This is a genomic window from Streptomyces sp. NPDC004732, from assembly GCF_040609235.1.
In the GTDB taxonomy this organism is placed as follows: domain Bacteria; phylum Actinomycetota; class Actinomycetes; order Streptomycetales; family Streptomycetaceae; genus Streptomyces.
This window is the reverse complement of sequence record NZ_JBEXJR010000002.1, coordinates 664,552-719,076: the sequence shown is the minus strand read 5'-3', so window position 1 is coordinate 719,076 and position 54,525 is coordinate 664,552. Positions and strand designations below refer to the sequence as shown.

Sequence of the window (54,525 nt, the reverse complement as noted above, 5' to 3'; positions counted from 1 at the left end):
TCCTGACGGACATCAGCTGACCAGCCACTCGTCCACCCCGGCCAGCATCTTGTGCTGTACGTCGACGGGCGCGGCCGAACCACGGACCGACTGCCGGGCCAGCTCCGCGAGCTCGGCGTCCGTGAAGCCGTGGTGCATGCGCGCGATGTCGTACTGGGCGGCGAGTCGCGACCCGAAGAGCAGCGGGTCGTCGGCGCCGAGTGCTATCGGCACCCCTGCGTCGAACAGCGTGCGCAGGGGCACGTCCTCCGGCTTCTCGTAGACCCCCAGGGCGACGTTGGACGCCGGGCACACCTCACACGTGACGCCCCGGTCCGCGAGCCGCTTCAGGAGCCGCGGATCCTCGGCGGCCCGCACCCCGTGCCCGATGCGCGCCGCCGCCAGGTCGTCCAGACAGTCCCGCACCGACGCGGGCCCGGTCAGCTCACCGCCGTGCGGCGCCGCCAGCAGGCCGCCGTCGCGCGCGATGGCGAAGGCCCGGTCGAAGTCCCGCGCCATGCCGCGCCGCTCGTCGTTGGAGAGCCCGAAGCCGACGATGCCCCGGTCCGCGTACCGCACGGCGAGGCGCGCCAGCGTGCGGGCGTCCAGCGGGTGCTTCATGCGGTTCGCGGCGACCAGGACGCGCATGCCGAGGCCGGTCTCCCGCGAGGCGCTCTCGACCGCGTCCAGGATGATCTCCAGGGCCGGGATCAGACCGCCGAGCCGCGGTGCGTACGAGGTCGGGTCGACCTGGATCTCCAGCCACCCCGACCCGTCCCGCAGGTCCTCCTCGGCCGCCTCGCGCACCAGGCGCCGGATGTCCTCCGGCTCGCGCAGACAGGAGCGCGCGGCGTCGTAGAGCCGCTGGAAGCGGAACCAGCCGCGCTCGTCCGTCGCGCGCAGCTTCGGTGGCTCGGCACCGGTCAGCGCCTCCGGGAGCCGCACTCCGTACTTGTCGGCCAGCTCCAGCAGGGTGCTGGACCGCATCGACCCGGTGAAGTGCAGATGGAGATGGGCCTTCGGCAGTTCTCGTACGTCTCGTACACGCTCGTCTCGTACACGCTCCATTCGAGGATCTTGCCGTATGCACCTGGCCTCCCGGTAGCGGCTTTCCCCCTTCGGGTCCCCCTCCGAACGAAGAAACGGGCCGCCTCTCCTAAGGAGAGACGGCCCGCACGTTCCTGCCGGGGCTGCCGGGTGTCAGTCGCGGGCCTCGGCGAGCAGCTTCTGGATCCGCGAGACACCCTCGACGAGGTCCTCGTCGCCGAGTGCGTACGAAAGGCGCAGGTAGCCCGGCGTCCCGAAGGCCTCACCAGGAACGACCGCGACCTCGGCCTCCTCCAGGATGAGGGCGGCCAGCTCCACGGAGTCCTGCGGTCGCTTGCCGCGGATCTCCTTGCCGAGGAGGCCCTTCACCGACGGGTACGCGTAGAAGGCGCCCTCGGGCTCGGGGCAGACCACGCCCGTGATCTCGTTGAGCATCCGCACCATCGTCTTGCGGCGCCGGTCGAAGGCCTCGCGCATCTTCTCGACGGCGACCAGGTCACCGGAGACGGCCGCGAGCGCGGCGGCCTGCGCGACGTTCGAGACGTTGGACGTGGCGTGCGACTGCAGGTTGGTCGCGGCCTTCACGACGTCCTTCGGGCCGATGATCCAGCCCACCCGCCAGCCGGTCATCGCATACGTCTTGGCGACGCCGTTGACCACGATGCACTTGTCGCGCAGCTCGGGCAGGAGCGCGGGGAGCGAGGTGAACTTCGCGTCTCCGTAGACAAGGTGTTCGTAGATCTCGTCGGTCATGACCCACAGGCCGTGCTCGACGGCCCAGCGGCCGATCGCCTCGGCGTCGGCCTCGCTGTAGACGGCGCCCGTCGGGTTCGACGGCGACACGAAGAGCACGACCTTCGTGCGCTCCGTGCGGGCGGCCTCCAACTGCTCGACCGAGACGAGGTAGCCGGTGGTCTCGTCGGCGACGACCGGGACCGGGACACCGCCCGCGAGACGGATCGACTCCGGGTACGTCGTCCAGAACGGCGCGGGGACGATGACCTCGTCGCCCGGGTCCAGGATCGCGGCGAACGCCTCGTAGATGGCCTGCTTGCCGCCGTTGGTCACCAGGATCTGCGACGCGTCGACCTCGTAACCCGAGTCGCGGAGGGTCTTCGTGGCGATCGCGGCCTTGAGCTCGGGGAGGCCCCCGGCCGGCGTGTAGCGGTGGAACTTCGGGTTCTTGCAGGCCTCGATGGCCGCCTCGACGATGTAGTCCGGAGTCGGGAAGTCGGGCTCGCCCGCCCCGAAGCCGATCACCGGACGGCCGGCGGCCTTGAGGGCCTTGGCCTTGGCGTCGACAGCGAGGGTCGCGGACTCGGAGATCGCGCCGATGCGCGCGGACACCCGGCGCTCGGTCGGAGAAGTTGCAGCGCTCATGGCCCCATCGTTCCAGACCCGAAACGCCCCCGGCGGGCGGGTTTCCAAGACCGTCGGAACCCATTCTGTTCGACGGGGGGCCGCGGAGCACGTACACTCACTGCTCGTTGGCCTTCACCGGCCGCTTCCTCTCTACGCACTCCGTGCACATGGGCGGATGCGGTAGGTTGGGGGAAATCAAAGGGTCGTAGCTCAATTGGTAGAGCACTGGTCTCCAAAACCAGCGGTTGGGGGTTCAAGTCCCTCCGGCCCTGCTACACACTCCTTCGCCAGGATGTGTGCGCATGTACGTACTGCATTGCACCGCCGTGCGGCTCAACCGGGCGCGGCACGGCCACGACCCGGAATCAGGTGAGGACGAGTGACGGACGCCGTGGGCTCCATCGACATGCCTGATGCCCAGGACGAGGCGCCGGAGTCCAAGAAGAAGGCCCGCAAGGGCGGCAAGCGCGGCAAGAAGGGCCCCTTCGGCCGTCTCGCGCTCTTCTACCGCCAGATTGTCGCGGAACTCCGTAAGGTCGTCTGGCCGACTCGCAGTCAGCTCACGACCTACACCACAGTGGTGATTGTCTTCGTCGTCATCATGATCGGTCTCGTGACCGTGATTGACTATGGCTTCAGCCACGCTGTCAAGTACATCTTCGGCTGAGCCGAGAGCGAAGGGCGCCGTTCCCGGCGCCCCTTTCGCGCGTTCCACCCCTCTGTATCCAGGAAGAAGCAGCCACCGTGTCTGACCCGAACCTGAACGACGCCATCGAGTCGGCCGAGTCCGTGGAGGACCAGCTCGACATCGTCGAGGCGGCGGACGCCGCGGCGCCGGATCAGGCCGAGGCCGCCGACGCTGCCGCGGGCGAGCCCGCCGAAGAGGCCGCCATCCACCTGGAGGGTGACGCCGAGGCCGTCGCCGAGTCCGAAGAGGACGAGGCCGCTGTCGCCGAGGTCGCCGACGAGGAGCCCGCCGACGAGGCCGCGGACGAGCCCGTCGAGGAGGCCGAGCCGGTCGACCCGATCGTGGCCCTCCGCGAGGAGCTCCGCACCCTCCCCGGCGAGTGGTACGTCATCCACACCTACGCCGGTTACGAGAACCGCGTGAAGACCAACCTCGAGCAGCGCGCCGTCTCGCTGAACGTCGAGGACTTCATCTTCCAGGCCGAGGTGCCGCAGGAAGAGGTCGCGCAGATCAAGAACGGCGAGCGCAAGACCATCCGTCAGAACAAGCTCCCCGGCTACGTGCTGGTGCGCATGGACCTGACGAACGAGTCCTGGGGCGTCGTCCGCAACACGCCGGGCGTCACCGGCTTCGTCGGCAACGCCTACGACCCGTACCCGCTGACCCTGGACGAGATCGTCAAGATGCTCGCTCCGGAGGCCGAGGAGAAGGCCGCCCGTGAGGCCGCCGAGGCCGAGGGCAAGCCGGCTCCGGCCCGCAAGGTCGAGGTCCAGGTGCTCGACTTCGAGGTGGGCGACTCGGTCACCGTCACCGACGGCCCGTTCGCGACGCTGCAGGCGACGATCAACGAGATCAACGCCGACTCGAAGAAGGTCAAGGGCCTCGTCGAGATCTTCGGCCGCGAGACCCCGGTCGAGCTGAGCTTCGACCAGATCCAGAAGAACTGACGTTCCCTGGAACACACGCTTCCGAACAGGTCAGACGGGCTGTCAAAGCCGGTCTGACCTGCTCGGTTTTTAGCCGCGCGACTATACCCGTTATCGTGGTGCGGTATGCCTCCATCCGGATGACCGGATGGTCGGCTGAAAACTCTCACTAGGACCCGGAGAGAGCAATGCCTCCCAAGAAGAAGAAGGTCACGGGGCTTATCAAGCTCCAGATCCAGGCTGGTGCCGCCAACCCGGCCCCGCCGGTCGGCCCCGCGCTGGGCCAGCACGGCGTCAACATCATGGAGTTCTGCAAGGCCTACAACGCCGCGACCGAGTCGCAGCGTGGCTGGGTGATCCCGGTGGAGATCACGGTCTACGAAGACCGCTCCTTCACCTTCATCACCAAGACGCCGCCGGCCGCCAAGATGATCCTGAAGGCCGCTGGTGTCGAGAAGGGCTCTGGCGAGCCCCACAAGACCAAGGTCGCCAAGGTCACCGAGGCGCAGATCCGCGAGATCGCGACGACCAAGATGGAAGACCTCAACGCCAACGACCTGGACGCCGCGTCGAAGATCATCGCCGGCACCGCCCGTTCCATGGGCATCACGGTCGAGGGCTGAGACTCCTCCCCGTCTGACCTTTCTCAGTGGTAGGGCCAAGCGCTGGTCCGTACCACGACTCCATACCTGAACCACCAGGAGCAGAAGTGAAGCGCAGCAAGACTCTCCGCGCTGCGGACGCCAAGATCGACCGGGAGAAGCTGTACGCCCCGCTCGAGGCCGTCCGTCTCGCCAAGGAGACCTCCTCGACCAAGTTCGACGGCACCGTCGAGGTCGCCATGCGTCTGGGTGTCGACCCGCGCAAGGCCGACCAGATGGTCCGTGGCACCGTGAACCTCCCGCACGGCACCGGCAAGACCGCCCGGGTCCTGGTCTTCGCGACCGGTGACCGTGCTGCGGCCGCGGAAGCCGCTGGGGCCGACATCGTCGGCGCCGACGAGCTCATCGACGAGGTCGCGAAGGGCCGCCTGGACTTCGACGCCGTCGTCGCCACCCCGGACCTCATGGGCAAGGTCGGCCGCCTCGGCCGCGTACTCGGTCCGCGTGGTCTGATGCCGAACCCGAAGACCGGCACCGTGACCCCCGACGTCGTGAAGGCTGTCAACGACATCAAGGGCGGCAAGATCGAGTTCCGCGTCGACAAGCACTCGAACCTGCACTTCATCATCGGCAAGGTGTCCTTCGACGACACCAAGCTGGTGGAGAACTACGCCGCGGCCCTGGACGAGATCCTCCGTCTGAAGCCGTCGGCCGCCAAGGGTCGCTACATCAAGAAGGCCGCCCTCACCACCACGATGGGCCCCGGCATTCCGCTGGACTCGAACCGCACCCGCAACCTCCTCACCGAGGAGGACCCGGCCGCCGTCTGAATCTGACGGCAGCCGCGTCGCGTACGCGTTCTGTGGACGGGCCCCGCAACCTTTCGAGGTGCGGGGCCCGTCCTGTTTGTGTACGGGCAGTTCGGATAGGTGTGTCAGTGGCCTGCGCTAGCGTGCAGGCTCCATGAGTGCCAAGGGGTGGGACAACATGAACAGCACGACCATGCGCCGTGCCGGTCTCTCGATAGCGGTGGTCGCCGCGCTGACGGGCCTCACGGCCTGCGGTTCGGGTGACTCCTCCGACAAGGCGGACGGAGGCGGCAAGGACAAGGGCGGCATCAACCTCAGTCCGATAGCCGCCCTGCGCTCCGTCGAGAAGTCGACCGACAACGCCGACACCGCCCGGATCGAGAGCTCCACCACCCTGGGCACGCTGTCCTCGATGGACGCCAAGGGCGTCATGGGCTGGTCGGACGGCATCACGGGCAACGTGACGGTGACCTTCACCGGCGGCTCGCAGGCCCAGCAGATGGCGCAGCTCGGCCAGACGAAGCTCGACTACCGCTATCTGAAGAGCGGCTTCTACGCGAACATGGGCGACAAGTTCGCGGACCAGGCGGGCGGGGGCAAGCACTGGCTGGAGTACGACTACGCCACGCTGGCCGAGCTGAGCGGCGCCGCGGGCGAGGCCTTCCAGGACCAGATGCAGAACACCTCCCCGAACCAGTCGGTGAAGATGCTGCTGGCCTCCGGTGACGTGAAGCGCGTCGGCGAGGAGGAGGTCCGCGGCACGAAGGCGACCCACTACTCCGGCAAGGTCGACATCGCGGACTTCACCGCCAAGAGCGCGGACCTGGACGAGGACAAGCTGGCCGAGCTGAAGAAGCAGTTCGAGCAGGCGGGCCTCAGCACCGAGACGATCGACATCTGGGTGGACGACGACGACCTGCTGGTCAAGAAGAGCGAGAAGGGCGACACCAAGAACGGCCCCTTCTCGCAGACGGCCTACTACAGCGACTACGGCACCCGGCTCTCCGTGGAGAAGCCCCCGTCCTCGGACACCATGAGCTTCAAGGAGCTGCTGAACAAGCAGCCCGCGGCATAACTCCTGAGCTGCCCGTCCCACCCCTCAGGTACTCTCGGCCAAACAAACATGTGTCGATCATGTGTTCTTTGTTCCTAGGGGTGGGGTCATGACTGTAGGTGTCGTACGTGGACGCAGGGGACGTCAGCGGGCGGCGGGCGCGGTGCTCAGCACCGCGCTGCTGTGTGTCGGGGCGGTGGCCTGTGGAGGCTCGGACGACAAGTCCGACAACGGCGCGGGGGACTCGGGCAAGATCCAGTCCCGCTCGCAGGTGACCGACGTCATCACCGCCGCGTACAAGAAGACCTCGGCCGCCAAGTCGGCCAAGGTCAAGATGACGATGTCGACGCCGCCCGGCGAGATGGGCAAGGCCATGGGCGGCGCGGGCGAGATGAAGATGACCGGCGTCATGGGCTGGGACCCGACCGTCATGGACGTGACGGTCTCGGGCTCGGCGCTCACGGAGGGTGACCCGGAGGCCCCGGAGAAGATCCGGATGCTCTGGAGCGACAACGTGATGTACATGGACATGGGCGCCAAGGCGGCCAAGGACATGGACGGCAAGCGCTGGGTCAAGATGGACCTCAACTCCAACGCCAAGCAGGTCGGTGACGACAAGCTCGCCAAGCAGATGACCGGCGGCCTGGACAGCATGAACCAGGACCCGGCGCAGCAGCTCGCGATGCTCCTGGACTCGCCGAACCTCAAGCACCTGGGCTCCGCGAAGGTCGACGGCGCGCAGACCCAGCGCTACAAGGGCCGGCTCACCGTCAAGGAGATGATGGAGTCCAACGACGGCCTGAAGGACGTGCTCAGCAAGAGCGAGCGCGAGCAGCTCTTCAAGAACGTCGAGAAGTCCGGCATCAAGGGCTACGACACCGAGGTCTGGGTCAACGAGGACGACTACCCCGTCCGCATGGACATCGACATCAAGACCCCCGAGGGCACGGTGAAGACCTCGCAGACCTTCTCCGACTACGGCTCCGCCACCAAGGTGACGCCGCCGCCCGCCGGGGACACCTTCGACATGATGAAGATGTTCGAGGAGCTCGGGAAGCTCGGCAAGGGCGGCTCGGGCGCCGGTTCGGACAGCGCCTTCTGACCGGATTTGCTTGCCGCGGACCTGTTCGCGTACTCTTCCACAGAAGCCAAAGACCGCTGGTCGTTGCCGTGTTCTCGCAAGAGGGTGCGGCGGCCGAAGGATCCGCTGAAACGGCGGACGACCCGCGCAGGTGACTGTGGATGTGCTCCTGGATCGCATGCGATTCGGTAGAGCTCACGCCCCGTGCGCCTGCGCCGGGGCGTTTCGTTTTGTCGGCCCCTTCTGAGCGGTCCTCATCACCCGGAAGGAGGCCGACGCTCTATGCCGACGCCCGACAAGGCTGCCGCGGTAGCCGAGCTCACGGACAAGTTCCGCAGCTCGAACGCCGCCGTGCTGACCGAGTACCGGGGTCTCACCGTGGCCCAGCTCAAGCAGCTGCGCCGTTCTCTCGGTGCGAACTCCGAGTACGCCGTGGTGAAGAACACGCTGACCAAGATCGCGGCCAACGAGGCCGGGATCAACACGCTGGACGACCTGTTCACGGGTCCGACGGCAGTTGCCTTCGTCACCGGTGACCCGGTGGAGTCGGCGAAGGGTCTTCGTGACTTCGCCAAGGACAACCCGAACCTCGTCATCAAGGGCGGTGTCCTTGACGGCAAGGCGCTGTCCGCCGACGAGTTCAAGAAGCTTGCGGACCTCGAGTCCCGCGAGGTTCTGCTCAGCAAGCTGGCCGGCGCGTTCAAGGGCAAGCAGTCGCAGGCTGCTCAGCTCTTCCAGGCGCTGCCCTCGAAGTTCGTCCGCACCGCGGAGGCGCTTCGTGCCAAGCAGGCCGAGCAGGGCGGTGCCGAGTAATTCGGCTCGCGCATTGATCGACGCCCACTAGGGCGACGGTCGCAGCGGGCCCAACGTACGCCCGCCTCCATATACACCCGGCACCAGCCGAATTAGTGGAAGGACGCCACCATGGCGAAGCTGTCCCAGGACGACCTGCTCGCGCAGTTCGAAGAGATGACCCTCATCGAGCTCTCCGAGTTCGTGAAGGCCTTCGAGGAGAAGTTCGACGTCACCGCCGCCGCGGCCGTCGCCGTTGCCGCCCCGGGCGCCCCGGGTGCCCCGGTCGAGGCCGCTGAGGAGCAGGACGAGTTCGACGTCATCCTCACGGGTGCCGGCGAGAAGAAGATCCAGGTCATCAAGGTCGTGCGTGAGCTCACCTCGCTGGGCCTGAAGGAGGCCAAGGACCTCGTCGACGGCACCCCGAAGCCGGTCCTCGAGAAGGTCACCAAGGAGGCCGCCGAGAAGGCTGCCGAGTCCCTCAAGGGCGCCGGTGCCTCCGTCGAGGTCAAGTGACTTCACGAGTCTTCTGACTCTTTTCCGTACGTACGGCGTAACGCTGTAACGCACGGGCCGCCAAAGGCGATCACCCAAGTGGGTGGTCGCCTTTCGGCGTTCTCGGGCGCTCCCGCGGAGGGTGCCTTGCGATGTCGGTCCCGACGAGTATGGTGATCTTCGTTGTGCCTCGGGACGGCCCGTGACGGTGACGATCTCAGAGTGATGTCGGGGCAGGGGGGCCTTGACGAACCGCACGCAGCGCGCAATTCTCAGGACGCGTCGTGACAACGATCCGGATCCGAGGCATGGATCGGCGGCGAAGAGGGCAGTATCGATGTGCATCGAGGGCGTGGCTTGCAGCAGGGGTTGAGAACAACGAGGGTCTTCAAAAACCCGCACTGGACATCAGTGGGCCGAGTGGCTACACTGACCCTTTGCGCTGCCTGTTAGCTGCCTCCTGCCCGTCACCAGGGGCATGCCCATGCTTGAGCACTGTGGACCTGACTCTCCCTGACCTGGGATGTCTGTCTCTGTGTCCAGCCTGGGACCGGTACGCGCGTAGTGAGTCCGAGCCCTCGGAAGGACCCCCTCTTGGCCGCCTCGCGCACTGCCTCGACCGCGAATACGAACAACGGCGCCAGCACCGCCCCGCTGCGCATCTCCTTTGCAAAGATCAAGGAGCCCCTCGAGGTTCCGAACCTTCTTGCGCTGCAAACCGAGAGCTTTGACTGGCTGCTCGGCAATGACGCGTGGAAGGCTCGTGTCGAGGCGGCTCTGGACAGCGGACAGGACGTCCCCACCAAGTCCGGTCTGGAGGAGATCTTCGAGGAGATCTCCCCGATCGAGGACTTCTCCGGGTCGATGTCCCTGACGTTCCGCGACCACCGTTTTGAGCCCCCGAAGAACTCGATCGACGAGTGCAAGGAGCGCGACTTCACGTTCGCCGCCCCGCTCTTCGTCACCGCCGAGTTCACCAACAACGAGACCGGCGAGATCAAGTCGCAGACGGTCTTCATGGGCGACTTCCCGCTCATGACGAACAAGGGCACCTTCGTCATCAACGGCACCGAGCGTGTCGTGGTGTCGCAGCTGGTCCGTTCGCCCGGTGTGTACTTCGATTCCTCGATCGACAAGACGTCCGACAAGGACATCTTCTCCGCCAAGATCATCCCGTCCCGGGGTGCCTGGCTGGAGATGGAGATCGACAAGCGCGACATGGTCGGTGTCCGCATCGACCGCAAGCGCAAGCAGTCGGTCACCGTCCTGCTCAAGGCTCTCGGTTGGACGACCGAGCAGATCCTTGAGGAGTTCGGCGAGTACGAGTCCATGCGCGCCACCCTGGAGAAGGACCACACCCAGGGCCAGGACGACGCGCTGCTCGACATCTACCGCAAGCTCCGTCCGGGCGAGCCGCCGACCCGTGAGGCCGCTCAGACGCTGCTTGAGAACCTCTACTTCAACCCGAAGCGCTACGACCTCGCGAAGGTCGGCCGCTACAAGGTCAACAAGAAGCTGGGTGCGGACGCTCCGCTCGACGCGGGCATCCTCACGGTCGAGGACATCATCGCCTCGATCAAGTACCTGGTGAAGCTGCACGCCGGTGAGGTCGAGACCGTTGGCGACAGCGGCACGTCGATCGTCGTCGAGACCGACGACATCGACCACTTCGGCAACCGTCGTCTGCGCAACGTCGGCGAGCTCATCCAGAACCAGGTCCGCACGGGTCTGGCTCGTATGGAGCGCGTCGTCCGCGAGCGCATGACGACCCAGGACGTCGAGGCGATCACGCCGCAGACCCTGATCAACATTCGCCCGGTCGTGGCGTCGATCAAGGAATTCTTCGGCACCTCGCAGCTGTCGCAGTTCATGGACCAGAACAACCCGCTGTCGGGTCTCACCCACAAGCGCCGTCTGTCGGCGCTTGGCCCGGGTGGTCTCTCCCGTGAGCGGGCCGGCTTCGAGGTCCGTGACGTGCACCCGTCTCACTACGGCCGCATGTGCCCGATTGAGACGCCTGAAGGCCCGAACATTGGTCTCATCGGTTCGCTCGCCTCGTACGGCCGCGTCAACGCGTTCGGCTTCGTCGAGACGCCGTACCGCAAGGTCATCGAGGGCCAGGTCACCGACGACGTCGACTACCTGACGGCCGACGAGGAGGACCGCTTCGTCATCGCGCAGGCCAACGCCCCGCTGACGGACGACCTCCACTACGCCGAGCCCCGCGTCCTGATCCGCCGTCGTGGCGGAGAGATCGACTACGTGCCCGGCACGGACGTCGACTACATGGACGTCTCGCCGCGCCAGATGGTGTCGGTCGCGACCGCGATGATCCCGTTCCTCGAGCACGACGACGCCAACCGTGCCCTCATGGGCGCGAACATGATGCGTCAGGCCGTGCCGCTGATCACCGCCGAGGCCCCCCTCGTCGGCACCGGCATGGAGTACCGCTGTGCGGTCGACGCCGGTGACGTGATCAAGGCCGAGAAGGCGGGCGTGGTCCAGGAGGTCTCCGCGGACTACGTCACGGTCACGAACGACGACGGCACGTACACCACGTACCGCATCGCCAAGTTCTCCCGGTCGAACCAGGGCACCTCCGTCAACCAGAAGGTTGTCGTCGACGAGGGCGCCCGCGTGATCGAGGGCCAGGTCCTGGCCGACGGTCCCGCGACCGAAGAGGGCGAGATGGCCCTCGGCAAGAACCTGCTCGTGGCGTTCATGCCCTGGGAGGGTCACAACTACGAGGACGCGATCATCCTGTCGCAGCGCCTCGTGCAGGACGACGTCCTCTCCTCGATCCACATCGAGGAGCACGAGGTCGACGCCCGTGACACCAAGCTGGGCCCGGAGGAGATCACCCGGGACATCCCGAACGTCTCCGAAGAGGTCCTCGCCGACCTCGACGAGCGCGGCATCATCCGTATCGGTGCCGAGGTCGTCGCCGGTGACATCCTCGTCGGCAAGGTCACGCCCAAGGGTGAGACCGAGCTGACGCCGGAGGAGCGCCTGCTCCGCGCGATCTTCGGTGAGAAGGCCCGCGAGGTGCGCGACACCTCGCTGAAGGTCCCGCACGGTGAGATCGGCAAGGTCATCGGCGTCCGCGTCTTCGACCGTGAAGAGGGCGACGAGCTGCCGCCGGGCGTGAACCAGCTGGTTCGTGTCTACGTGGCGCAGAAGCGCAAGATCACGGACGGCGACAAGCTGGCCGGCCGGCACGGCAACAAGGGTGTTATCTCGAAGATCCTTCCGATCGAGGACATGCCGTTCCTCGAGGACGGAACTCCGGTCGACATCATCCTGAACCCGCTGGGTGTGCCGTCCCGAATGAACCCGGGACAGGTCCTGGAGATCCACCTCGGCTGGCTCGCCAGCCGCGGCTGGGACGTCTCCGGCCTCGCGGACGAGTGGGCCGAGCGCCTGCAGGCCATCGGCGCCGACCAGGTCGACCCCGGCACGAACGTCGCCACCCCCGTCTTCGACGGTGCGCGTGAGGACGAGCTCGCCGGTCTGCTGCAGCACACCATCCCGAACCGCGACGGCGAGCGCATGGTGCTCCCGTCCGGCAAGGCGCAGCTGTTCGACGGCCGCTCCGGCGAGCCGTTCCCGGACCCGATCTCGGTCGGGTACATGTACATCCTCAAGCTGCACCACCTGGTCGACGACAAGCTCCACGCCCGCTCGACCGGTCCGTACTCCATGATCACCCAGCAGCCGCTGGGTGGTAAGGCTCAGTTCGGTGGTCAGCGCTTCGGTGAGATGGAGGTGTGGGCGCTGGAGGCATACGGCGCCGCGTACGCCCTCCAGGAGCTCCTGACGATCAAGTCCGACGACGTGACCGGCCGCGTGAAGGTCTACGAGGCCATCGTCAAGGGCGAGAACATCCCCGAGCCCGGCATTCCCGAGTCCTTCAAGGTGCTCATCAAGGAAATGCAGTCGCTCTGCCTCAACGTGGAGGTGCTGTCCTCGGACGGCATGTCCATCGAGATGCGTGACACCGACGAGGACGTCTTCCGCGCGGCGGAGGAGCTCGGTATCGACCTGTCCCGGCGCGAGCCGAGCAGCGTCGAAGAGGTCTGACGGGTTGGCCGGCCGGACCTCGTGTCCGGCCGGCTCTCCCCGGACCCGTTCAGACCATGATTGAGACTCGACCCCGAAAGAGGGATTGACGACAAAGTGCTCGACGTCAACTTCTTCGACGAGCTGCGGATCGGCCTTGCCACCGCGGACGACATCCGACAGTGGTCCCACGGCGAGGTCAAGAAGCCGGAGACCATCAACTACCGCACGCTCAAGCCCGAAAAGGACGGACTCTTCTGCGAGAAGATCTTCGGTCCGACCCGGGACTGGGAGTGCTACTGCGGCAAGTACAAGCGTGTCCGCTTCAAGGGCATCATCTGTGAGCGCTGTGGCGTAGAGGTCACTCGCGCCAAGGTGCGTCGTGAGCGGATGGGCCACATTGAGCTGGCCGCGCCCGTCACGCACATCTGGTACTTCAAGGGCGTCCCGTCGCGCCTCGGCTACCTCCTCGACCTCGCCCCGAAGGACCTCGAAAAGGTCATCTACTTCGCGGCGTACATGATCACGTTCGTGGACGAGGAGCGCCGCACCCGCGACCTGCCCTCCCTGGAGGCGCACGTCTCCGTGGAGCGCCAGCAGGTCGAGAACCGTCGCGACTCCGACCTCGAGGCCCGCGCCAAGAAGCTCGAGACCGACCTGGCCGAGCTCGAGGCCGAGGGCGCCAAGGCCGACGTGCGCCGCAAGGTGCGCGAAGGTGCCGAGCGTGAGATGAAGCAGCTGCGCGACCGTGCGCAGCGCGAGATCGACCGTCTCGACGAGGTGTGGAACCGCTTCAAGAACCTCAAGGTCCAGGACCTCGAGGGCGACGAGCTGCTCTACCGCGAGCTGCGTGACCGCTTCGGCACGTACTTCGACGGCTCGATGGGTGCCGCTGCACTGCAGAAGCGCCTCGAGTCGTTCGACCTCGACGAGGAGGCCGAGCGCCTCCGCGAGATCATCCGTACCGGCAAGGGCCAGAAGAAGACCCGTGCGCTCAAGCGCCTCAAGGTCGTCTCCGCGTTCCTGCAGACCAGCAACAGCCCCAAGGGCATGGTTCTGGACTGCGTGCCGGTCATCCCGCCGGACCTGCGTCCGATGGTGCAGCTGGACGGTGGCCGCTTCGCGACCTCCGACCTGAACGACCTGTACCGCCGCGTGATCAACCGCAACAACCGCCTGAAGCGCCTTCTCGACCTCGGTGCGCCCGAGATCATCGTGAACAACGAGAAGCGCATGCTCCAGGAGGCCGTGGACGCCCTCTTCGACAACGGTCGTCGTGGTCGCCCGGTGACCGGTCCCGGTAACCGCCCGCTGAAGTCCCTGAGCGACATGCTCAAGGGCAAGCAGGGCCGTTTCCGTCAGAACCTTCTCGGTAAGCGTGTGGACTACTCCGCGCGTTCCGTGATCGTCGTCGGTCCGCAGCTGAAGCTGCACCAGTGCGGTCTGCCGAAGGCCATGGCGCTGGAGCTCTTCAAGCCGTTCGTGATGAAGCGCCTGGTCGATCTCAACCACGCGCAGAACATCAAGTCGGCGAAGCGGATGGTCGAGCGCGGCCGCACGGTCGTGTACGACGTCCTGGAAGAGGTCATCGCGGAGCACCCGGTTCTCCTGAACCGTGCGCCCACGCTGCACCGCCTCGGCATCCAGGCCTTCGAGCCGCAGCTGGTCGAGGGCAAGGCCATTCAGATCCACCCGCTCGTCTGCACCGCGTTCAACGCGGACTTCGACGGTGACCAGATGGCCGTGCACCTGCCGCTCTCCGCGGAGGCGCAGGCCGAGGCCCGCATCCTGATGCTGTCCTCGAACAACATCCTCAAGCCGGCCGACGGCCGTCCGGTCACGATGCCGACCCAGGACATGGTCCTCGGTCTGTTCTTCCTGACCACCGACGGTGAGCTCCGTGACGTCAAGGGCGAGGGCCGTGCGTTCGGCTCCACGGCCGAGGCGATCATGGCGTTCGACGCCGGTGAGCTCGCGCTGCAGTCGTCCATCGACATCCGCTTCCCGGTGGGCACCATCCCGCCGCGCGGCTGGACCCCGCCGGTCTCCGAGGCCGGGGACGAGGGCCTCGAGGAGCGGCCGTACCAGCAGGGCGACAGCTTCCGGCTGCGTACGTCGCTGGGCCGCGCGCTCTTCAACGAGCTGCTGCCCGAGGACTACCCCTTCGTCGACTACTCGGTCGGCAAGAAGCAGCTCTCCGAGATCGTCAACGACCTCGCCGAGCGCTACCCCAAGGTCATCGTGGCGGCGACGCTCGACAACCTGAAGGCGGCGGGCTTCTACTGGGCGACCCGTTCCGGCGTCACCGTGGCCATCTCCGACGTCGTGGTCCCCGAGGCCAAGAAGGAGATCGTCGCGGGCTACGAGGCCCAGGACGAGAAGGTCCAGAAGCAGTACGAGCGCGGTCTGATCACCAAGGACGAGCGCACGCAGGAGCTCATCGCGATCTGGACCAAGGCGACCAACGAGGTTGCCGAGGCGATGAACGCGAACTTCCCGAAGACGAACCCCATCTTCATGATGGTTGACTCGGGTGCCCGAGGAAACATGATGCAGATGCGTCAGATCGCGGGTATGCGTGGTCTGGTGTCGAACGCGAAGAACGAGACCATCCCGCGTCCGATCAAGGCCTCGTTCCGTGAGGGCCTGACCGTTCTCGAGTACTTCATCTCCACGCACGGTGCCCGTAAGGGTCTGGCGGACACGGCTCTCCGTACCGCCGACTCCGGTTACCTCACCCGTCGTCTGGTCGACGTCTCGCAGGACGTCATCATTCGCGAGGAGGACTGTGGCACCGAGCGCGGTCTGAAGCTCAAGATCGCGGTCAAGGGCGAGGACGGTGTGCTCCGCAAGACGGAGAACGTCGAGACCTCGGTCTACGCCCGCATGCTGGCCGAGGACGTCGTCATCGACGGCAAGGTCATCGCGCCGGCCAACGTCGACCTCGGTGACGTCCTCATCGACGCCCTGGTCGCCAACGGCGTCGAGGAGGTCAAGACCCGCTCGGTCCTGACCTGTGAGTCCGCGGTCGGCACCTGTGCCTTCTGCTACGGCCGCTCGCTCGCCACCGGCAAGCTGGTCGACATCGGTGAGGCGGTCGGCATCATCGCCGCCCAGTCCATCGGTGAGCCCGGCACGCAGCTGACGATGCGTACCTTCCACACCGGTGGTGTGGCCGGTGACGACATCACCCAGGGTCTGCCCCGTGTCGTCGAGCTCTTCGAGGCTCGTACGCCCAAGGGTGTCGCCCCGATCTCGGAGGCGGCAGGCCGCATCCGTATCGAGGAGACCGAGAAGACCAAGAAGATCGTCGTCACGCCGGACGACGGCAGCGACGAGACTCCCTTCCCGATCTCGAAGCGTGCCAAGGTCCTCGTGCGTGAGGGTGACCACGTCGAGGTGGGCCAGAAGCTCACCTTCGGTGCCACCAACCCGCACGACGTGCTGCGGATCCTCGGTCAGCGCGCGGTCCAGGTCCACCTGGTCGGCGAAGTCCAGAAGGTCTACAACAGCCAGGGCGTGTCGATCCACGACAAGCACATCGAGATCATCATCCGGCAGATGCTGCGCCGCGTGACGATCATCGAGTCCGGCGACGCGGAGCTGCTGCCGGGCGAGCTCGTCGAGCGCTCGAAGTTCGAGACCGAGAACCGTCGTGTGGTCACCGAGGGCGGTCACCCCGCCTCCGGCCGTCCGCAGCTGATGGGTATCACCAAGGCCTCGCTGGCGACGGAATCCTGGCTGTCGGCCGCCTCCTTCCAGGAGACGACCCGAGTCCTGACGGATGCGGCGATCAACGCCAAGTCCGACAGCCTCATCGGCCTCAAGGAGAACGTCATCATCGGTAAGCTCATCCCGGCCGGTACGGGTCTCTCCCGCTACCGCAACATCCGGGTCGAGCCGACCGAAGAGGCCAAGGCCGCGATGTACTCGGCCGTCGGCTACGACGACATCGACTACTCCCCGTTCGGCACGGGCTCCGGCCAGGCCGTTCCGCTGGAGGACTACGACTACGGGCCGTACAACCAGTAAGGCCTGAGTTCGGTTTGTTGAAGGGCGCTCATCCCGTACGCGGGATGAGCGCCCTTCGGCGTTTCCACCGCGGTGACGCAGCTGACGTACAAACCCCCGCCCTGGGCGATGTCAGGGCTCCGGTGGCGGGACAGGACGGGCGCAGAGCCGTCCTGGCGGCCACCAGGGCGGCGGACACGCCGTCGGTGGCACGGTTTGGCCCGGAGGGCGGCGTTGTGCGGACCGAGGGGCGTTCGCGGACGAATCGAAAAGCCCGGCGTGTCGCCCCCCATCGCATTTGTTTTGACCGAACCCGATGAGGTAGGTACGCTCAGACCTTGTGCCTGGGGTGTGCCTGGGCTCGCGCGCGTGTCCTCAACCGCAGCGGGAGTCCTAGAACGGCCACCGTAATCTGCGCCCCTTTCCGCCTTGCGGCGGGAGTCTGCAGCATTCGACACACCCGACCGCGTGGGTCGGCGACGTTCCAGGTTAGCTTTACTATTCGGCACACAGAAACCGGAGAAGTAGTGCCTACGATCCAGCAGCTGGTCCGGAAGGGCCGGCAGGACAAGGTCGAGAAGAACAAGACGCCCGCACTCGAGGGTTCGCCCCAGCGCCGCGGCGTCTGCACGCGTGTGTTCACGACCACCCCGAAGAAGCCGAACTCGGCACTCCGTAAGGTCGCGCGTGTGCGTCTGACCTCCGGGATCGAGGTCACGGCCTACATTCCGGGTGAGGGACACAACCTGCAGGAGCACTCCATCGTGCTCGTGCGTGGTGGCCGTGTGAAGGACCTGCCGGGTGTTCGCTACAAGATCATCCGCGGCTCCCTTGACACCCAGGGCGTCAAGAACCGCAAGCAGGCCCGAAGCCGCTACGGCGCCAAGAAGGAGAAGTAAGAATGCCTCGTAAGGGCCCCGCCCCGAAGCGCCCGGTCATCATCGACCCGGTCTACGGTTCTCCTCTGGTGACCTCCCTCATCAACAAGGTGCTGCTGAACGGCAAGCGCTCCACCGCCGAGCGCATCGTGTACGGCGCCATGGAGGGCCTGAAGGAGAAGACCGGCAACGACCCGGTCATCACCCTCAAGCGCGCGCTCGAGAACATCAAGCCGACCCTCGAGGTCAAGTCCCGCCGTGTCGGTGGCGCGACCTACCAGGTCCCGATCGAGGTCAAGCCGGGCCGTGCGAACACGCTCGCCCTGCGCTGGCTGGTCGGTTACTCCCGCGCCCGTCGCGAGAAGACCATGACCGAGCGTCTGCTCAACGAGCTCCTCGACGCCTCCAACGGCCTCGGTGCCGCTGTGAAGAAGCGCGAGGACACCCACAAGATGGCCGAGTCCAACAAGGCCTTCGCGCACTACCGCTGGTAGTCGCTACCCCCATCGAGACCGAGAGAAGACTGAGCCGACATGGCTACCACTTCACTTGACCTGGCCAAGGTGCGCAACATCGGCATCATGGCCCACATCGACGCGGGCAAGACGACGACCACCGAGCGGATCCTGTTCTACACCGGTGTGTCGTACAAGATCGGCGAGGTCCACGACGGCGCCGCCACGATGGACTGGATGGAGCAGGAGCAGGAGCGTGGCATCACGATCACCTCTGCTGCCACCACCTGTCACTGGCCGCTGAACGACGTCGACCACACCATCAACATCATCGACACCCCGGGCCACGTCGACTTCACCGTCGAGGTGGAGCGTTCGCTCCGCGTGCTCGACGGTGCGGTGACGGTGTTCGACGGCGTCGCCGGTGTTGAGCCCCAGTCCGAGACCGTGTGGCGTCAGGCGGACCGCTACGGCGTCCCGCGCATCTGCTTCGTCAACAAGCTCGACCGCACCGGTGCCGAGTTCCACCGCTGCGTCGACATGATCGTCGACCGCCTCGGTGCGACCCCGATCGTCATGCAGCTGCCCATCGGTGCAGAGGCTGACTTCAAGGGCGTCGTCGACCTCGTCACGATGAAGGCCTTCGTCTGGTCCGCAGAGACCAAGATGGGCGAGGCCTACGACATCGTCGACATCCCCGACACGCACACCGAGGCTGCCGACGAGTACCGCGGCAAGCTCCTCGAGGCTGTCGCCGAGAACGACGAGCAGATGATGGAGCTGTACCTCGAGGGCCAGGAGCCCACCGAGGAGCAGCTGTACGCGGCGATCCGTCGCATCACCATCGCCTCCGGCAAGGGCGGCGACACCACCGTCACCCCCGTGTTCTGTGGCACCGCGTTCAAGAACAAGGGCGTCCAGCCCCTGCTCGACGCGGTCGTGCGTTACCTGCCGTCCCCCCTGGACGTCGAGGCCATCGAGGGCCACGACGTCAAGGACCCGGAGACGGTCGTCTCGCGCAAGCCGTCCGACGACGAGCCGCTGTCGGCCCTCGCGTTCAAGATCGCGAGCGACCCGCACCTCGGCAAGCTCACCTTCGTCCGGATCTACTCCGGTCGCCTGGAGGCCGGCACCGCGGTGCTGAACTCCGTCAAGGGCAAGAAGGAGCGCATCGGCAAGATCTACCGCATGCACGCGAACAAGCGTGAGGAGATCGCGTCGGTGGGCGCCGGTGACATCGTCGCCGTCATGGGCCTGAAGCAGACCACCACTGGTGAGACGCTCTGTGACGACAAGAAGCCGGTCATCCTGGAGTCCATGGACTTCCCGGCGCCGGTGATCCAGGTCGCCATCGAGCCGAAGTCCAAGGGTGACCAGGAGAAGCTGGGTGTCGCCATCCAGCGCCTCTCGGAGGAGGACCCCTCCTTCCAGGTCCACTCGGACGAGGAGACCGGCCAGACCATCATCGGTGGTATGGGCGAGCTTCACCTCGAGGTGCTCGTCGACCGCATGAAGCGCGAGTTCCGCGTCGAGGCGAACGTCGGCAAGCCGCAGGTCGCGTACCGCGAGACGATCCGCAAGACCGTCGAGCGCGTGGACTACACCCACAAGAAGCAGACCGGTGGTACCGGTCAGTTCGCCAAGGTGCAGATCGCGATCGAGCCCATCACGGACGGCGACGCGTCGTACGAGTTCGTGAACAAGGTCACCGGTGGCCGCATCCCGCGGGAGTACATCCCGTCGGTGGACGCCGGTGCGCAGGAGGCCATGCAGTTCGGCATCCTCGCGGGCTACGAGATGACTGGTGTTCGCATCACGCTTCTCGACGGCGCCTACCACGAGGTCGACTCCTCCGAGCTGGCCTTCAAGATCGCCGGTTCGCAGGCCTTCAAGGAGGCCGCGCGCAAGGCGTCCCCCGTGCTGCTCGAGCCGATGATGGCCGTCGAGGTCACCACGCCCGAGGACTACATGGGCGATGTCATCGGTGACATCAACTCCCGCCGTGGCCAGATCCAGGCCATGGAGGAGCGCAGCGGCGCTCGCGTCGTGAAGGGCCTCGTGCCCCTCTCGGAGATGTTCGGCTACGTCGGAGACCTCCGCAGCAAGACGTCGGGTCGCGCAAGCTACTCAATGCAGTTCGACTCCTACGCCGAGGTTCCGCGGAACGTCGCCGAGGAGATCATCGCGAAGGCCAAGGGCGAGTAACTCACCCGAGTTCACGCTTTAGGCTTGACACCATCCGCCGGGGTTCTTCCCCGCAGGGCAGGAACCCCGGCGGCTGGCTTCCCAGCAAAGATCACCTGGCGCCGATGAAGCAAGGCGTACAGAACCACTCCGCAGGAGGATTCAGTGGCGAAGGCAAAGTTCGAGCGGACTAAGCCGCACGTCAACATCGGCACCATCGGTCACATTGACCACGGTAAGACGACCCTCACGGCCGCCATTACCAAGGTGCTGCACGACGCGTACCCCGACCTGAACGAGGCCTCGGCCTTCGACCAGATCGACAAGGCTCCCGAGGAGCGCCAGCGCGGTATCACGATCTCGATCGCGCACGTCGAGTACCAGACCGAGGCGCGTCACTACGCCCACGTCGACTGCCCCGGTCACGCGGACTACATCAAGAACATGATCACGGGTGCCGCGCAGATGGACGGCGCGATCCTCGTGGTTGCCGCCACCGACGGCCCGATGCCGCAGACCAAGGAGCACGTGCTCCTGGCCCGCCAGGTCGGCGTTCCGTACATCGTTGTCGCCCTGAACAAGGCCGACATGGTGGACGACGAGGAGATCCTGGAGCTCGTCGAGCTCGAGGTCCGTGAGCTCCTCTCCGAGTACGAGTTCCCGGGCGACGACCTGCCGGTCGTCAAGGTCTCCGCTCTGAAGGCCCTTGAGGGCGACAAGGAGTGGGGCAACACCGTCCTCGAGCTCATGAAGGCCGTGGACGAGAACATCCCGCAGCCCGAGCGCGACGTCGACAAGCCGTTCCTGATGCCGATCGAGGACGTCTTCACGATCACCGGTCGTGGCACCGTCGTCACCGGTCGTATCGAGCGCGGCATCCTCAAGGTCAACGAGACCGTTGACATCGTGGGCATCAAGCAGGACAAGACCACCACCACGGTCACCGGCATCGAGATGTTCCGCAAGCTGCTCGACGAGGGCCAGGCCGGTGAGAACGTCGGTCTGCTCCTCCGTGGCATCAAGCGCGAGGACGTCGAGCGCGGCCAGGTCATCATCAAGCCCGGTTCGGTCACGCCGCACACCGAGTTCGAGGCCCAGGCGTACATCCTGTCGAAGGACGAGGGTGGCCGTCACACCCCGTTCTTCAACAACTACCGCCCGCAGTTCTACTTCCGCACCACCGACGTGACCGGCGTCGTGACCCTCCCCGAGGGCACCGAGATGGTCATGCCGGGCGACAACACTGAGATGACCGTTGAGCTCATCCAGCCCGTCGCGATGGAAGAGGGCCTGAAGTTCGCCATCCGTGAGGGTGGCCGGACCGTCGGCGCCGGCCAGGTCACCAAGATCAACAAGTAAGCATTCGCTTGCGCGTTGATCGGGGTAACCCGGTTGCTCTGAACTGAGCGCTCAGTAGTACCTCGCAGTATCGGAAGGGCCCGTACGACTTCGGTCGTACGGGCCCTTTTGCTTGCCCGAGAGGCCCGCTGCTAGGGGCAGGCCCCTCCGTCCGCCACTTCGTGGATCCTCGTGACGCGAGCGTCCGGCAGCTGTGGCACGGGGGACTCCACGGCGTCGACGCGATGGGTGGGGGTCTCGTCGTCGGGTTCGTAGAGGCGCGCCCTGGTGCAGCGGCCGTCGGGGACCGCCGCCCAGTAGGCGCTCGGCCGGACCCCCTCGGCGGGGAACAGGACCGCCGCCCCGGTCGCCGCGGCGACCTGTCGTGCCAGCGCCGACTCCGCGGGCGGCGCGGCGACGGACTCCCGCGCATGGATCTCGTAGGACCACGCCAGGTGCCCGCGCAGCCCGGTGTACTCGCACGACACGGGGGCGTCCCAGTTCCGTGCGTCGGGGTCGCCCAGGGCGTCGGCGACATCCACGTCCTGGACGTCGACGCCGAAGGCCGATGCAAGCACGGCGGCGATCCTGCCGGGAGCCGCCGCGTCGGTGGCCAACAGGTTGTACATCACGGGCTCAGGACCGGTTCCAGGAGTGGCCCAAGGCCCTCAGCCGCTCCCCGTACTCCACCGCATCCACCCACTCCGGCGGCCACCCCGAAGGCCCGCGGCGCGCTCCGGCGAGCGCCCCGGTCAGCGCCGCCGTCGCCGCGGAGGCGCCCGACGTGTGGGCCGCGCGGCGGATGGCGTTGCGGGGGTGGTTGTCCGTGGTGAGGAAGGCGTACAGGGCACCGGCGAGGACCGCGTCGGCCGTCCAGGCCGCGCCCACCGCCCGGCCGGGCTCGTGGTGCGGGGTGCCCGCCCGCACCGCGGTCTCCACGGCCGACAGCGCCACCAGGCACTCGTCCCAGCCCGCCGCGATGAACTCCGCGGGGTTACGGGCCCCGGCCCGCGCCGCCAGGTCGCCGAGCCAGTCCCTGCGGTACGCGGAGCGGGACGTCTCCGCGTGGGCGCGCAGGAGGGGCAGCAGGTCGGCGGTCGCGCAGCGGTGGGCGAGGAGGTCGACCGCGTGGGCCACCAGATCGCTCGCGGCCAGTGCGGTGGGGTGGCCGTGGGTGAGGGCCGCCTGGAGCTGGGCGATGCCCGAGCGCTGGTCGGGGGTCAGGTGGGGGGCCAGGCCCACGGCCGTCGCCCGGACCACCGCGGCGCAGCCCTTGGAGCCGATGGCGGACGCCTGCTGCCAGGGGGCGGGGGTCGTCAGGGCGGTGCAGGCGTCGAGTGTCGTACGGCCGGGGGAGCGGTCGTTGTCGGGGGAGCGGAGCCAGTTGACCAAGTGCGTTCGCAGGGCAGTGGCGACCGCCGCAGGGGTCAGCCAGGGCGGGGCCGGGAGGGCGCCCCGCAGCGTGAGGGCCCGGCGGGCCTCCGCCTCCGGCGCGGCGGCCCGCACCGCCACCTCCGCCAAGGCCTCGGCGACGGCCAGGGTGAGCTGTGTCTGGTCGGACACGCGGACCGTGCCGTCCGTGCCGTCCGTGCCGTCCGTGCTGCCTTCGGAGAGCGGCAGCTCCATCGACTCCCAGGTGCCGTAGAGCGCCGTGATGCGGTCCATGGGCAGGAGCGAGAGGGGGCGGCCCATCGCGTCGCCGATGGCGAGGCCGTGCAGGGCGGCGCCGGGCGACCGCCACACGGGCCGTCGGAAGGGCCGGTCCGCCAGGTCGTACAGGGAGGCCAGGTCCGGGGCCGTCGTGAGCGAGCCGGGCACCACGGCAGGGACGTCCCGCACCAGCTCGTGCAGGACCGCCGTGGGGGCGAGGCCCCGCTCCTTGCCGTCGCGCAGCCGCCGCATCCACCGGCCGTCGTTGACCGCCTTGTTCCCGGCGTCCCTGCGGACGATCCACCCGGCCGCGTCGTCTGCGTCGTCTGCGTCGCTCGCCCAGACGTAGGTGGTGACGGTGCCGTGCTCGTCCGCTGCCGCGAGGTACCGGACGGGGCGTGCGCTCTCGTCCGCGTACTCGGCAGGGCCGCTCACGTACGAGAACGCCAGGTCGTCCTCGAAGCGGGGGTTGATGTGCTTCCGCGGGACGAAGCGCGGCGCGGAGCGGGGGTCGGAACCGGCGCCGGGGCCGGGGGCAGATGCAGCACTCACCCCGCCCACCCTGCACGAACGGAAGCCCGGCGCGCCGACCGCACCCCGGGTTTGATCTCCGTCACGCAGCGGGTACTCTCTTCGGCTCGATTGGCCCCAGACATGCCCCGTATGGCAGACTGTCCTGGTTGCTCGGTTGAGTGCCGATGCTGCGCGCCTCCCGCCGGGAGGACCGAAAGCGAGTCCCACAGTACTCGTCGCCCCATCTGTCGAAGGGTCCGCAAGGATCTGCAGGCAGCGCTGAGGCGGACGTACGGGAATCTTTCGGGAAGTGCAGTGCGGTCGCTCGGCCAGGCGCCCGGTGGGTTTCTTCCCCCGGACCCGCGGTCATTCAGGGCCGCAGCCCCTAGCAGGGAACTCCTTCGGGAGAACTGTGTGAGCGGGACTGCGACACGCCCGACCGCGTGGGTCGGAGGAAGTAGAAAAAAGGACCTTCCGGGGGTCAGAGCGTTCGAGACAAAGGACTACTAAGTAGCCATGGCGGGACAGAAGATCCGCATCCGGCTCAAGGCCTACGACCACGAGGTCATCGATTCCTCGGCGAAGAAGATCGTCGAGACGGTGACTCGCACTGGTGCGTCGGTCGCGGGCCCGGTGCCGCTGCCCACTGAGAAGAACGTGTACTGCGTCATCAAGTCGCCGCACAAGTACAAGGACTCGCGCGAGCACTTCGAGATGCGCACGCACAAGCGCCTGATCGACATCCTCGACCCGACGCCCAAGACCGTTGACTCGCTGATGCGCCTGGACCTTCCGGCCGGCGTTGACATCGAGATCAAGCTCTGAAGGGCGCGGAGAAGATGACCAAGCAGATCAAGGGCATCCTGGGCGAGAAGCTCGGCATGACCCAGGTCTGGGACGAGAACAACCGTGTCGTCCCGGTGACCGTGGTCAAGGCCGGACCCTGCGTCGTTACCCAGGTCCGTACGAATGACAGCGACGGCTACGAGTCGGTCCAGATCGCCTTCGGCGAGATCGACCCGCGCAAGGTGAACAAGCCCCTCAAGGGCCACTTCGCCAAGGCCGACGTGACCCCCCGTCGCCACCTCGTCGAGATCCGTACCGCTGGTGCCAGCGAGTACACCCTCGGCCAGGAGCTGACTGCCGAGACGTTCGAGGCCGGTATCAAGGTCGACGTCACCGGCAAGAGCAAGGGCAAGGGCTTCGCCGGTGTGATGAAGCGTCACAACTTCGCCGGTGGCAAGGCCTCCCACGGTGCCCACCGCGTGCACCGCAAGCCCGGTTCCATCGGTGGCTGCGCCACGCCTGGCCGTGTGTTCAAGGGCCAGCGCATGGCCGGTCGCATGGGCAGCGAGCGGGTCACCACCCAGAACCTGACCGTCCACGCCGTTGACGCGGAGAAGGGTCTGCTGCTCATCAAGGGCGCGGTTCCTGGTCCGAACGGCGGCCTCGTCCTGGTCCGTACTGCGGCCAAGGGGGCCTGAGGTAACCCATGAGCACCATTGACATCCTTTCGCCGGCAGGCGACAAGACCGGGACGGTCGAGCTCCCCGCGGAGATCTTCGACGTCGAGAAGATCAGCATTCCGCTGATCCACCAGGTCGTCGTCGCGCAGCTGGCCGCTGCCCGTCAGGGCACGCACAAGACCAAGCGTCGCGGCGAAGTCCGCGGTGGCGGCAAGAAGCCTTACCGCCAGAAGGGCACCGGCCGCGCGCGCCAGGGTTCGACCCGTGCGCCGCAGTTCGCCGGCGGTGGCGTCGTCCACGGCCCGCAGCCGCGTGACTACTCGCAGCGGACCCCGAAGAAGATGAAGGCCGCGGCCCTGCGCCACGCCCTCACCGACCGGGCCCGCAACGCTCGCATCCACGTTGTCACCAACGTGGTCGAGGGCGACATCTCCACGAAGGCCGCGAAGACGCTGCTCGGCAAGGTCAGCGAGCGCAAGAACGTGCTCCTGGTCATCGACCGTGCGGACGAGACTTCGCTGCTCTCCGCCCGCAACCTGCCCCAGGTGCACATCCTGGAGCCGGGCCAGCTGAACACGTACGACGTGCTCGTCTCGGACGACGTGGTCTTCACCAAGGCCGCCTTCGAGTCCTTCGTGTCTGGCCCCAAGGCCGATGAGACCGAAGGGAGCGAAGCCTGATGGCTATTCGTCACCAGAGCATCGCGTCCAAGGCTGCGAAGGCCGCCAAGGCCGCGCGTGTCGCCAAGGCGAAGCGCATCGCGACCGAGGGCAAGATCGCCGTTGAGCCCACCCCGCTGAGCAAGTCCTTCTCGGACCCGCGCGACGTCCTCGTCAAGCCGGTCGTCTCCGAGAAGTCGTACGCGCTGCTCGACGAGGGCAAGTACACGTTCATCGTGGCCCCGGGCGCCAACAAGACCCAGATCAAGCAGGCCGTCGAGGCGGTCTTCTCGGTCAAGGTCACCGGCGTCAACACGATCAACCGTCAGGGCAAGCGGAAGCGTACGCGCACCGGGTTCGGCAAGCGTGCCGACACCAAGCGCGCCATCGTGACCCTTGCTGAGGGCGACCGTATCGACATCTTCGGCCAGGCCTCCTAACGGAGCGCCCTGGTCCGAATATCGGACGAGGACTGAGAAATGGGAATCCGCAAGTACAAGCCGACTACGCCGGGCCGTCGTGGCTCCAGCGTCGCCGACTTCGTCGAGGTAACGCGGTCCACGCCGGAGAAGTCGCTGGTTCGCCCGCTGCACAGCAAGGGCGGCCGTAACAACGCCGGTCGGATCACCGTTCGTCACCAGGGTGGCGGACACAAGCGCGCCTACCGCGTGATCGACTTCCGTCGTCACGACAAGGACGGCGTGCCGGCCAAGGTCGCGCACATCGAGTACGACCCCAACCGCACCGCGCGCATCGCGCTGCTGCACTACGCGGACGGCGAGAAGCGCTACATCCTCGCCCCGCGCGGCACGCAGCAGGGTGACCGGATTGAGAGCGGCCCTGGCGCCGACATCAAGCCCGGCAACAACATGGCGCTGCGCAACATCCCGGTGGGTACGACCATCCACGCCATCGAGCTGCGGCCCGGCGGCGGCGCGAAGTTCGCCCGCTCCGCGGGTGCCTCCGTGCAGCTGCTCGCGAAGGAAGGCGCCATGGCGCACCTTCGCATGCCGTCCGGTGAGATCCGTCTGGTCGACGTCCGCTGCCGCGCCACCATCGGCGAGGTCGGCAACGCCGAGCAGTCGAACATCAACTGGGGCAAGGCCGGCCGCATGCGCTGGAAGGGCGTCCGCCCGACCGTGCGTGGTGTCGTGATGAACCCGGTCGACCACCCGCACGGTGGTGGTGAAGGCAAGACTTCCGGTGGTCGTCACCCGGTCTCGCCGTGGGGTCAGAAGGAGGGTCGTACTCGTGATCGCAACAAGGCGAGCAACAAGTACATCGTCCGTCGCCGCAAGTCGAACAAGAAGCGCTAGGAGCGGGTTTAGATGCCGCGCAGTCTCAAGAAGGGGCCCTTCGTCGACGACCACCTCGTAAAGAAGGTGGACGTCCAGAACGAAGCCGGTTCCAAGAACGTCATCAAGACCTGGTCCCGACGCTCGATGATCATTCCCAGCATGCTGGGTCACACGATCGCGGTGCACAACGGCAAGACCCACATCCCGGTGTTCGTCACCGAGTCGATGGTCGGCCACAAGCTCGGCGAGTTCTCGCCGACTCGCACCTTCCGCGGCCACGTCAAGGACGACCGGAAGTCGAAGCGCCGCTAGCGCGGGGTGGAAACGACTATGACTAACACCGAAGGGACAACCATGGAAGCCAGGGCCCAGGCGCGGTACATCCGCGTCACGCCCATGAAGGCCCGCCGCGTGGTGGACCTCATCCGTGGCATGGATGCCACGGAGGCTCAGGCGGTCCTGCGTTTCGCCCCGCAGGCCGCGAGCGTGCCGGTCGGCAAGGTGCTTGACAGCGCCATTGCCAACGCCGCGCACAACTACGACCACTCTGACGCCTCTTCGCTGGTCATCAGCGAGGCGTACGTGGATGAGGGCCCGACCCTGAAGCGGTTCCGTCCGCGTGCTCAGGGCCGTGCCTACCGGATCCGTAAGCGGACCAGCCACATCACCGTGGTCGTCAGCAGCAAGGAAGGAACCCGGTAATGGGCCAGAAGGTAAACCCGCACGGGTTCCGGCTCGGTGTCACGACCGACTTCAAGTCGCGTTGGTACGCCGACAAGCTGTACAAGGACTACGTCAAGGAAGACGTCGCCATCCGTCGGATGATGACGTCCGGCATGGAGCGCGCCGGCATCTCGAAGGTTGAGATCGAGCGCACCCGTGACCGCGTGCGTGTGGACATCCACACCGCTCGTCCCGGCATCGTCATCGGCCGTCGTGGCGCCGAGGCCGACCGCATCCGCGGTGACCTCGAGAAGCTCACGGGCAAGCAGGTCCAGCTGAACATCCTCGAGGTCAAGAACCCCGAGGTCGACGCTCAGCTCGTGGCCCAGGCCGTTGCGGAGCAGCTGTCCTCCCGCGTCTCCTTCCGTCGCGCCATGCGTAAGAGCATGCAGTCGTCGATGAAGGCCGGCGCCAAGGGCATCAAGATCCAGTGTGGTGGCCGCCTCGGTGGCGCCGAGATGTCGCGCTCGGAGTTCTACCGCGAGGGCCGTGTGCCCCTGCACACGCTCCGCGCGAACGTCGACTACGGCTTCTTCGAGGCCAAGACGACCTTCGGCCGCATCGGCGTGAAGGTCTGGATCTACAAGGGCGACGTCAAGAACATCGCCGAGGTCCGCGCCGAGAACGCTGCTGCCCGTGCGGGTAACCGCCCGGCCCGTGGCGGCGGCAACGACCGTCCGGCCCGTGGTGGCCGTGGTGGCGAGCGTGGCGGCCGCGGCCGCAAGCCGCAGCAGCAGTCCGCGCCGGCTGCCGAGGCCCCCAAGGCCGACGCTCCCGCCGCTGCCGCTCCGGCTGCTGAGAGCACCGGAACGGAGGCCTGACCGAAATGCTGATCCCCCGTAGGGTCAAGCACCGCAAGCAGCACCACCCGAAGCGCAGCGGTATGTCCAAGGGTGGCACGCAGGTTGCGTTCGGCGAGTACGGCATCCAGGCGCTGACCCCGGCGTACGTGACGAACCGTCAGATCGAGGCAGCTCGTATCGCGATGACGCGTCACATCAAGCGTGGCGGCAAGGTCTGGATCAACATCTACCCGGACCGTCCCCTCACCAAGAAGCCTGCCGAGACCCGCATGGGTTCCGGTAAGGGTTCTCCGGAGTGGTGGATCGCCAACGTCAAGCCCGGACGCGTCATGTTCGAGCTGTCGTACCCGAACGAGAAGATTGCTCGTGAGGCGCTCACCCGCGCTGCTCACAAGCTTCCGATGAAGTGCCGCATCGTCCGGCGCGAGGCAGGTGAGTCGTGATGTCGGCCGGTACCAAGGCGTCCGAGCTGCGCGAGCTGGGCAACGAGGAGCTTGTCAACAAGCTTCGCGAGGCCAAGGAAGAGCTGTTCAACCTCCGCTTCCAGGCGGCGACGGGCCAGCTCGAGAACCACGGCCGGCTCAAGGCCGTCCGTAAGGACATCGCGCGGATCTACACCCTCATGCGTGAGCGCGAGCTGGGCATCGAGACGGTGGAGAGCGCCTGATGAGCGAGAGCAACGTGACTGAAGAGACGAAGGCCGGCCGCGGCTTCCGCAAGACCCGTCAGGGTCTTGTCGTCAGCGACAAGATGGACAAGACCGTCGTCGTCGCTGTCGAGGACCGCGTGACCCACGCGCTGTACGGCAAGGTCATCCGCCGTACGAACAAGCTCAAGGCGCACGACGAGCAGAACGCTGCCGGCGTCGGCGACCGCGTCCTCCTGATGGAGACGCGTCCGCTGTCGGCGAGCAAGCGCTGGCGCATCGTCGAGATCCTCGAGAAGGCCAAGTAATTCTCCGAGGGGCACCCCCCTCGGAGTTCGTTCCGCCAGGCTCCCGGGGCAGTTCGCTGAACTGCCCCGGGGGAACCGGCAGACAAACAGGAGATAGACGTGATCCAGCAGGAGTCGCGACTTCGCGTCGCCGACAACACGGGTGCGAAGGAAATTCTCACCATTCGTGTTCTCGGTGGCTCGGGTCGCCGCTACGCGGGCATCGGTGACGTCATCGTCGCCACCGTCAAGGACGCGATCCCCGGTGGCAACGTGAAGAAGGGTGACGTCGTCAAGGCGGTCATCGTTCGCACCGTCAAGGAGCGTCGCCGTCCGGATGGCTCGTACATCCGTTTCGACGAGAACGCCGCCGTCATTCTGAAGAACGACGGCGACCCCCGCGGCACCCGTATCTTCGGCCCGGTCGGCCGTGAGCTGCGCGAGAAGAAGTTCATGAAGATCATCTCGCTCGCGCCGGAGGTGCTGTAAGCATGAAGATCAAGAAGGGCGACCTGGTCCAGGTCATCACCGGTAAGGACAAGGGCAAGCAGGGCAAGGTCATTGCCGCTTACCCGCGCGACGAGCGCGTCCTGGTCGAGGGTGTCAACCGGGTCAAGAAGCACACGAAGGCCGGCCCGACCGCCAGCGGCTCGCAGGCCGGCGGCATCGTGACCACCGAGGCCCCCGTCCACGTCTCCAACGTCCAGCTGGTCGTGGAGAAGGACGGCAACAAGGTTGTCACGCGTGTCGGTTACCGCTTCGACGACGAGGGCAACAAGATCCGCGTTGCCAAGCGGACGGGTGAGGACATCTGATGACGACCACCACCACTCCGCGTCTCAAGACGAAGTACCGCGAGGAGATCACGGGCAAGCTGCGTGAGGAGTTCTCGTACGAGAACGTCATGCAGATCCCCGGCCTGGTCAAGATCGTGGTCAACATGGGTGTCGGCGACGCCGCCCGTGACTCGAAGCTGATCGACGGTGCCATCCGCGACCTGACCACGATCACCGGTCAGAAGCCGGCCGTGACGAAGGCCCGGAAGTCCATCGCGCAGTTCAAGCTGCGCGAGGGCCAGCCGATCGGCTGCCACGTCACGCTCCGTGGCGACCGCATGTGGGAGTTCCTGGACCGCACCCTGTCGCTCGCGCTTCCGCGCATCCGCGACTTCCGTGGTCTGTCCCCCAAGCAGTTCGACGGCCGTGGCAACTACACCTTCGGTCTCACGGAGCAGGTCATGTTCCACGAGATCGACCAGGACAAGATCGACCGCGTCCGGGGTATGGACATCACCGTGGTCACCACGGCGACCAACGACGCTGAGGGCCGTGCCCTTCTCCGTCACCTCGGCTTCCCGTTCAAGGAGGCGTAAGCGAGATGGCGAAGAAGGCTCTGATTGCCAAGGCTGCTCGTAAGCCCAAGTTCGGTGTGCGTGGCTACACCCGCTGCCAGCGCTGCGGCCGCCCGCACTCCGTGTACCGCAAGTTCGGCCTCTGCCGCGTGTGCCTTCGTGAGATGGCTCACCGTGGCGAGCTCCCGGGCGTGACCAAGAGCTCCTGGTAGTCCCGCTGCCCCTAGGGGCTTTGGGATTGTCCGGAACTCTCGGTAAGTAAAGGGTTGGCAGATGCCCTCCTCCAGATGGCTTAGGCTAGGAGGGTTGGGCGTCTGCCGCCCTGACCGACTTACTACGCCGTAGGTCCCCGCGCCGCACCCGTCCTGCCTCTGAGTGGGGAGAGGGATGGCGCAGATAGGAAACCACGGCGAGAGAGGCCGAAGGCCAATTCATGACCATGACTGATCCGATCGCGGACATGCTGACTCGTCTGCGTAACGCGAACTCGGCGTACCACGACACCGTGGCGATGCCGCACAGCAAGATCAAGTCTCACATCGCGGAGATCCTCCAGCAGGAGGGCTTCATCACGGGCTGGAAGGTCGAGGACGCCGAGGTTGGCAAGAACCTCGTTCTCGAGCTGAAGTTCGGCCCGAACCGTGAGCGCTCCATTGCGGGCATCAAGCGGATCTCCAAGCCCGGTCTCCGGGTTTACGCGAAGTCCACCAACCTGCCGAAGGTCCTCGGCGGCCTCGGCGTGGCGATTATCTCCACGTCGCACGGTCTCCTGACCGGCCAGCAGGCAGGCAAGAAGGGCGTAGGTGGGGAAGTCCTCGCCTACGTCTGGTAGTCGGGAACGGAGGAATAGCTAATGTCGCGTATTGGCAAGCTCCCCATCACGGTTCCCGCCGGCGTGGACGTCACCATCGACGGCCGTACGGTCTCGGTTAAGGGCCCCAAGGGTTCCCTTTCCCACACCGTCGTCGCGCCGATCGACATCGCTAAGGGTGAGGACGGCGTCCTGAACGTCACCCGCCCGAACGACGAGCGTCAGAACAAGGCCCTGCACGGCCTGTCCCGCACGCTGGTGGCGAACATGATCACCGGCGTGACCACGGGTTACGTGAAGAAGCTCGAAATCAGCGGTGTCGGTTACCGCGTCCTCGCGAAGGGCTCCAACCTGGAGTTCTCGCTGGGCTACAGCCACCCGATCCTGGTCGAGGCCCCCGAGGGCATCACCTTCAAGGTGGAGTCCGCGACCAAGCTTTCGGTCGAGGGCATCGACAAGCAGAAGGTCGGCGAGGTTGCGGCCAACATCCGCAAGCTGCGCAAGCCCGACCCGTACAAGGCCAAGGGCGTCAAGTACGAAGGCGAAGTCATCCGCCGCAAGGTCGGAAAGGCGGGTAAGTAAGCCATGGCATACGGTGTCAAGATTGCTAAGGGCGACGCTTACAAGCGTGCTGCCATCAAGCGTCGTCACATCCGCATCCGTAAGCACATCTCGGGTACGGCTGAGCGTCCGCGCCTGGTCGTGACGCGCTCCAACCGCCACATCGTGGCCCAGGTCATCGACGACATCAAGGGTCACACCCTGGCGTCGGCGTCGACCCTGGACACCACGATCCGCGGCGCCGAGGGCGACAAGTCCGCGGCTGCCAAGTCGGTCGGCGCCCTGGTCGCCGAGCGCGCCAAGGCCGCCGGTGTCGAGACTGTCGTGTTCGACCGTGGTGGTAACCAGTACGCCGGGCGCATCGCTGCCCTGGCGGACGCCGCCCGCGAAGCCGGACTCAAGTTCTGAGTCGGTTCCGTAGCTAGCGGAAACAGAGAGAGGTAATTCCAATGGCTGGACCCCAGCGCCGCGGTGGCGGTGCCGGTGGCGGCGAGCGGCGGGACCGGAAGGGTCGCGACGGTGGCGCTGCCGCCGAGAAGACCGCATACGTTGAGCGCGTTGTCGCGATCAACCGTGTCGCCAAGGTTGTGAAGGGTGGTCGTCGCTTCAGCTTCACTGCGCTCGTCGTAGTGGGCGACGGTGACGGCACCGTGGGTGTCGGTTACGGCAAGGCCAAGGAGGTGCCGGCCGCCATCGCCAAGGGTGTTGAGGAGGCCAAGAAGCACTTCTTCAAGGTCCCCCGTATCCAGGGCACCATCCCGCACCCGATCCAGGGCGAGAAGGCCGCGGGCGTCGTCCTGCTCAAGCCTGCTTCCCCCGGTACCGGTGTTATCGCCGGTGGCCCGGTGCGTGCCGTGCTCGAGTGCGCCGGCGTGCACGACATCCTGTCGAAGTCCCTGGGCTCCGACAACGCGATCAACATCGTGCACGCGACCGTGGCGGCCCTCAAGGGCCTGCAGCGTCCCGAGGAGATCGCGGCTCGCCGTGGTCTGCCCCTCGAGGACGTCGCCCCCGCGGCTCTCCTTCGTGCACGTGCCGGGGCGGGTGCGTAATGGCTCGCCTCAAGGTCACGCAGACGAAGTCGTACATCGGTAGCAAGCAGAACCACCGCGACACCCTGCGCTCCCTTGGTCTCAAGGGCATCAACACGCAGGTCGTCAAGGAGGACCGTCCCGAGTTCCGCGGCATGGTGCAGACCGTCCGCCACCTCGTGACGGTTGAGGAGGTCGACTGACATGGCGGAGCAGAACCCGCTGAAGGTCCACAACCTCCGGCCCGCCCCGGGCGCCAAGACCGCCAAGACCCGTGTGGGTCGTGGTGAGGCGTCCAAGGGTAAGACCGCTGGTCGTGGTACCAAGGGCACGAAGGCCCGTTACCAGGTTCCGGAGCGCTTCGAGGGTGGCCAGATGCCCCTCCACATGCGTCTCCCGAAGCTCAAGGGCTTCAAGAACCCGTTCAAGACCGAGTTCCAGGTCGTGAACCTCGACAAGCTGAGCGCGCTGTTCCCCGAGGGTGGCGAGGTCACCGTCGAGGCCCTCGTGGCCAAGGGTGCGGTTCGCAAGAACAGCCTCGTCAAGGTGCTCGGCCAGGGCGAGGTCACCGTGGCGCTGCAGGTGACGGTCGATGCCGTCTCCGGCTCCGCCAAGGAGAAGATCACCGCCGCCGGCGGTACCGTCACCGAGCTCGTCTGATATTCCCTCAGACGTGTCGATGACATGAGTGATTCCCAGCCGGGGATGCCCCACAAAAGGGGCATCCCCGGTTGGTCGTTCCTAGGGGGGCACGGTCGCCGGTAAGGTGGCGTGCACTGTCTAAGCTCCGTGCGGTCTGTCCGCACGGTTTTCTTGACTGATACGTATTCGTCGAACCTCAGACCCTTACCTCTGACGCACGCGCGCGGGGGTCGCAGGAGGCACCGTGCTCACCGCGTTCGCCCGGGCGTTCAAGACGCCCGACCTGCGCAAGAAGCTGCTCTTCACACTCGGCATCATCGTGATCTACCGGGTGGGTACGCATGTGCCGATTCCCGGTGTCGACTACCGGAACGTCCAGACCTGCATCGACAACGCCAATGCGAACCAGGGCCTGTTCGGTCTCGTCAACATGTTCAGTGGTGGCGCGCTGCTGCAGATCACGATCTTCGCGCTCGGCATCATGCCGTACATCACGGCGAGCATCATTCTGCAGCTGCTGACCGTGGTGATCCCGCGGCTGGAGGCCCTCAAGAAGGAGGGTCAGGCCGGCACCGCGAAGATCACGCAGTACACGCGCTATCTGACCATCGCGCTCGCGATCCTTCAGGGCACCGGCCTGGTGGCCACCGCCCGCACCGGCACCCTCTTCCAGGGCTGCCCCGTCGCCAGCGAGATCGTTCCTGACCAGTCGATCTTCGTCACCGTCACGATGGTCATCACCATGACCGCGGGTACGGCCTGTGTCATGTGGCTCGGTGAGCTCATCACCGACCGCGGCATCGGCAACGGCATGTCGATCCTGATGTTCATCTCGATCGCCGCGACCTTCCCGAGCGCCCTGTGGGCCATCAAGCAGCAGGGTGACCTGGCGGGTGGCTGGATCGAGTTCGGCACCGTCATCGCGGTCGGTCTCGTCATGGTCGGCCTGGTGGTCTTCGTCGAGCAGGCGCAGCGGCGCATCCCGGTCCAGTACGCGAAGCGAATGATCGGCCGCCGGTCCTACGGCGGAACGTCGACGTACATTCCGCTGAAGGTCAATCAGGCGGGCATCATCCCTGTGATCTTCGCCTCCTCGCTGCTTTACATTCCGGCTCTCGTGGCTCAGTTCGCGGGCGGCAACTCGGGATGGAAGACGTGGATCGAGGCGAACCTGACCAAGGGTGACCACCCGATTTACATCGCCACGTACTTCATCCTGATCGTCTTCTTCGCCTTCTTCTACGTCGCGATCTCCTTCAACCCCGAGGAAGTCGCCGACAACATGAAGAAGTATGGTGGCTTCATCCCGGGCATCCGGGCTGGCCGTCCGACCGCTGAGTACTTGAGCTACGTACTCAACCGGATCACCTGGCCGGGTTCGCTGTATTTGGGTCTGATCGCTCTTGTGCCGACGATGGCGTTGGTGGGCTTCCAGGCAAACCAGAACTTCCCGTTCGGCGGGACGAGCATCCTGATCATCGTGGGTGTGGGTCTGGAAACCGTGAAGCAGATCGAGAGCCAGCTCCAGCAGCGCAATTACGAAGGGTTCCTCCGCTGATGCGAATCGTCCTCGTCGGGCCGCCCGGTGCGGGCAAGGGAACGCAGGCCGCGTTCCTGGCCAAGAACTTGTCGATCCCGCACATCTCCACCGGCGACCTCTTCCGTGCCAACATCAGCCAGGGCACGGACCTCGGCAAGCAGGCGAAGGCGTTCATGGACGCCGGGAACCTCGTGCCGGACGAGGTGACGATCGGCATGGCGAAGGACCGCATGGCGCAGTCGGACGCCGAGAACGGCTTCCTGCTCGACGGGTTCCCGCGCAACGTGTCGCAGGCGGAGGCGCTGGACGTGGCGCTCAAGGCCGATGACGTGAAGCTCGACGCCGTCCTGGACCTCGAGGTCCCCGAGGACGAGGTCGTCAAGCGGATCGCCGGTCGCCGCATCTGCCGCAAGGACTCCAGCCACGTCTTCCACGTGACGTACAGCAAGCCCAAGCAGGAAGGCGTCTGTGACGTCTGCGGCGGCGAGCTCTACCAGCGCGAGGACGACAGCGAGGACACCGTCCGCAAGCGCCTCGAGGTCTACCACACGCAGACCGAGCCGATCATCGACTACTACCGGACCCAGGGTCTGGTCGTGACGATCTCGGCGCTCGGCAAGGTGGACGAGGTCACCGAGCGCGCGATGGACGCCCTCAAGGGCGACAAGTAGTCAGTACGCTGTTTCGGCCGCGGTGCCCTTGGGGGGACCGCGGCCGTACTGTTGTTTACGTACCGGCTCGTTTGTGCAGCCGGTTCGCCGACGATGACGGAAGACGGAGAGCGGTAGCCCCATGGTGCAGATCAAGACCCCCGAGCAGATCGCGAAGATGCGTGAGGCGGGCCTTGTCGTCGCCGCCATCCACGCCGCGACCCGTGAGGCCGCGGTGCCCGGCGCCACCACGAAGGACCTCGACGACGTCGCCCGCAAGGTGATCGCCGAGCACGGCGCCAAGTCGAACTTCCTCGGGTACGGCGGGTTCCCCGCCACGATCTGCACCTCGGTGAACCAGGTCGTCGTGCACGGCATCCCGGACGACAAGACCGTCCTGAAGGACGGCGACATCATCTCCATCGACGCGGGCGCCATCATCGACGGCTGGCACGGCGACGCGGCCTACACCGCCTTCGTGGGCACCGGTCACGCTCCGGAGCTGATCGAGCTCTCCCGGGTGACCGAGGAGTCGATGTGGGCCGGTCTGGCGGCCATGAAGCAGGGCAACCGGCTCGTCGACATCTCCCGTGCCATCGAGACGTACATCCGTCGGCAGCCCAAGCCGGGCGGCGGCAAGTACGGCATCGTCGAGGACTACGGCGGCCACGGCATCGGCACCGAGATGCACATGGACCCGCACCTGCTGAACTACGTCGAGCGCCGCCGCGGCAAGGGCCCCAAGCTGGTCCCCGGCTTCTGCCTCGCCATCGAGCCCATGGTCTCCCTCGGCACCCCCCGCACGGAGGTCCTGGAAGACGATTGGACCGTCATCACCACGGACGGGACCTGGTCCTCGCACTGGGAGCACTCCATCGCGCTGACGGAGGAGGGGCCGATCGTTCTCACGGCTCCGGACTGCGGCAAGGCGAAGCTGGCGGAGTACGGGGTCACCACGGCGCCGGACCCGTTGGGCTGAGACGTCCGTCGGTGCCGGGCGGGTCGCCTGCTTAAGGATCTTGCCCGTGGGGCAGACTTTCTCGATTCGTCTTTCCGAGTGCACTGACGTAGACTGACGCGTCGGCTCTCGTGCATCCGTGTGTCTGCATTTGGGGACACGGAAGTACGCAGCCGATCAAGGTAGTCGATTCGAAGGGCGAAGCGTGGCCAAGAAGCAAGGTGCCATCGAGATCGAAGGCACTGTCGTCGAGTCTCTTCCGAACGCCATGTTCAAGGTGGAGCTCCAGAACGGCCACCAGGTCCTGGCACACATCAGCGGCAAGATGCGCATGCACTACATCCGCATCCTCCCTGACGACCGGGTCGTGGTGGAGCTGTCTCCGTACGACCTGACGCGTGGCCGGATCGTCTACCGGTACAAGTAGATCTTGCCCGCATCCCGCTCGCGCGGGGTGGTGGCACTGACCCGGAGAACCTCACCAATGAAGGTCAAGCCGAGCGTCAAGAAGATCTGCGACAAGTGCAGGGTGATCCGCCGTCACGGCCGGGTCATGATCATTTGCGACAACCCGCGCCACAAGCAGCGCCAGGGCTGACGCACGACTGCAGTTCGCAGATTTTCGCGCGACGCACGTAAGTAGATACGCAGGACCCGTCCCTCTTCAGTTCCTTTGGTAATGGAGGGCGACACCCCCGGTCGGAGGCCGGGGACCCGGTTCGTACCAACCCTTTTCAGAAGGGGACGGCGACCGGGAGTGGTTCTGCTGAAGACCTCCGAAGAATCAACAGGAGCCATGAATGGCACGCGTTGAAGGCGTTGACCTCCCGCGCGACAAGCGCATTGAGGTCGCCCTCACCTACGTGTTCGGCATCGGCCGCACGCTGGCCCAGCAGACGCTGGACGCCACCGAGGTGGACCGCAACACCCGCGTTCGCGACCTGACCGAGGAAGACCTCGTCAAGATCCGCGAGTACGTGGACGCCAACGTCAAGACCGAGGGTGACCTCCGTCGCGAGATCCAGGCCGACATCCGCCGCAAGGTCGAGATCGGTTGCTACCAGGGTCTCCGTCACCGTCGTGGTCTGCCGGTCCGCGGTCAGCGCACCAGCACGAACGCTCGCACCCGCAAGGGCCCGCGTCGCGCCATCGCCGGTAAGAAGAAGCCGGGCAAGAAGTAGTCCTCGCTCAGCGGTCTATCGACAGCTGACGCTGCAGGACCGACCACCTCCCGTAGGAGTTATAGATGCCCCCCAAGGGTCGTCAGGGCGCTGCCAAGAAGGTGCGCCGCAAGGAAAAGAAGAACGTCGCTCACGGCCACGCGCACATCAAGAGCACGTTCAACAACACGATCGTGTCCATCACGGACCCGACCGGCAACGTGATCTCGTGGGCCTCCGCGGGCCACGTCGGCTTCAAGGGCTCGCGCAAGTCCACGCCGTTCGCCGCGCAGATGGCTGCCGAGTCGGCTGCCCGTCGCGCCCAGGAGCACGGCATGCGCAAGGTCGACGTCTTCGTCAAGGGCCCGGGTTCCGGTCGTGAGACCGCCATCCGTTCGCTCCAGGCGACCGGCCTTGAGGTCGGCTCGATCCAGGACGTGACGCCCACGCCGCACAACGGCTGCCGTCCGCCCAAGCGCCGTCGCGTCTGACGTTCGTACGTCGCTTGACTTGAGGTTTCGGGCGGTACGGCTCTTCGGAGTCGTATCGCCCGTACCCTTGTAATGAATCAGGGCATCAAATAGTGGGTGCCCCTGACTGAAGGAATCACTTCATGCTGATCGCTCAGCGTCCCTCGTTGACCGAAGAGGTCGTCGACGAATTCCGCTCCCGGTTCGTGATCGAGCCGCTGGAGCCGGGCTTCGGCTACACCCTCGGCAACTCCCTCCGCCGCACCCTGCTCTCGTCGATCCCCGGCGCTGCTGTCACCAGCATCCGCATCGACGGTGTCCTGCACGAGTTCACCACCGTGCCGGGTGTCAAGGAGGACGTCACCGACCTCATCCTCAACATCAAGCAGCTGGTCGTCTCCTCGGAGCACGACGAGCCCGTCGTGATGTACCTGCGCAAGCAGGGTCCCGGTCTGGTCACCGCCGCCGACATCGCGCCCCCGGCCGGTGTCGAGGTGCACAACCCCGACCTGGTCCTCGCCACGCTGAACGGCAAGGGCAAGCTGGAGATGGAGCTGACCGTCGAGCGCGGTCGCGGCTATGTCTCCGCCGTCCAGAACAAGCAGGTCGGTCAGGAGATCGGGCGCATCCCGGTCGACTCGATCTACTCGCCGGTTCTCAAGGTCACGTACAAGGTCGAGGCCACGCGTGTCGAGCAGCGCACCGACTTCGACAAGCTGATCGTCGACGTCGAGACCAAGCAGGCCATGCGTCCCCGCGACGCCATGGCGTCGGCCGGTAAGACCCTGGTCGAGCTGTTCGGTCTGGCGCGCGAGCTCAACATCGACGCCGAGGGCATCGACATGGGCCCGTCCCCGACGGACGCCGCTCTCGCCGCCGATCTGGCGCTGCCGATCGAGGAGCTCGAGCTCACCGTCCGGTCGTACAACTGCCTCAAGCGCGAGGGCATCCACTCCGTGGGTGAGCTCGTGGCCCGCTCCGAGGCCGACCTGCTCGACATCCGCAACTTCGGTGCGAAGTCGATCGACGAGGTCAAGATGAAGCTCAACGGCATGGGTCTTGCGCTGAAGGACTCGCCTCCCGGCTTCGACCCGACCGCTGCCGCCGACGCCTTCGGTGCCGACGACGACGCGGACGCGGGCTTCGTCGAGACCGAGCAGTACTAGTCGCCTCCGGCGGGGTGGGCGGATTCTTCCGGCCGCCCCGCCGTTGCGGCTGAGCCCCTGTCCTCAAGCGCCGGACGGGCTCAAAAAGACTTCCTGCGGGGCAGCCGCCTCACAGGCACTGACACCGGTACCTGACACGGCCGGTGCAGCGATGAAGGAGAAACACCATGCCGAAGCCCACCAAGGGTGCCCGTCTGGGCGGCAGCGCCGCGCACGAGAAGCTTCTGCTGGCGAACCTCGCCAAGCAGCTCTTCGAGTACGGCCGCATCACCACCACCGAGGCGAAGGCCCGCCGCCTGCGTCCGTACGCGGAGCGTCTGGTCACCAAGGCGAAGAAGGGTGACCTTCACAACCGCCGCCAGGTGCTGACCGTCATCACCGACAAGAGCATCGTGCACACGCTCTTCACGGAGATCGGCCCGCGCTACGAGAACCGCCCCGGTGGTTACACCCGCATCACCAAGATCGGTAACCGTCGTGGCGACAACGCGCCCATGGCGATCATCGAGCTGGTGGAGGCCCTGACCGTGGCCCAGGAGGCCACCGGTGAGGCCGAGGCCGCCACCAAGCGTGCGGTCAAGGAAGACACCCTCAAGAAGGACGCGCCCGTCGAGGACGCGCCGGTTGAGGCCGCCGAGGAGTCCAAGGACGCCTGAGGCACTTGCCTTGCAGTGAGCGGGTCCGCCCTTCGGGGCGGGCCCGCTTTCGCATGTACGTGGCGCTGAGAGGATTGCGGTGTGAGTGATGAAGTAGAGCCCGGGTTCGTGCGGGTGCGGCTGGACCTTTCGTACGACGGCAGGGAGTTCTCCGGCTGGGCCAAGCAGCGGCAGGGGCAGCGGACCGTCCAGGGCGAGATCGAGTCCGCGCTGCGGACCGTGACGCGGTCGCAGGAGACGTACGAGCTGACCGTCGCGGGGCGCACCGACAGCGGGGTGCACGCGCGGGGGCAGGTCGCCCACGTCGATCTGCCGGAGAGCGTGTGGGCCGAGCACAGCGAGAAGCTGCTGCGCAGGCTCGCGGGGCGGCTGCCGCACGACGTGCGGGTGTGGAAGGTCGCCGAGGCGCCCGCGGGGTTCAACGCCCGGTTCGCGGCCGTGTGGCGGCGGTACGCCTATCGCGTGACCGACCATCCCGGTGGGGTCGACCCGCTGCTGCGGGGCCATGTGCTGTGGCACGACTGGACGTTGGACCTCGACGCGATGAACGCCGCCGCCGAGCGGCTGATCGGCGAGCACGACTTCGCGGCCTACTGCAAGAAGCGCGAGGGCGCCACGACCATCCGTACGCTGCAGGAACTGCGGTGGGAGCGGCGGCCCGACGGCATCTTCGAGGCGACCGTGCGGGCCGACGCGTTCTGCCACAACATGGTGCGGTCGCTGGTCGGCGCCATGCTGTTCGTGGGGGACGGGCACCGGCCCGTTGAGTGGCCGGAGAAGGTGCTCAGGGCGGGTGTGCGGGACTCCGCCGTGCACGTCGTGCGGCCGCACGGGCTCACGCTCGAGGAAGTCGGCTATCCCGCCGACGAGTTGCTCGCCGCGCGCAGCAAGGAGGCGCGCAACAAGCGGACGCTGCCCGGGGCCGGGTGCTGCTGAGCCCCGGCCGCCGGACTACTGCGGGGCCTCGGCCGCGGCCGAAGCCTGGGCCTCGCCCCGCTGGTTGATCCGCTGGAAGGCGAAGCGGGCGAGGTCGTCGCCCGCGCCGTACGCCTTGCGGTCGCCCGTCTTCACGTCCTTGCCGCTGGTGTAGCCCGTGGTGGTGAAGTACGCGTAGCGGCCGAAGGCGTTGTAGGTGCCGCGGCACACGCCCGTGCGGCAGAAGGCGGGCACGCCCTTGCCGGACAGCGAGTTCACGAGGCCCTTCTCCACCTGGGCCTTGACCTTCTCGGCGTCGGCCTTCGTGTCGAAGACGGCGACGCCGACGGTGATCGCGACGCCGTCCTTGAGGTAGCTGGCGCGGATCAGACGGGTGCAGTCGTTCTTGGCGAGGACCGAGCCGAGGGCGGACTGGGTGACCGACGTGCACTTCGTGGTGCTGTCGGTCGGGCCCTTCTTGTAGAGGCGGTCGCCCGTCCGCCAGGACTTGCCGGGGAACAGGCCCTCGGGGGTGAGCGGCGCCTTGTCCTTCTTGGCGCTGGAGATGAAGTCCTTGGGGTCCGGCGGGGGCGGCGGCGTGGTCGCCTCGAAGGACGGTCCCGAGTCCTTGCTCGCGCCGGGGATGTCCGCGGCCGTCGGCAGCTCGCTCGCCGGTTTGTTCGACGCGGAGGTGTCGTCGCTGTTCGCGGAGACGACCGTGATGGCCACGGCGGCCGCGATGCCGATCGTCGCGAACGCTCCGCCGCCGATCAGCAGCCACTTGCGGCGGCGAGTGCGCGCCTCGGAGGCCTCGGCGAGCGCCGCCCAGTCGGGTGTGGGCCCGCTGCCGGGGCCACCCGTTCCGCCCGGACCCCACTGAGGTCCCCCTTGCCCAAAGCTCATGGGGCGCATCTTAGACGGGCTTCCCGGGATGTTGAGCGGGGGCTGCGTGGGGTGCTCGGCCTAGCCTGAAGCCTATGAATTCGGGCAAAACAGCGGTTTGCGGATGGTTGTTGCGGCCGGCCGAGTCATACATCCGGTGGGTGCTCGGGGTGGTGCTCGTCGCCGCGGTCGTCCGGGTGGGGCTGCGCGTTCCGGACGGCGGGATGGACAACGCCATCGTGGTGCGGGCCGCCGAGGCATGGCTGGACGGCCGCTCGCCCTACGCCGACCGGCACTTCCTCTATCTCCCCGGCGCCGTGCTCGCCGCGCTGCCGCAGGCGCTGCTGCCCGCGGACGTGGTGCGCTTCCTCGTCCCCGCGGGGGTGACCGCGGGCCTCGCCGCGGGCTGGGCGTGCGCCCTGCGCATCCACGGGGTGCCGTGGCGCAGCCGGTTCGCGGTGTACGGGCTGCTCGGTCTCGCGCTCGGCTTCGCGCCCTTCGGGCACCTCGTCGAGCTCGGCAACTGGACGGTGGGGTCCGCGGTCGCGCTGCCGTTCGCGCTGCTCCTCGTGTGCCGTGGCCGGTGGGTGGCGGCGGGGCTCGTGATCGGGGCGGCCGTCGCGGTGAAGCCGCTGCTCGCGCCCGTCGTGCTCCTCTTCGTGTTCGCGCGCAGGTGGCGGGGGCTCGGGGCGGCGGTGGGCGTGCCCGCGCTGGTGTCGGCGGCCGCGGCGCTCGCCATGCCGGATCCCGCCGGGTTCTTCACGCGGACACTGCCCTTCCTGCTGCGCGGCGAGGACTCCTTCGTCCGTCTTTATGAGGCTTCTCCCGCCGCGGTGCTCGCGCGGCTCGGGGTGCCGCAGACGGGCGCCACGCTGCTGGCCGGGTGTGCGGCCGTGGCCGGGGTGTGGTGTGCGTGGCGGCGTTGGCGACGGCCGGGGCGGGGCGGCGAAGGGGACGCGACGCCCGCGAGGGTCGTGGAATGCGCCGCGATGCTGATGCTTTCGGCCTTTCTCGTCTCCCGGCCCTCCTACGACCACTACCTGCTGGTCGTGCTTCCGCTGCTGCTCGCGGGGGCGCTGACGCCGGGGGCGGCGGCGCGCAGCCCGTGGTTCTGGGTGGCGCTGGTGCCGCAGGTGCCGGGCTTCTCGTGGCCGTGGCTGGAGCCGGAGACGCGGCGGGCCTTCAAGGACGCGGTGACGCTGTGCATGCTCGCGGGCACGGTCGGATGGGCGTGCGTGGCGGGCCGGGGCGGCGGTGACCAGGGGGGCCGTTACCCTGGGGAGCGCAGACCTGCCTGTGATGAGGAGTCGCCGGTGCCGGTCTCCAGGGCCGCGTTTTGACCGGTGTGGGGCCGCGCGGGTAGTCTCGGTGACTGATACGTATTGGCTTCCTCGTTCTCACGCGAATGGGCCCTTACGTAGGTTCCCTGGAGCAGTTACCAGTGGCTCGCATACGGGCAGCGTCCCCGGCATTGTGGGCCCCAGCTGCATGATCGCTTCCTGGGTGCCGTGTGTCTGGACCCCATCCACTGAAGAAGCGAAGGCTACGAAGTGCGTACGTACAGCCCTAAGCCCGGCGATGTGACCCGCCAGTGGCACGTCATTGACGCCCAGGACATCGTCCTGGGGCGTCTGGCGACCACCGCTGCCTCCCTCCTGCGGGGCAAGCACAAGGCGATCTACGCCCCCCACGTTGACACCGGTGACTTCGTCATCATCATCAACGCGGAGAAGGTGCACCTCTCCGGCAACAAGAAGACCCAGAAGATGGCGTACCGCCACTCCGGTTACCCGGGTGGTCTGCGTTCCGTCCGTTACGACGAGCTGCTCGAGAAGAGCCCCGAGAAGGCCATCGAGAAGGCCGTCAAGGGCATGCTCCCCAAGAACACCCTGGGCCGTCAGATGCTCTCGAAGCTGAAGGTCTACGCGGGCGACCAGCACCCGCACGGCGCTCAGCAGCCGGTCCCGTTCGAGATCACCCAGGTCGCGCAGTAGTTCCGGCCACCCCCAAAGACGTAAAGAAATCTGAGGAGAATCGTGGCCGAGACCACCGTTGAGCAGCCGGTCGAAGAGACCGAGGTTGTTGACGTAGAGCAGTACACCACCGAGTCCGAGGCGCCCGTCGAGGGCGAGTACACCTCGGAGTCGAACGCCGCGCGCTTCGGCGACCCGCAGCCGGCCGCCGGCCTGGGCCGTCGCAAGAACGCCATCGCCCGCGTCCGGATCGTCCCGGGCTCCGGCAAGTGGAAGGTCAACGGGCGCACGCTCGAGGACTACTTCCCGAACAAGGTCCACCAGCAGGAAGTCAACGAGCCCTTCAAGGTGCTCGAGCTCGACGGCCGCTACGACGTCATCGCCCGCATCTCGGGTGGCGGCGTCTCCGGTCAGGCCGGTGCGCTCCGTCTCGGTGTCGCCCGTGCGCTGAACGAGGCCGACGTCGACAACAACCGCGCCGCCCTCAAGAAGGCCGGTTACCTCAAGCGTGACGACCGTGCGGTCGAGCGCAAGAAGGCCGGTCTCAAGAAGGCCCGCAAGGCTCCGCAGTACAGCAAGCGCTAATCGCTGCCTGCTCGTACTTTTCGAACGCCTCGGCGGCACTCACCGTGCTGCCGGGGCGTTCGTCTATTCAGGAACCCCTGGGGCCCTGGAACTCTTCTGATTCTGGGACCCTCTGACTCTGGGACCCATGTGTCAGGGGTTCGTGGTTTTTCTTGAACGTTCGGAGGACAGCAGTGGGACGACTCTTCGGCACGGACGGCGTGCGTGGCGTTGCCAACGCGGATCTGACGGCCGAGCTCGCGCTCGGACTCTCCGTGGCGGCGGCGCACGTACTGGCCGAGGCGGGCACCTTTGAAGGTCATCGCCCGGTGGCGGTGGTCGGGCGTGATCCGCGCGCGTCCGGGGAGTTCCTGGAGGCCGCGGTGGTCGCGGGCCTGGCGAGCGCGGGCGTGGACGTCCTGCGCGTCGGTGTGCTGCCCACCCCCGCGGTGGCGCATCTCACCGGTGCGCTGGGCGCCGACCTCGGTGTGATGCTCTCCGCCAGCCACAACGCGATGCCCGACAACGGCATCAAGTTCTTCGCCCGCGGCGGGCACAAGCTCGCCGACGAGCTGGAGGACCGCATCGAGTCCGTCTACGACGAGCACCGCACGGGTGCTCCGTGGCAGCGGCCCACCGGCTCGGGCGTCGGCCGCGTGAAGTCGTACGACCAGGGGCTCGACCAGTACGTGGCCCACCTCATCGGGGTCCTCCCGAACCGCCTCGACGGACTGAAGATCGTCCTCGACGAGGCGCACGGCGCCGCCGCCCGCGTCTCGCCCGAGGCCTTCGCGCGTGCCGGTGCCGAGGTCATCACGATCGGCGCCCAGCCCGACGGGCTGAACATCAACGACGGGTGCGGGTCCACGCACCTGGAGCTGCTCAAGGCCGCCGTCGTCGAGCACAAGGCCGACTTCGGCGTCGCGCACGACGGGGACGCCGACCGCTGCCTCGCCGTGGACCACACGGGTGCGGAGATCGACGGCGACCAGATCCTCGCCGTGCTCGCCCTCGCCATGCGGGAGCACGGCACGCTGCGCCACGACACCGTCGTCGCCACGGTCATGTCCAACCTCGGCTTCAAGCTCGCCATGGAGGGCCAGGGCCTCGACCTGGTGCAGACCGCCGTCGGCGACCGGTACGTGCTGGAGTCGATGAAGGAGCACGGCTTCGCCCTGGGCGGCGAGCAGTCCGGGCACGTGATCATCCTCGACCACGCGACGACCGGTGACGGCACGCTGACCGGGCTGCTGCTCGCGGCGCGGGTCGCCGAGACGGGGCGTTCGCTCGCGGACCTCGCCAGTGTCATGGAGCGCCTTCCGCAGGTCCTCATCAACGTGCCGGACGTCGACAGGACGCGCGTGAAGACCTCCGCGGAGCTGACCGCCGCGGTCGTCGATGCCGAGCGCGAGCTGGGCTCCACGGGGCGTGTGCTGCTGCGGCCTTCCGGGACCGAGCCGCTGGTCCGGGTCATGGTCGAGGCCGCTGACATCGAGCAGGCCCGGTCCGTGGCCGGGCGTCTTGCCGACGTGGTGAAGTCCGCGCTGGGCTAGGGGTTCGGCGGCCGGTGCGTGTGCGCCCGGTGTGCGGTTGGGAGGGTCCTCGCGGGGTGCGCGAGGGCCCTCTCACAGTTTGCGCAGGCTGAGGCGCTGGACCTTGTGGTCGGGGCCCTTGCGGACGACCAGGGTGGCGCGGCTGCGGGTGGGGGCCACGTTCTCCACGAGGTTGAGCTTGTTGATCGTCCGCCAGGTGGTCCGGGCGTAGTCGAGCGCCTCCTCCTCCGACACCTGTGTGTACTTGCGGAAGTACGACGACGGGTCCTGGAAGGCGGTCTGGCGCAGCTTCTTGAAGCGGTTCAGGTACCAGCGCTCGATGTCGTCCGCGCGGGCGTCGACGTACACGCTGAAGTCGAAGTAGTCCGCCAGGCCCACCCGGGTGCGGCCGTCCTTGCCGGGGAGTGCGGGCTGCAGGACGTTGAGGCCCTCGACGATGAGGACGTCCGGGCGGCGGACCGTGAGGCGCCGGTCCGGCACGATGTCGTAGATCAGGTGGGAGTAGACGGGTGCCGTCACCTCGTCCTTGCCCGCCTTGATGTCCGCGACGAAACGGGTCAGCGCGCGGCGGTCGTACGACTCCGGGAAGCCCTTGCGGGACATCAGGCCGCGGGCCTCCAGCTCCTTGGTGGGCAGGAGGAAGCCGTCCGTCGTGACGCGCTCCACGCGCGGGTGCTCGGGCCAGCGGGAGAGCAGGGCCTGGAGGAGGCGGGCGACGGTCGACTTGCCGACCGCCACGGAACCGGCGACTCCTATGACGAAGGGGGTGCCCGACTGGGACCCCTTCTCGCCCAGGAACGTGTTGAGCGCGCCGCGCAGGCCGTCCGTCGCGCCTACGTAGAGGTTCAGGAGGCGGGAGAGCGGGAGGTAGATGTCGCGGACCTCGTCCAGGTCGATGACATCGCCGAGGCCGCGGAGCCGTTCCACCTCTTCCGCCGTCAGGGGGAGCGGCGTCTTCTCCCGCAGCGCGCTCCACTCGGTGCGGGTGAGGTCGACGTAGGGAGTCGCCTCCGGCTTGGGCCGGTGGGCGCTCCGGGGTGCCGTCGGGGGCACGGAGACCGAAGAGATCACAGTCCATTGTTACGGCTGTTTGAACGGGACGGGGGGTGGGGTGGGGGGTGGGGTGCGTCACGTGGGGTGTGTCACTCTGAGCCGGTGATTATTGGGGTAGGCATCGACGTCGCGGAGATCGAGCGGTTCGGGGCCGCGTTGGAGCGGACGCCGGGGATGGCGGAGCGGCTCTTCGTGGAGAGCGAGCTGCTGCTGCCGGGCGGGGATCGGCGCGGGGTCGCCTCGCTGGCGGCTCGGTTCGCGGCGAAGGAGGCGTTGGCGAAGGCGCTGGGGGCGCCTGCGGGGCTGCGGTGGACGGATGCCGAGGTGTACGTCGAGTCGAGCGGGCAGCCGCGGGTCCGGGTGCGGGGGAGTGTGGCTGAGCGGGCCTCTGTGCTGGGTGTGCGGGCTTGGCATGTGTCGCTCAGTCACGATGCGGGGGTTGCTTCCGCGGTGGTTGTGGCTGAGGGGTAGTAGGGCCTTGTCGCGGTCGACGCCCTGCGCTGTGCGCCTTGCTGTGGGGGCGGGGACGCGGGGGTATGTACGTACTCGCCATCCCTGCGCCGCGCCCGATGTGTCCGCAGGACAGCGTGTGCTCGGTGCTCCGTGCGCACATACCCCCGCGTCCCCTCGGGCGCGCTCGCGGGTGCGGGCAGACTGGGTGCATGCGTACTGCGTACGGAGTGGAGAGCGTCAGGGCCGGTGAGCGGGTCGTTATGGCTCGGGGGCCCGAAGGTGTGTTGATGCAGCGGGCTGCGGCTGGGCTTGCCGCCGAGTGTGTGCGGCTGCTCGGCAAGGTGTACGGGGCGAGGGTCACGCTGCTGGTGGGCAGTGGGGACAACGGGGGCGATGCCCTGTTTGCGGGGGCTCGGCTTGCTCGGCGTGGGGCCGGAGTCAGTGCCGTGCTGCTTGCCCCGGAGCGGACGCATGCCGGGGGGCTTGCCGCGCTGCGGGCCGCCGGGGGTGTGGTGGTGGATGCCGGGGAGGAGCGGGCCGAGGGCCTTGTGGCTCGGGCGCGGCTTGTCGTTGATGGGGTTGTGGGTATTGGGGGGCGGGGTGGGCTGCGGGAGCGGGCCGCTCGGCTTGTGGCGGGGGTGCGGGACGCTGTCGTTGTTGCCGTGGATCTGCCCAGTGGGGTCGACGCGGATACCGGTGAGGTGCACGGGGACGCGGTGCGGGCCGATGTGACGGTGACCTTCGGTGCGTACAAGCCGGGGCTGCTCATCGATCCTGCGCGGGAGTACGCCGGTGTCGTGCGGCTCGTCGATATTGGGCTTGGGCTTGAGCCTGGGGAGGCTGAGGCCGAGGCTCTGCAGTTCGCGGATGTTGCTCGGCTGTTGCCTGTGCCCGGTGGGGAGAGCGACAAGTATCGGCGCGGAGTGGTGGGGATCGTCGCCGGGTCCGCGCGGTATCCGGGGGCGGCCGTGCTCGCCGTCGCGGGTGCGCTGCGCGGGGGCGCGGGGGCCGTGCGGTACGTGGGGCCCGCCGCGGACGCCGTCATCGCACGGTTCCCCGAGGCCCTGGTGTCCGCCGGGCCGCCGTCGAAGGCCGGGCGCGTGCAGGCGTGGGTCGTGGGGCCCGGGCTCGGTGACGACGCGGAGCGGCTGGGGGAGGTGCTCGGTGCTGATGTGCCCGTGCTGATCGATGCCGACGGGCTGCGGCTCGCCGGGGAGCGGGACGTGCGGGCGCGGCGGGCTCCGACGCTTCTCACGCCGCATGCCGGGGAGGCCGCGGCGCTGCTCGGCGTGGCCAGGGAAGAGGTCGAGGCGGGGCGCCTCTCCGCCGTACGGGAGCTGGCGCGGCGGTACGGGGCGACGGTGCTGCTGAAGGGGTCCACGACCTTGGTGGCCTCGGGGGAGGGTCCTGTGCGGGTCAATCCGACCGGGACGCCCTGGCTCGCCACCGCGGGCAGCGGCGATGTGCTGTCCGGGCTCGCCGGGTCCCTGCTGGCGGCGGGGCTCGACGCGCGGGACGCGGGGTCCGTCGGCGCGTATCTGCATGGGCTGGCGGGGCGGCATGCGTCGAAGGGTGCGCCCGTGGGGGCGCAGGACGTGGCGGACGCCATTCCGGTGGTGTGGCGGGAGGTCGGGAGGACCGGCTGATGTGATTGAGGTGGGGGGGTGGGGGGCGGAGGCTGTGGGTTGGTCAGGGGCCCCTTCGAGTGATGTTTCCGCGCGGCTGACGGGCGTACGGGATCCGGGCGGGTTCGCTCATCACATGATCAGTAAGACAGTCCGGCGCGGTCTCACCGTGCTGCTCGCCCTTGCCGCGGCCCTGCCCGCCGCCCCCGCGTCCGCCGGGCCCGTCCCGCCGCCGCGGCCCGCGGCCCCCGGCGCCTCCCCGCTGGTCCCCGGCATCCCGTCCGCGCCGCCCCACCCGTGGCAGCTGGACACCCGCGACCAGGTCCTGGCGCCGCAGGTGTACCGGCCGAGCGTCGCCGAGGACGCCATCGAGCCCATGGCGGCGCCCGAGGGCACCGACGCCCTCGTCGAGTACGTGCCGTCGAGTGAGGTCACCGCCGCCGGTGCCGCTCCCGTGTGCACCCGGCGCGCGGGCCCCTACCAGCGGCAGGTCGAGCGGTGGCTCCACAGGAAGGTGGACGGCAAGCAGTCCGCCGCGGACTGCCGGGCGATCCGTGCCTTCCAGCGCAAGCAGGGGATCCGGCCCGCGAGCGGATTCGCGGGGCCGGTGACCTGGGCCCGGATGCGGTTGATCACGGCCCGCAAGAACCCGAACGCCGCGAAACAGTGCCCCACGCGCGCGTACCGCGTCGCCTGCGTCGATCTGACCCGGCAGCTGATGTGGGTGCAGAAGGGCAAGAAGGTGCTGCTCGGCCCCGTGCCCGTCCGCACCGGGCGGGCCGGTTACCGGACCCGCACGGGCTGGCACAAGGTCTACTGGAAGCACAAGAACCACTGGTCGTCGCTGTACGAGACCCCCATGCCGTACAGCCAGTTCTTCAACGGCGGCCAGGCGTTCCACGCCATCTACGGCAACGTGTACAGCCCGCCGGGCTCGCGCGGCTGTGTGAACATGCGGGTCGCCGACGCCCGCGCGCTGTGGAAGATCTTGTTCAAGGGCGACCGGGTCTATGTCTGGGGGCGCAAGCCGGGGACCTGAGCAGGGCGGCCAAGACCTGCGGGAGCGGGGGCTGTCGGCGGGCTCTGAGACACTTGTCCGCGATGAACGAGACAGCACCTTTCCGTGTCCGGGCCGAGATCGACCTCGCCGCCCTCCGCGCCAACGTGCGCGCGCTGCGCGCCCATGCGCCGGACGCCGCGTTCATGGCCGTGGTGAAGGCGGACGGATACGGCCACGGAATGGTGCCCTGCGCCAAGGCCGCCCGTGAGGCGGGCGCCACCTGGATCGGCACCGCCACCCCCGAGGAGGCCCTGGCCCTGCGCGCCGCGGGCCTGCCGGGGCGGATCATGTGCTGGCTGTGGACGCCCGGCGGGCCCTGGCGCGAGGGCGTCGAGGCCGACCTGGACATGTCGGTGAGCGCCCGGTGGGCGCTGGAGGAGGTGACGGCCGCCGCGCGCGAGGCGGGGCGGACCGCCCGTATCCAGCTCAAGGCCGACACGGGACTGGGGCGCAACGGCTGCATGCCCGCGGACTGGCCCGAGCTCGTCGACCGCGTCCTGCGCGCCGAGGACGACGGGCTCGTCACGGTCACCGGCCTCTGGTCGCACTTCGCGTGCGCCGACGAGCCGGGGCATCCGTCGATCGCCGCCCAGCTCACGGTCTTCCGCGAGATGGTGGCGTACGCGGAGGACCGCGGGATCCGGCCGGAGGTGCGGCACATCGCCAACTCCCCGGCGACGCTCACCCTTCCGGAGGCGCACTTCGACCTCGTGCGTCCCGGCATCGCGATGTACGGGGTGTCGCCGAGCCCCGAGGTGGGCACCTCCGCGGACTTCGGGCTGCGGCCCGTCATGACGCTCACCGCCTCGCTCGCCCATGTGAAGCGCGCCCCGGCGGGCCACGGCGTGAGCTACGGCCATCACTACGTCACCCCCGGCGAGACGACCCTCGGCCTCATCCCGGCCGGTTACGGCGACGGGATCCCGCGCCACGCCTCCGGCACGGCCCCGGTGCTCGTCGACGGCAAGCTGCGGACGGCCGCGGGACGGGTCGCGATGGACCAGTTCGTGGTGGACCTCGGCGGGGACGAGCCCGCGGTGGGCACGGAGGCCGTGCTGTTCGGCCCCGGCGACCGCGGTGAGCCGACCGCGGAGGACTGGGCGCAGGCCGCGGGCACCATCGCGTACGAAATCGTCACCCGCATCGGATCGCGCGTCCCGCGCGTCTTCGTGCACGAGCGGGCTGACGACTGACCGGGAACTGACGAGGAGCGGCACGTGAGCGAGAGCAGCACGGGGGCGGCCGCGGTGGAAGCGGTGTCGGAGGCCGCCGCCGCGGCCGGGAACTGGCGCAAGGCAGGAGTGGCGGGCGCCGCGATAGGCGTCCTCGCCGCGGGCGCGGCCGCCGGTGTGGCCATAGAGCGGCTCACCGTCGGCCGCGGCATGCGCAAGAAGGCGCGGCTCGCGCTCGACGCGTCGGGGCCGTACGGCTCGCTGCGCGGCATGCCGGGCACGGCGTACGCGGACGACGGCACGGAGCTCTCGTACGAGGTGGAGGAGGCCGAGGAGGCCGGGGGCGGCGGCGATCAGGCCCCGCGGCGGCGCCGCCTCTTCGGCCGCCGGTCTCCCGCGCCCGTCACCGTCGTCTTCAGCCACGGCTACTGCCTGAGCCAGGACTCCTGGCACTTCCAGCGGGCCGCCCTGCGCGGCGTCGTCCGCGCGGTCTACTGGGACCAGCGCAGCCACGCCCGTTCGGCGCGCGGGGTCGACCAGCTCGAGCACGACGTGCCGGTCTCCATAGACCAGCTGGGGCGCGACCTGAAGGCCGTCATCGACGCCGCGGCGCCCGAGGGGCCGCTCGTCCTCGTCGGGCACTCCATGGGCGGCATGACGACCATGGCGCTCGCCGACCAGTTCCCCGAGCTGATCCGCGACCGCGTGCTGGGCGTCGCCCTGATCGGCACGTCGTCGGGGCAGCTCGGCGAGGTGAACTTCGGGCTCCCGGTCGCCGGGATGAACGCGGTCCGGCGGGTGCTGCCCGGCCTGCTGCGGGCGCTCGGCTCGCAGGCCGAGCTGGTGGAGCGGGGGCGGCGGGCCACCGCGGACCTCTTCGCGGGCGTCATCAAGCGGTACTCGTTCTCGCGCAAGGACGTGGACCCGGCCATCGCGCGGTTCGCTGAGCGGATGATCGAGGCGACCCCGATCGACGTGGTCGCGGAGTTCTACCCGGCCTTCGCCGAGCACGACAAGGCGGAGGCGCTGAAGCACTTCGCCGAGCTGCCGGTGCTCGTCCTCGCGGGGGACCAGGACCTGGTCACGCCGAGCGAGCACAGCGAGGCGATCGCCCACCTGCTGCCCGACGCCGAGCTGGTGCTCGTCCCGGACGCCGGGCACCTGGTCATGCTGGAGCATCCGGAGGTGGTCATGGACCGGCTCGCGGATCTGCTGGTGCGGGCTGGTGCGGTCCCGGAGGCCGAGCGGCGGGCCTGAGCGGGAGCTCCCAGCCGCTAACGTGGTCGGTATGGAAGCACCGCACCACCAGGCCCCGGCCGTCACACTCAAGATCACTGTCAACTCCCCCGAGCACATGGGCGAGTTGGGACGTCGTCTGGCCAAGCTCCTGCGCCCGGGCGACCTCGTCATGCTCACCGGGGAGCTCGGCGCCGGGAAGACGACGCTGACCCGTGGTCTCGGCGAGGGCCTCGGCGTGCGCGGCGCCGTCACCTCCCCGACCTTCGTCATCGCCCGTGTGCACCCCCCGCTCGGCGACGGACCCTCGCTGGTCCACGTGGACGCGTACCGCCTGGGCGGCGGGCTCGACGAGATGGAGGACCTGGACCTCGACGTCTCGCTGCCCGAATCGGTGATCGTCGTGGAGTGGGGCGACGGCAAGGTCGAGGAGCTGTCGGACGACCGGCTGCGGGTCGTCATCGACCGTGCCGTGGGCGACACGACGGACGAGGTGCGCGAGGTGACGCTCACCGGGCTCGGCACGCGGTGGGCGGACGCCGACCTGGCGTCGCTGGGCGCCTGAGGGGCTTCGCGGCCCCGCGCACACTCCCGCCCCGGGCCCTCGGCCCGGGGCGTTTCTCGTACGTTCGACCGAACGTTCCGACAAGACGTCGGCAAAATGTTGCGTTGCGTGCGCCGGGCATGGTCACATGGATACCGGTCCTGGTTAGGTCTACCTAACCACGTCTGCCCCCGGAGCCCCCAGGAGGCATCCATGTCGGCTTCAGAACGTGACGCCTGTGCTCAGCCGCGCGGGAAAAGGCTGCCTGGACCATCGGCCGCCGCGGACCCCTCGAATCTGTCGATGAGTGATCTGCTCGCGTCGTGCGCCGCCGCGAGCGCCGTCTCCACGCCTCCGTGCGACCCTGCGCCCGCTGGGGACGCGCCCACGCCCACCACGGAGCCGAGTCGTCCGTCCTGCTGAGTTCTGCCGGGTTCTGCTGAGTCCTGCCCGGTTCCGCTGATCAGGGAACGACGACGACCTTCTTGTCGCGCAGCGCGAACTCCCACATCGCGTCGGCGTGCGCGCGCGACTGGCGGATGCCACCGGTCTTCTTCGCCGCGTCGGGCGGCGGTGTCGAGCCGTCGACGGCCGCGCTGAAGCCGATCGCGACCCCCTCGTTGGCCGTGAAGATCACGACGTGCTCGATCGGCACGCCATCCGTACCGGTGATGCGGCCCGTCCGGGAGGTGAC

Annotated in this window: 63 protein-coding genes and 1 tRNA gene (2 of these 64 cut by a window edge); 57 read left to right on the top strand and 7 right to left on the bottom strand. The window is 67.7% G+C overall.

Going from position 1 to position 54,525, the window contains the following annotated elements; all coding sequences use genetic code 11:
• On the top strand, window positions 1–6 hold the 3' portion of the coding sequence (locus ABZV77_RS07925; protein WP_356251693.1) for a helix-turn-helix domain-containing protein. It extends 597 nt beyond the left edge of the window; the window shows 6 of its 603 coding nt (coding positions 598–603); the start codon falls outside the window, past its left edge; its stop codon occupies window positions 4–6.
• A gap of 6 nt (window positions 7–12) precedes the next feature.
• On the opposite strand, the gene ABZV77_RS07920 is transcribed toward ABZV77_RS07925, so the two are convergent.
• Both ABZV77_RS07920 and ABZV77_RS07915 read right to left on the bottom strand, forming a co-directional pair.
• Complete coding sequence (locus ABZV77_RS07920) at window positions 13–1,047, bottom strand: adenosine deaminase (RefSeq protein ID WP_356251690.1); 1,035 nt, start codon at window positions 1,045–1,047, stop codon at window positions 13–15.
• A 132-nt stretch (window positions 1,048–1,179) separates the two neighbouring features.
• Window positions 1,180–2,406 (bottom strand): pyridoxal phosphate-dependent aminotransferase, encoded by a 1,227-nt coding sequence (locus tag ABZV77_RS07915; RefSeq protein WP_356251687.1) that lies wholly within the window; start codon window positions 2,404–2,406, stop codon window positions 1,180–1,182.
• Window positions 2,407–2,587: 181 nt separating this feature from the next.
• Here ABZV77_RS07915 and ABZV77_RS07910 point away from each other — a divergent pair.
• The 15 genes from ABZV77_RS07910 to tuf all read left to right on the top strand — a co-directional run bounded on the left by ABZV77_RS07910 (window position 2,588) and on the right by tuf (window position 21,781).
• A tRNA-Trp gene (locus ABZV77_RS07910) sits at window positions 2,588–2,660 on the top strand.
• A 107-nt stretch (window positions 2,661–2,767) separates the two neighbouring features.
• The gene (gene secE, locus ABZV77_RS07905; RefSeq protein WP_055564537.1) at window positions 2,768–3,055 is read left to right on the top strand and encodes a preprotein translocase subunit SecE; all 288 of its coding nucleotides are present in this window, start codon (window positions 2,768–2,770) and stop codon (window positions 3,053–3,055) included.
• Between the two features lie 77 nt (window positions 3,056–3,132).
• Entirely contained in the window at window positions 3,133–4,023 is an 891-nt protein-coding gene (gene nusG, locus ABZV77_RS07900; RefSeq protein WP_356251684.1) for a transcription termination/antitermination protein NusG, read from the top strand.
• A 167-nt stretch (window positions 4,024–4,190) separates the two neighbouring features.
• Window positions 4,191–4,625: a 50S ribosomal protein L11 gene (rplK, locus tag ABZV77_RS07895; protein WP_055547825.1), complete on the top strand. Its 435-nt coding sequence runs from the start codon at window positions 4,191–4,193 to the stop codon at window positions 4,623–4,625.
• A gap of 86 nt (window positions 4,626–4,711) precedes the next feature.
• On the top strand, window positions 4,712–5,434 hold the full coding sequence (gene rplA, locus ABZV77_RS07890) for a 50S ribosomal protein L1 (protein ID WP_356251681.1): 723 nt from the start codon (window positions 4,712–4,714) through the stop codon (window positions 5,432–5,434).
• A 157-nt stretch (window positions 5,435–5,591) separates the two neighbouring features.
• On the top strand, window positions 5,592–6,488 hold the full coding sequence (locus tag ABZV77_RS07885; RefSeq protein ID WP_356251678.1) for a hypothetical protein: 897 nt from the start codon (window positions 5,592–5,594) through the stop codon (window positions 6,486–6,488).
• Window positions 6,489–6,576: 88 nt separating this feature from the next.
• Window positions 6,577–7,569: a hypothetical protein gene (locus ABZV77_RS07880; RefSeq protein ID WP_356251675.1), complete on the top strand. Its 993-nt coding sequence runs from the start codon at window positions 6,577–6,579 to the stop codon at window positions 7,567–7,569.
• Window positions 7,570–7,830: 261 nt separating this feature from the next.
• Entirely contained in the window at window positions 7,831–8,361 is a 531-nt protein-coding gene (gene rplJ, locus ABZV77_RS07875; protein WP_356251673.1) for a 50S ribosomal protein L10, read from the top strand.
• A 111-nt stretch (window positions 8,362–8,472) separates the two neighbouring features.
• Window positions 8,473–8,856 (top strand): 50S ribosomal protein L7/L12, encoded by a 384-nt coding sequence (gene rplL / locus ABZV77_RS07870; RefSeq protein WP_356251670.1) that lies wholly within the window; start codon window positions 8,473–8,475, stop codon window positions 8,854–8,856.
• Between the two features lie 573 nt (window positions 8,857–9,429).
• Entirely contained in the window at window positions 9,430–12,915 is a 3,486-nt protein-coding gene (gene rpoB / locus ABZV77_RS07865) for a DNA-directed RNA polymerase subunit beta (protein WP_356251667.1), read from the top strand.
• Between the two features lie 96 nt (window positions 12,916–13,011).
• Window positions 13,012–16,926, top strand: a complete 3,915-nt coding sequence (locus ABZV77_RS07860; RefSeq protein ID WP_356251664.1) for a DNA-directed RNA polymerase subunit beta' — start codon at window positions 13,012–13,014, stop codon at window positions 16,924–16,926.
• Window positions 16,927–17,432: 506 nt separating this feature from the next.
• Window positions 17,433–17,804, top strand: coding sequence for a 30S ribosomal protein S12 (gene rpsL / locus ABZV77_RS07855; RefSeq protein ID WP_003948652.1), 372 nt, complete (start codon window positions 17,433–17,435; stop codon window positions 17,802–17,804).
• Between the two features lie 2 nt (window positions 17,805–17,806).
• Window positions 17,807–18,277 carry a 30S ribosomal protein S7 gene (gene rpsG / locus ABZV77_RS07850; RefSeq protein ID WP_055553483.1) on the top strand — a complete coding sequence of 157 codons (471 nt, stop codon included), beginning with the start codon at window positions 17,807–17,809 and terminating at the stop codon, window positions 18,275–18,277.
• A 39-nt stretch (window positions 18,278–18,316) separates the two neighbouring features.
• A complete protein-coding gene (gene fusA, locus ABZV77_RS07845; RefSeq protein WP_356251661.1) occupies window positions 18,317–20,443 on the top strand; it encodes an elongation factor G in 2,127 nt (708 codons plus the stop codon).
• Between the two features lie 144 nt (window positions 20,444–20,587).
• Window positions 20,588–21,781 carry an elongation factor Tu gene (gene tuf / locus ABZV77_RS07840; RefSeq protein WP_356251658.1) on the top strand — a complete coding sequence of 398 codons (1,194 nt, stop codon included), beginning with the start codon at window positions 20,588–20,590 and terminating at the stop codon, window positions 21,779–21,781.
• A 131-nt stretch (window positions 21,782–21,912) separates the two neighbouring features.
• Here tuf and ABZV77_RS07835 read toward each other — a convergent pair whose 3' ends face one another.
• Window positions 21,913–22,389, bottom strand: a complete 477-nt coding sequence (locus tag ABZV77_RS07835; RefSeq protein ID WP_356251653.1) for a hypothetical protein — start codon at window positions 22,387–22,389, stop codon at window positions 21,913–21,915.
• Between the two features lie 7 nt (window positions 22,390–22,396).
• Window positions 22,397–23,962, bottom strand: coding sequence for an ADP-ribosylglycohydrolase family protein (locus tag ABZV77_RS07830; protein WP_356251650.1), 1,566 nt, complete (start codon window positions 23,960–23,962; stop codon window positions 22,397–22,399).
• A 477-nt stretch (window positions 23,963–24,439) separates the two neighbouring features.
• Between ABZV77_RS07830 and rpsJ the strand changes: the two genes are divergently transcribed.
• The 31 genes from rpsJ to truA all read left to right on the top strand — a co-directional run bounded on the left by rpsJ (window position 24,440) and on the right by truA (window position 41,737).
• The gene (gene rpsJ / locus ABZV77_RS07825; protein WP_003948644.1) at window positions 24,440–24,748 is read left to right on the top strand and encodes a 30S ribosomal protein S10; all 309 of its coding nucleotides are present in this window, start codon (window positions 24,440–24,442) and stop codon (window positions 24,746–24,748) included.
• 14 nt (window positions 24,749–24,762) lie between these two features.
• A complete protein-coding gene (gene rplC, locus ABZV77_RS07820) occupies window positions 24,763–25,407 on the top strand; it encodes a 50S ribosomal protein L3 (RefSeq protein ID WP_055564825.1) in 645 nt (214 codons plus the stop codon).
• An 8-nt stretch (window positions 25,408–25,415) separates the two neighbouring features.
• Window positions 25,416–26,069, top strand: a complete 654-nt coding sequence (gene rplD, locus ABZV77_RS07815) for a 50S ribosomal protein L4 (protein ID WP_356251647.1) — start codon at window positions 25,416–25,418, stop codon at window positions 26,067–26,069.
• Complete coding sequence (gene rplW / locus ABZV77_RS07810; RefSeq protein WP_055564827.1) at window positions 26,069–26,488, top strand: 50S ribosomal protein L23; 420 nt, start codon at window positions 26,069–26,071, stop codon at window positions 26,486–26,488. Before rplD ends, rplW begins: the two co-directional genes overlap by 1 nt.
• 39 nt (window positions 26,489–26,527) lie before the next feature.
• Window positions 26,528–27,364 carry a 50S ribosomal protein L2 gene (rplB, locus tag ABZV77_RS07805; protein WP_062775138.1) on the top strand — a complete coding sequence of 279 codons (837 nt, stop codon included), beginning with the start codon at window positions 26,528–26,530 and terminating at the stop codon, window positions 27,362–27,364.
• Between the two features lie 12 nt (window positions 27,365–27,376).
• The gene (rpsS, locus tag ABZV77_RS07800) at window positions 27,377–27,658 is read left to right on the top strand and encodes a 30S ribosomal protein S19 (RefSeq protein WP_356251643.1); all 282 of its coding nucleotides are present in this window, start codon (window positions 27,377–27,379) and stop codon (window positions 27,656–27,658) included.
• 42 nt (window positions 27,659–27,700) lie between these two features.
• On the top strand, window positions 27,701–28,048 hold the full coding sequence (gene rplV / locus ABZV77_RS07795; RefSeq protein WP_016645177.1) for a 50S ribosomal protein L22: 348 nt from the start codon (window positions 27,701–27,703) through the stop codon (window positions 28,046–28,048).
• Entirely contained in the window at window positions 28,048–28,890 is an 843-nt protein-coding gene (gene rpsC / locus ABZV77_RS07790) for a 30S ribosomal protein S3 (RefSeq protein WP_055553498.1), read from the top strand. Before rplV ends, rpsC begins: the two co-directional genes overlap by 1 nt.
• Before the next feature lie 5 nt (window positions 28,891–28,895).
• The gene (gene rplP, locus ABZV77_RS07785) at window positions 28,896–29,315 is read left to right on the top strand and encodes a 50S ribosomal protein L16 (protein WP_014047785.1); all 420 of its coding nucleotides are present in this window, start codon (window positions 28,896–28,898) and stop codon (window positions 29,313–29,315) included.
• Window positions 29,315–29,539: a 50S ribosomal protein L29 gene (gene rpmC, locus ABZV77_RS07780; protein WP_006347226.1), complete on the top strand. Its 225-nt coding sequence runs from the start codon at window positions 29,315–29,317 to the stop codon at window positions 29,537–29,539. Before rplP ends, rpmC begins: the two co-directional genes overlap by 1 nt.
• Window positions 29,539–29,826, top strand: a complete 288-nt coding sequence (rpsQ, locus tag ABZV77_RS07775; protein WP_356251638.1) for a 30S ribosomal protein S17 — start codon at window positions 29,539–29,541, stop codon at window positions 29,824–29,826. The genes rpmC and rpsQ overlap by 1 nt, the downstream gene beginning before the upstream one ends.
• Window positions 29,827–29,925: 99 nt before the next feature.
• On the top strand, window positions 29,926–30,294 hold the full coding sequence (gene rplN, locus ABZV77_RS07770; protein WP_003974257.1) for a 50S ribosomal protein L14: 369 nt from the start codon (window positions 29,926–29,928) through the stop codon (window positions 30,292–30,294).
• 2 nt (window positions 30,295–30,296) lie between these two features.
• Window positions 30,297–30,620, top strand: coding sequence for a 50S ribosomal protein L24 (gene rplX / locus ABZV77_RS07765; RefSeq protein WP_016645174.1), 324 nt, complete (start codon window positions 30,297–30,299; stop codon window positions 30,618–30,620).
• A complete protein-coding gene (rplE, locus tag ABZV77_RS07760; protein WP_055564831.1) occupies window positions 30,620–31,177 on the top strand; it encodes a 50S ribosomal protein L5 in 558 nt (185 codons plus the stop codon). The genes rplX and rplE overlap by 1 nt, the downstream gene beginning before the upstream one ends.
• Window positions 31,178–31,182: 5 nt before the next feature.
• Window positions 31,183–31,368, top strand: coding sequence for a type Z 30S ribosomal protein S14 (locus tag ABZV77_RS07755; RefSeq protein ID WP_003948630.1), 186 nt, complete (start codon window positions 31,183–31,185; stop codon window positions 31,366–31,368).
• 221 nt (window positions 31,369–31,589) lie between these two features.
• A complete protein-coding gene (gene rpsH, locus ABZV77_RS07750) occupies window positions 31,590–31,988 on the top strand; it encodes a 30S ribosomal protein S8 (RefSeq protein ID WP_018528360.1) in 399 nt (132 codons plus the stop codon).
• Window positions 31,989–32,009: 21 nt separating this feature from the next.
• Entirely contained in the window at window positions 32,010–32,549 is a 540-nt protein-coding gene (gene rplF / locus ABZV77_RS07745; RefSeq protein WP_160506667.1) for a 50S ribosomal protein L6, read from the top strand.
• 3 nt (window positions 32,550–32,552) lie between these two features.
• Entirely contained in the window at window positions 32,553–32,936 is a 384-nt protein-coding gene (gene rplR, locus ABZV77_RS07740; RefSeq protein ID WP_055564833.1) for a 50S ribosomal protein L18, read from the top strand.
• A gap of 41 nt (window positions 32,937–32,977) precedes the next feature.
• Entirely contained in the window at window positions 32,978–33,580 is a 603-nt protein-coding gene (rpsE, locus tag ABZV77_RS07735; RefSeq protein ID WP_055553512.1) for a 30S ribosomal protein S5, read from the top strand.
• Window positions 33,580–33,762, top strand: coding sequence for a 50S ribosomal protein L30 (gene rpmD, locus ABZV77_RS07730; RefSeq protein ID WP_356251632.1), 183 nt, complete (start codon window positions 33,580–33,582; stop codon window positions 33,760–33,762). The genes rpsE and rpmD overlap by 1 nt, the downstream gene beginning before the upstream one ends.
• A 1-nt stretch (window position 33,763) precedes the next feature.
• On the top strand, window positions 33,764–34,219 hold the full coding sequence (gene rplO, locus ABZV77_RS07725; protein ID WP_098244248.1) for a 50S ribosomal protein L15: 456 nt from the start codon (window positions 33,764–33,766) through the stop codon (window positions 34,217–34,219).
• Window positions 34,220–34,445: 226 nt separating this feature from the next.
• A complete protein-coding gene (secY, locus tag ABZV77_RS07720) occupies window positions 34,446–35,759 on the top strand; it encodes a preprotein translocase subunit SecY (protein WP_150216765.1) in 1,314 nt (437 codons plus the stop codon).
• Entirely contained in the window at window positions 35,759–36,412 is a 654-nt protein-coding gene (locus ABZV77_RS07715) for an adenylate kinase (RefSeq protein WP_356251628.1), read from the top strand. Before secY ends, ABZV77_RS07715 begins: the two co-directional genes overlap by 1 nt.
• Before the next feature lie 121 nt (window positions 36,413–36,533).
• Window positions 36,534–37,370, top strand: coding sequence for a type I methionyl aminopeptidase (map, locus tag ABZV77_RS07710; protein ID WP_356251625.1), 837 nt, complete (start codon window positions 36,534–36,536; stop codon window positions 37,368–37,370).
• 184 nt (window positions 37,371–37,554) lie between these two features.
• Complete coding sequence (gene infA / locus ABZV77_RS07705; protein ID WP_003948620.1) at window positions 37,555–37,776, top strand: translation initiation factor IF-1; 222 nt, start codon at window positions 37,555–37,557, stop codon at window positions 37,774–37,776.
• 57 nt (window positions 37,777–37,833) lie between these two features.
• Entirely contained in the window at window positions 37,834–37,947 is a 114-nt protein-coding gene (gene rpmJ, locus ABZV77_RS07700) for a 50S ribosomal protein L36 (RefSeq protein ID WP_003948619.1), read from the top strand.
• Window positions 37,948–38,149: 202 nt separating this feature from the next.
• Window positions 38,150–38,530, top strand: coding sequence for a 30S ribosomal protein S13 (gene rpsM, locus ABZV77_RS07695; RefSeq protein ID WP_356251621.1), 381 nt, complete (start codon window positions 38,150–38,152; stop codon window positions 38,528–38,530).
• Between the two features lie 65 nt (window positions 38,531–38,595).
• Complete coding sequence (gene rpsK, locus ABZV77_RS07690; protein ID WP_003948617.1) at window positions 38,596–39,000, top strand: 30S ribosomal protein S11; 405 nt, start codon at window positions 38,596–38,598, stop codon at window positions 38,998–39,000.
• A 122-nt stretch (window positions 39,001–39,122) separates the two neighbouring features.
• Window positions 39,123–40,145, top strand: a complete 1,023-nt coding sequence (locus tag ABZV77_RS07685) for a DNA-directed RNA polymerase subunit alpha (RefSeq protein WP_016645160.1) — start codon at window positions 39,123–39,125, stop codon at window positions 40,143–40,145.
• A gap of 167 nt (window positions 40,146–40,312) precedes the next feature.
• Entirely contained in the window at window positions 40,313–40,801 is a 489-nt protein-coding gene (gene rplQ, locus ABZV77_RS07680; RefSeq protein WP_356251617.1) for a 50S ribosomal protein L17, read from the top strand.
• 81 nt (window positions 40,802–40,882) lie between these two features.
• Window positions 40,883–41,737 (top strand): tRNA pseudouridine(38-40) synthase TruA, encoded by an 855-nt coding sequence (gene truA / locus ABZV77_RS07675; protein ID WP_356251615.1) that lies wholly within the window; start codon window positions 40,883–40,885, stop codon window positions 41,735–41,737.
• Window positions 41,738–41,752: 15 nt separating this feature from the next.
• Here the strand turns inward: truA and ABZV77_RS07670 are convergent, their stop codons facing one another.
• Complete coding sequence (locus tag ABZV77_RS07670; RefSeq protein WP_356251612.1) at window positions 41,753–42,619, bottom strand: hypothetical protein; 867 nt, start codon at window positions 42,617–42,619, stop codon at window positions 41,753–41,755.
• Window positions 42,620–42,693: 74 nt separating this feature from the next.
• Between ABZV77_RS07670 and ABZV77_RS07665 the strand changes: the two genes are divergently transcribed.
• The 4 genes from ABZV77_RS07665 to glmM all read left to right on the top strand — a co-directional run bounded on the left by ABZV77_RS07665 (window position 42,694) and on the right by glmM (window position 46,688).
• Complete coding sequence (locus ABZV77_RS07665; RefSeq protein ID WP_356251609.1) at window positions 42,694–43,938, top strand: glycosyltransferase family 87 protein; 1,245 nt, start codon at window positions 42,694–42,696, stop codon at window positions 43,936–43,938.
• Between the two features lie 210 nt (window positions 43,939–44,148).
• Window positions 44,149–44,592 carry a 50S ribosomal protein L13 gene (gene rplM, locus ABZV77_RS07660; RefSeq protein ID WP_055569478.1) on the top strand — a complete coding sequence of 148 codons (444 nt, stop codon included), beginning with the start codon at window positions 44,149–44,151 and terminating at the stop codon, window positions 44,590–44,592.
• Between the two features lie 42 nt (window positions 44,593–44,634).
• Complete coding sequence (gene rpsI, locus ABZV77_RS07655) at window positions 44,635–45,156, top strand: 30S ribosomal protein S9 (RefSeq protein WP_356251606.1); 522 nt, start codon at window positions 44,635–44,637, stop codon at window positions 45,154–45,156.
• Between the two features lie 173 nt (window positions 45,157–45,329).
• Complete coding sequence (gene glmM / locus ABZV77_RS07650; protein WP_356251603.1) at window positions 45,330–46,688, top strand: phosphoglucosamine mutase; 1,359 nt, start codon at window positions 45,330–45,332, stop codon at window positions 46,686–46,688.
• A 72-nt stretch (window positions 46,689–46,760) separates the two neighbouring features.
• Here glmM and coaA read toward each other — a convergent pair whose 3' ends face one another.
• A complete protein-coding gene (gene coaA / locus ABZV77_RS07645; RefSeq protein ID WP_356252385.1) occupies window positions 46,761–47,741 on the bottom strand; it encodes a type I pantothenate kinase in 981 nt (326 codons plus the stop codon).
• A gap of 102 nt (window positions 47,742–47,843) precedes the next feature.
• Between coaA and ABZV77_RS07640 the strand changes: the two genes are divergently transcribed.
• The 6 genes from ABZV77_RS07640 (at window position 47,844) to tsaE (ending at window position 53,852) form a co-directional block, all read left to right on the top strand.
• The gene (locus tag ABZV77_RS07640) at window positions 47,844–48,212 is read left to right on the top strand and encodes a holo-ACP synthase (protein ID WP_356251600.1); all 369 of its coding nucleotides are present in this window, start codon (window positions 47,844–47,846) and stop codon (window positions 48,210–48,212) included.
• A 191-nt stretch (window positions 48,213–48,403) separates the two neighbouring features.
• Window positions 48,404–49,840 carry an NAD(P)H-hydrate dehydratase gene (locus ABZV77_RS07635; protein WP_356251597.1) on the top strand — a complete coding sequence of 479 codons (1,437 nt, stop codon included), beginning with the start codon at window positions 48,404–48,406 and terminating at the stop codon, window positions 49,838–49,840.
• A 115-nt stretch (window positions 49,841–49,955) separates the two neighbouring features.
• Window positions 49,956–50,858: a L,D-transpeptidase family protein gene (locus ABZV77_RS07630; protein ID WP_356251594.1), complete on the top strand. Its 903-nt coding sequence runs from the start codon at window positions 49,956–49,958 to the stop codon at window positions 50,856–50,858.
• 62 nt (window positions 50,859–50,920) lie between these two features.
• On the top strand, window positions 50,921–52,072 hold the full coding sequence (gene alr, locus ABZV77_RS07625; protein WP_356251591.1) for an alanine racemase: 1,152 nt from the start codon (window positions 50,921–50,923) through the stop codon (window positions 52,070–52,072).
• A gap of 24 nt (window positions 52,073–52,096) precedes the next feature.
• Window positions 52,097–53,308 carry an alpha/beta hydrolase gene (locus ABZV77_RS07620; RefSeq protein WP_356251588.1) on the top strand — a complete coding sequence of 404 codons (1,212 nt, stop codon included), beginning with the start codon at window positions 52,097–52,099 and terminating at the stop codon, window positions 53,306–53,308.
• A gap of 31 nt (window positions 53,309–53,339) precedes the next feature.
• Window positions 53,340–53,852: a tRNA (adenosine(37)-N6)-threonylcarbamoyltransferase complex ATPase subunit type 1 TsaE gene (gene tsaE / locus ABZV77_RS07615; RefSeq protein ID WP_356251585.1), complete on the top strand. Its 513-nt coding sequence runs from the start codon at window positions 53,340–53,342 to the stop codon at window positions 53,850–53,852.
• A 442-nt stretch (window positions 53,853–54,294) separates the two neighbouring features.
• Here tsaE and ABZV77_RS07610 read toward each other — a convergent pair whose 3' ends face one another.
• Window positions 54,295–54,525 carry the 3' portion of a hypothetical protein gene (locus ABZV77_RS07610; protein WP_356251582.1) on the bottom strand. Its footprint extends 318 nt past the window's final position, so 231 of the gene's 549 nt are visible here — the last part of the coding sequence; its start codon lies beyond the right edge, outside the window; the stop codon is at window positions 54,295–54,297.

What these genes read in the sequence shown, in the direction of transcription:
- ABZV77_RS07920 (WP_356251690.1), bottom strand. Translation starts at nt 1,047, where the DNA reads ATGGAGCGTGTACGAGACGAGCGTGTACGAGACGTACGAGAACTGCCG.
- ABZV77_RS07915 (WP_356251687.1), bottom strand. Translation starts at nt 2,406, where the DNA reads ATGAGCGCTGCAACTTCTCCGACCGAGCGCCGGGTGTCCGCGCGCATC.
- rplK (WP_055547825.1), top strand. Translation starts at nt 4,191, where the DNA reads ATGCCTCCCAAGAAGAAGAAGGTCACGGGGCTTATCAAGCTCCAGATC.
- ABZV77_RS07885 (WP_356251678.1), top strand. Translation starts at nt 5,592, where the DNA reads ATGAACAGCACGACCATGCGCCGTGCCGGTCTCTCGATAGCGGTGGTC.
- ABZV77_RS07880 (WP_356251675.1), top strand. Translation starts at nt 6,577, where the DNA reads ATGACTGTAGGTGTCGTACGTGGACGCAGGGGACGTCAGCGGGCGGCG.
- rplJ (WP_356251673.1), top strand. Translation starts at nt 7,831, where the DNA reads ATGCCGACGCCCGACAAGGCTGCCGCGGTAGCCGAGCTCACGGACAAG.
- rplL (WP_356251670.1), top strand. Translation starts at nt 8,473, where the DNA reads ATGGCGAAGCTGTCCCAGGACGACCTGCTCGCGCAGTTCGAAGAGATG.
- rpsG (WP_055553483.1), top strand. Translation starts at nt 17,807, where the DNA reads ATGCCTCGTAAGGGCCCCGCCCCGAAGCGCCCGGTCATCATCGACCCG.
- fusA (WP_356251661.1), top strand. Translation starts at nt 18,317, where the DNA reads ATGGCTACCACTTCACTTGACCTGGCCAAGGTGCGCAACATCGGCATC.
- ABZV77_RS07835 (WP_356251653.1), bottom strand. Translation starts at nt 22,389, where the DNA reads ATGTACAACCTGTTGGCCACCGACGCGGCGGCTCCCGGCAGGATCGCC.
- rpsJ (WP_003948644.1), top strand. Translation starts at nt 24,440, where the DNA reads ATGGCGGGACAGAAGATCCGCATCCGGCTCAAGGCCTACGACCACGAG.
- rplC (WP_055564825.1), top strand. Translation starts at nt 24,763, where the DNA reads ATGACCAAGCAGATCAAGGGCATCCTGGGCGAGAAGCTCGGCATGACC.
- rplD (WP_356251647.1), top strand. Translation starts at nt 25,416, where the DNA reads ATGAGCACCATTGACATCCTTTCGCCGGCAGGCGACAAGACCGGGACG.
- rplW (WP_055564827.1), top strand. Translation starts at nt 26,069, where the DNA reads ATGGCTATTCGTCACCAGAGCATCGCGTCCAAGGCTGCGAAGGCCGCC.
- rplB (WP_062775138.1), top strand. Translation starts at nt 26,528, where the DNA reads ATGGGAATCCGCAAGTACAAGCCGACTACGCCGGGCCGTCGTGGCTCC.
- rpsS (WP_356251643.1), top strand. Translation starts at nt 27,377, where the DNA reads ATGCCGCGCAGTCTCAAGAAGGGGCCCTTCGTCGACGACCACCTCGTA.
- rplV (WP_016645177.1), top strand. Translation starts at nt 27,701, where the DNA reads ATGGAAGCCAGGGCCCAGGCGCGGTACATCCGCGTCACGCCCATGAAG.
- rpsC (WP_055553498.1), top strand. Translation starts at nt 28,048, where the DNA reads ATGGGCCAGAAGGTAAACCCGCACGGGTTCCGGCTCGGTGTCACGACC.
- rplP (WP_014047785.1), top strand. Translation starts at nt 28,896, where the DNA reads ATGCTGATCCCCCGTAGGGTCAAGCACCGCAAGCAGCACCACCCGAAG.
- rpmC (WP_006347226.1), top strand. Translation starts at nt 29,315, where the DNA reads ATGTCGGCCGGTACCAAGGCGTCCGAGCTGCGCGAGCTGGGCAACGAG.
- rpsQ (WP_356251638.1), top strand. Translation starts at nt 29,539, where the DNA reads ATGAGCGAGAGCAACGTGACTGAAGAGACGAAGGCCGGCCGCGGCTTC.
- rplX (WP_016645174.1), top strand. Translation starts at nt 30,297, where the DNA reads ATGAAGATCAAGAAGGGCGACCTGGTCCAGGTCATCACCGGTAAGGAC.
- rplE (WP_055564831.1), top strand. Translation starts at nt 30,620, where the DNA reads ATGACGACCACCACCACTCCGCGTCTCAAGACGAAGTACCGCGAGGAG.
- ABZV77_RS07755 (WP_003948630.1), top strand. Translation starts at nt 31,183, where the DNA reads ATGGCGAAGAAGGCTCTGATTGCCAAGGCTGCTCGTAAGCCCAAGTTC.
- rpsH (WP_018528360.1), top strand. Translation starts at nt 31,590, where the DNA reads ATGACCATGACTGATCCGATCGCGGACATGCTGACTCGTCTGCGTAAC.
- rplF (WP_160506667.1), top strand. Translation starts at nt 32,010, where the DNA reads ATGTCGCGTATTGGCAAGCTCCCCATCACGGTTCCCGCCGGCGTGGAC.
- rplR (WP_055564833.1), top strand. Translation starts at nt 32,553, where the DNA reads ATGGCATACGGTGTCAAGATTGCTAAGGGCGACGCTTACAAGCGTGCT.
- rpsE (WP_055553512.1), top strand. Translation starts at nt 32,978, where the DNA reads ATGGCTGGACCCCAGCGCCGCGGTGGCGGTGCCGGTGGCGGCGAGCGG.
- rpmD (WP_356251632.1), top strand. Translation starts at nt 33,580, where the DNA reads ATGGCTCGCCTCAAGGTCACGCAGACGAAGTCGTACATCGGTAGCAAG.
- rplO (WP_098244248.1), top strand. Translation starts at nt 33,764, where the DNA reads ATGGCGGAGCAGAACCCGCTGAAGGTCCACAACCTCCGGCCCGCCCCG.
- ABZV77_RS07715 (WP_356251628.1), top strand. Translation starts at nt 35,759, where the DNA reads ATGCGAATCGTCCTCGTCGGGCCGCCCGGTGCGGGCAAGGGAACGCAG.
- map (WP_356251625.1), top strand. Translation starts at nt 36,534, where the DNA reads ATGGTGCAGATCAAGACCCCCGAGCAGATCGCGAAGATGCGTGAGGCG.
- rpmJ (WP_003948619.1), top strand. Translation starts at nt 37,834, where the DNA reads ATGAAGGTCAAGCCGAGCGTCAAGAAGATCTGCGACAAGTGCAGGGTG.
- rpsM (WP_356251621.1), top strand. Translation starts at nt 38,150, where the DNA reads ATGGCACGCGTTGAAGGCGTTGACCTCCCGCGCGACAAGCGCATTGAG.
- rpsK (WP_003948617.1), top strand. Translation starts at nt 38,596, where the DNA reads ATGCCCCCCAAGGGTCGTCAGGGCGCTGCCAAGAAGGTGCGCCGCAAG.
- ABZV77_RS07685 (WP_016645160.1), top strand. Translation starts at nt 39,123, where the DNA reads ATGCTGATCGCTCAGCGTCCCTCGTTGACCGAAGAGGTCGTCGACGAA.
- rplQ (WP_356251617.1), top strand. Translation starts at nt 40,313, where the DNA reads ATGCCGAAGCCCACCAAGGGTGCCCGTCTGGGCGGCAGCGCCGCGCAC.
- ABZV77_RS07670 (WP_356251612.1), bottom strand. Translation starts at nt 42,619, where the DNA reads ATGAGCTTTGGGCAAGGGGGACCTCAGTGGGGTCCGGGCGGAACGGGT.
- ABZV77_RS07665 (WP_356251609.1), top strand. Translation starts at nt 42,694, where the DNA reads ATGAATTCGGGCAAAACAGCGGTTTGCGGATGGTTGTTGCGGCCGGCC.
- ABZV77_RS07635 (WP_356251597.1), top strand. Translation starts at nt 48,404, where the DNA reads ATGCGTACTGCGTACGGAGTGGAGAGCGTCAGGGCCGGTGAGCGGGTC.
- ABZV77_RS07630 (WP_356251594.1), top strand. Translation starts at nt 49,956, where the DNA reads ATGATCAGTAAGACAGTCCGGCGCGGTCTCACCGTGCTGCTCGCCCTT.
- alr (WP_356251591.1), top strand. Translation starts at nt 50,921, where the DNA reads ATGAACGAGACAGCACCTTTCCGTGTCCGGGCCGAGATCGACCTCGCC.
- tsaE (WP_356251585.1), top strand. Translation starts at nt 53,340, where the DNA reads ATGGAAGCACCGCACCACCAGGCCCCGGCCGTCACACTCAAGATCACT.